Raw genomic sequence first — 42,805 nt, forward strand, 5'->3', positions numbered from 1 at the left:
CATCGTCAGGGCTGCGAATTCTACGCTGCCAGGCGATGAAGTCAAGAAGAAATTTTGAGATTTTTCAGCGTGGTGTTCACCGCATCCAAAACGTCTTGTTGACTTCCTTCAACCGAGATAAGCACTGGGCTTTTCCGTTGAAGCAGGCGGGCATTCTACTGATTGAGTCGTTAACGTCAAGCGTTTATTTTCAATCCATTTTGAAGCCGTTTCGCCGTACTGATTCGGGGGCCAGTTCCGTGTGGAGTAGGTCGCCGTGTCAGTGAGGTCGCATTATAGGGACGGTTCAGATCTTGGCAAGGGGTTTTGCGCGGTTTTTCATGAAAAATGGCCTGTTCGGCCATTTTTCAATCAATGTGATGTTAAAGCGAGCCAAATCGCTCTGAAAGTAGCTTTACTCGGGCCCAGTTGGTGTACTCAATTTCTTTTGTAGGGTCTGTTTCTCCCCCAGTCATCTTCATAATGAACTGAATCATTACTCTGTCGAAGAATTTATACCTAGGGTAATAGAGTGCACCGGCAAACACATCAAGTAACTTAGGCTGCCACGGAGACAGCGTTAAGAACTTCTTCATATAAACACTGGTTTCTGGCGTGTCCTTCTCTGGCTTTCTCGCGGTTAAGTTCACACAGAAGAACGCCGTCTTTGCTTTGTCCAATTCAGAAAGGTGCTTATCAATGAACTTATAGAGCTTCTTATTAAGATGACCATAGCGAATTGATGCACCAATCATGACTTTGTCATACTGTGTAACGTCGATATCTGGGGTCTCATGGAGATCCACCAGCTCGCACTGATGAGTATCAGCCAACTCCTTCTCTATATAACGAAGGATTTTGATGGTTTGCCCTTCACGGCTAGAGTGAAGTAGAAGCGCTTTTTTCACGAGTTATCCTTATATAGCTAAAAGGCGTTTACTGACTAACTGCGCCAGAAGGTCGGGGTGAACAACACCAACAAGGTGAACACTTCTAAACGTCCGAAAAGCATAGAAACAATCAACACCCATTTCGCACTGTCATTAATATCACCAAAGTGCACAGCAACCTCTCCTAAGCCAGGGCCTAAGTTATTAAGCGTTGCGGTGACTGCAGAGAATGCACTCAACTCATCAAGACCTGTTGCGATTAACGCCAACATACATAGAACAAAGACTAACGCATATGCTGAGAAGAATCCCCATACTGCATCAACGACCTGCTGAGGCAATGCCTTATTCCCAACTTTGATGGTGTAAACCGCCCTTGGGTGAACCAAACGTTTTAATTCACGAGAGCCTTGTAGGGAAAGTAACAAGATTCGGATCACCTTCATCCCACCACCAGTTGAACCCGCACACCCTCCTATAAATGAAGAGAAAAGCAAAAGCACAGGCAAGAACAGGGGCCACTCAGAAAACCCTGTCGTGGTATAGCCAGCCGTTGTACTGATCGAAACGGTTTGGAAAATGGCTTGGTTAAAGGCTTCAAACTCAGAATCGTAGGTACTGTGGCTTAACAGCATCCAGAAAACGATAGAAAGCAAAATCAGCTGAATCACAATAAACGCGCGAAATTCGGGATCTTTAAAATAGTACCCAGGGTGTAACTTGCCACTCGAAAACGCAGCAAAGTGCAGTGAAAAGTTACAAGCAGATATAAAGAGGAAAAAGACCGTGATGAAGTTAATCGCCGAGCTATTGAAATAACCGATACTCGCATCGTGAGTTGAGAACCCCCCAATAGCGACGGTAGAAAAGCTATGACTGATCGCATCAAAGACGCTCATGCCAGCCAGCCAGTAGGCGAATGCACATGACAAGGTCAACGCCAGGTAGATGTACCACAGCGCTTTTGCGGTTTCCGCAATCCTTGGTGTCATCTTGCTGTCTTTCACTGGCCCTGGGATCTCAGCGCGATACAGCTGCATACCACCGATACCCAGCACGGGCAAAATCGCCACGGCCAATACAATGATACCCATACCGCCGAACCACTGCAGAAGCTGGCGATAGAACAACACCGCTTTAGGTAAGTCATCAAGACCTACCATGACTGTTGCACCTGTCGTTGTCAGCCCAGAAAAGGATTCGAAAAAGGCATCAGTCACTGACATGGAAGGTTGTTCGGAGAGCATGAACGGGATTGACCCCGCGCTACCGATAACCGTCCAAAACAACACAACAATAAGGAAGCCATCTCTGGCTTTGAGCTCATGGCGATAGCGGCGGTTCGGAAACCACAACATGCCGCCACCAGCAAGTAGGAGGAAGAAGGTGAGAACGAAAGGGAAACCCTCACCGTCTCGATAGATAAATGCCACCACTGCTGGCGCCAGCATGGTGATACTAAATAGTGCCAGGAGTAACCCGACAATTCGAATTATTGAACGAAACTGCATAGCCTGAGACGGCGCATTCCTTGTATCCAGGGGTTAGCCTGAATCATGATTTATTATCTAGCCCGGTAGCACTTACCTGACCCCGTGTGCGATTGAATATCTCACTGGCGATCTGGTCGGCACTCCGTGCATCCACTTCCACTGTCATCAACACATTATGGCTGAATTCAGTATTAACCTGAACCGCGTTGTGAGACGCCAAGATGGATTCAATCAAGGCAATGTGAGGGTATTCACAGCTTAGTGTGAACTGGACCGTAATTGCCTTTTCGTTTGTTGCAAGTTTTGTCAGCGCTTGTTGAACCCCTCCGCCATAGGCTTTAACCAAGCCACCCGTTCCCAATCGAATACCACCATAGTAGCGAGTAACCACTGCGGTTATCTCACCAACACCTGAACCTGTGAGCTGAGCAAGGATTGGTTTCCCCGCCGTACCTGAAGGTTCTCCATCGTCACTAAAGCCCCAAGGACTTCGAATCATCAGGACGCCCAGCCACAAATGCCCAGCAATTATGGCGGGCATTGACGTGTCGCGCTTTGATATCTGCAACAAACGCTTTTGCGCTTTCAACGCCCGGCGTATGAGCTAAGTAGGTAATAAAGCGACTCTTCTTTATTTCCTCTTCTGACACCACTGCATCGGCAGGGATCAGATAAGGGGTGATATTCATTACATAGACCTATCATATAAAAGGCGCGGGATGTTAACACAGTAACACCTTTTCACGGCTAACCGCGTTTACGGGTTTCACAATGTCTCCAACGCGTTGAGACACAGATCAAACACTTGATTTAAACAATCGTTTAACATTTTGGTTGCTTTATTGATCGGTGACGTTCAGACTGAATTAACTGGTCTTACCAGACTAATCCTATTTACGGTAAACCAATAACCAGACATAGAGCTGGCAATACGGAGATAGAACATGATTTACCAAGGTGACACGCTGTCCGTACGCTATTTGGAAAATGGCCTTGCGGAACTCAACCTCGACGCACCAGGTTCTGTTAACAAATTTGACCTTGCAACGCTGGAAAGCCTCAACGAAGCCTTAGACGCATTAGCAAAAGAGACAGACGTAAAAGCCCTGCTTCTTACCTCTGCAAAAAGCGCCTTTGTTGTCGGTGCCGACATCACTGAGTTTTTAGGTTTGTTTGCCAAACCCGAAAATGAGCTCTCAGAATGGGTCACTCACGCGAACAACATCTTCAACAAGCTTGAAGATCTGCCCTTCCCGACCATATCAGTGATCACTGGGTATGCATTAGGCGGTGGCTGTGAGTGTATCTTAGCGACAGATTTCCGTATTGCAGATTCCACGGCACGCATTGGTTTGCCAGAAACGAAACTGGGCATCATGCCAGGGTTTGGCGGCACAGTTCGTATGCCTCGCCTATTAGGGGCTGATACCGCGATGGAACTCATCACCGCGGGTAAAGAAAGCAAAGCCCCAGCCGCACTGAAACTCGGTTTGGTTGATGCAGTAACTGCACCGGATGACCTTCGTGATGCCGCAATTCAACTGGCGACACAAGCCGTTGAAGGAAAGCTTGATTGGCAATCACGTCGCGCACAGAAAAAAGCGCCACTGCAACTGAACAAGATGGAAGCCACCATGAGCTTCACCATGGCAAAAGGCATGGTTGCTCGTGTTGCAGGCCCACACTATCCCGCGCCAATGACCGCCGTTATCTCTATTGAAGAAGCAGCGCGAAGCGGCCGTGACGACGCACTTGTGGTTGAAAACAAGCATTTCGTTAAGCTCGCGAAAAACGAAGTGACCCAAGCCTTGGTCGGCATCTTCCTCAATGACCAATACTTAAAAGCAGAAGCAAAGAAAGCGGCTAAAGCCGGTAAAGCGACAGAACGTGCATCCGTATTAGGTGCTGGCATCATGGGTGGCGGTATTGCCTACCAATCAGCCAGCAGAGGCGTGCCAGTACTGATGAAAGACATCAGTCAGGCATCTCTAGAAACGGGGATGAAAGAAGCCTCCAAGTTGCTAAATAAGCAATTAGAGCGTGGTCGAATCAACGGCTTAAAAATGGCAGATATTTTGGCATCCATCACCCCTAGCCTTCATTACGCAGGTATTGAACAAGCTGACGTGATTGTTGAAGCCGTGGTTGAGAACCCGAAAATCAAAGCTGCTGTGCTCAGTGAAGTAGAAGACATGATCAGTGAAGATGCAGTGCTCGCATCGAACACATCCACCATCCCTATCGACTTGCTGGCGAAATCCCTCAAACGCCCAGAGAACTTCTGTGGTATGCACTTCTTCAACCCTGTGCACCGCATGCCATTGGTGGAAGTGATTCGCGGTAAAGACACCTCCGACGAAACGGTGTCTCGCGTTGTGGCTTACGCCGCCAAAATGGGCAAAAGCCCCGTGGTCGTTAACGACTGCCCAGGTTTTTTCGTTAACCGTGTCCTTTTCCCTTACTTTGCTGGCTTTAGCTTGTTACTGCGCGATGGTGCAGACTTCAAAGCTGTCGACAAAATCATGGAGAAGAAATTCGGCTGGCCAATGGGCCCGGCTTACCTGCTGGATGTGGTGGGTATCGATACCGCGCACCATGCACAAGCCGTGATGGCGGAAGGTTTCCCAGAGCGCATGGCAAAAGACTACAAAGATGGCGTTGATGTCATGTTTGAAAATGAACGCTTCGGTCAGAAAAATGGTTCTGGCTTCTACCGCTACTCCATCGACCGCAAAGGTAAGCCGAAGAAAGACGTAGATGCCGATGCGGAAGCATTGTTGGCACCGGTTGTTGGCAACAGCACAGAATTCAGTGATAGCGATACCATCAACCGAATGATGGTACCGATGATCAACGAAGTGGTGCGCTGTTTAGAAGAAGGCATCATCGCTACGCCGCAAGAAGCGGACATGGCGCTGGTATATGGTCTTGGTTTCCCTCCTTTCCGTGGTGGCGTTTTCCGCTATCTCGACACTATCGGATTGGCGAATTATGTAGAAATGGCTGACAAGCTTGCTGACCTCGGCGCGGTTTACCACGTCCCGCAAGGTCTGCGCGATAAAGCAGCCAAAGGCGAAGGGTACTTCGATGCCCAACGACAGTCTGCCTAACCACACGGATTAAGAATAAGAGGGAAACATAATGAACAACGTAGTGATTGTCGATTGCATTCGAACCCCAATGGGACGCTCCAAAGCTGGCGCGTATCGAAATGTCCGTGCGGAAGACTTGTCTGCGCACTTGATGCAATCTTTGCTGGCCCGAAACCCACAGCTCGATCCAACAGACATTGAAGATATTTACTGGGGTTGTGTGCAACAAACCCTAGAGCAAGGTTTCAACGTCGCGCGCAACGCCTCGCTGCTTGCGGGTATTCCGCACTCAGTGGCAGCGACCACCGTTAACCGCCTTTGTGGTTCATCCATGCAAGCCCTGCATGACGCTAGTCGCGCCATCATGATAGGCGATGCTGAGGTTTGTTTGATTGGTGGTGTGGAACACATGGGCCACGTACCAATGACGCATGGCGTGGATTTTCATCCAGGTCTGTCAAAGTCTGTGGCGAAGGCTGCTGGCATGATGGGACTTACCGCTGAAATGCTGGGTCGTATTCACGGTATTAGCCGCGAACAACAAGATGCGTTTGCGGCACGCTCGCATCAACGTGCTTACGCTGCAACCGTTGAAGGTCGCTTTAAAAATGAAATCATGCCGACAGAAGGTCATGATGACAAAGGCGGACTGATCTTACTCGAAAACGATGAAGTGATTCGTCCCGAAACGACCGTTGAAGGCTTGGCAGGATTACGCCCCGTGTTCGACCCAGTAAACGGTACAGTCACCGCGGGAACATCTTCAGCCTTGTCTGACGGTGCCGCAGCCATGCTGGTCATGAGCGAAGACAAAGCCAAAGCGCTAGGTTTACCCATTCGTGCACGCATCCGCTCAATGGCTGTGGCAGGCTGCGATCCTTCCATCATGGGATACGGTCCAGTACCTGCGAGTCAAAAAGCTCTTAAACGTGCAGGTTTAAGCATTGATGATATTGGCATGGTTGAGTTGAATGAAGCCTTTGCTGCGCAATCACTGCCGTGTGCCAAAGACCTCGGTTTGCTCGATAAGGTTGACGAGAAAGTTAATCTCAATGGCGGCGCGATTGCACTGGGTCACCCATTGGGTTGTTCTGGTGCGCGAATTTCAACAACGCTCATTAACTTGATGGAAGCGAACGATGTTGAATTTGGTCTTGCAACCATGTGTATCGGGCTTGGTCAAGGTATCGCAACCGTCTTTGAACGTGTTGAATAACTAACAATACGCGCAATCGAAAAGCCGGACGCATACTACGTCTGGCTTTTTCTTTTGATAACCACACGACAACCCGCTCAACATGTGTTTCAAAACCGAACAACCCCACAAAAATTCACGTCACGTTGACCAAATACCATCATCTAACCACATAACATTGCGCCTAAGTATCCGAAATAAAACCATCTATGCTTTTAGCGCATAGGTAAAATGAATTAGATTCATTATTTTCATGGCGAATTTGGTTCTACACTCTAAGCATCATTTTTTGCCCTTTCCGGAGAATACGGCATGTTCAAAGCTCTCGTGCTGGATCAAGCAGACAAAATCACCACCTCAAGCATCCAAGAATTGGAAATCAGCCAATTACCAGAAGGCGATGTATTGATTGATGTTGATTACTCATCATTGAATTACAAAGATGGTTTAGCGATTACTGGCAAAGGCCGTATCGTTCGTGATTTCCCAATGGTTCCTGGTATCGATCTTACCGGCACCGTGGTTGAATCTTCTGATGAGCGTTATACCGCAGGTCAGAAAGTGGTATTAACTGGCTGGGGTGTCGGCGAAGGTCACTGGGGTGGCATGGCACAAAAAGCGCGCTTGAAAGCTGACTGGCTTGTTCCACTTCCGGAAGCACTCAATGGCGCTCAAGCCATGAAAATTGGTACAGCAGGCCTAACAGCGATGCTGTGTGTGCAAGCATTGCAAGATGCTGGCATTACTCCAGAGAAAGGTGAAATCCTGGTCACTGGCGCATGTGGCGGCGTAGGCTCTGTTGCCATTACACTTCTTTCAACACTGGGTTACCAAGTGGTTGCTGTGACAGGTCGTGCGAGCGAAAACGGTGAGTGGCTTAAAGAACTTGGTGCGTCACGCATTGTTGAGCGCAGCGAGTTTGATGATGCAGGTCGTCCACTCGAGAAACAATTGTGGGCGGGCGCAGTTGATACCGTCGGTAGCAAAATGCTGGCACGCGTTTTAGCACAAACAGATTACGACGGTGCTGTTGCAGCATGTGGTTTGGCTGGCGGTTTTGACCTACCAACCACCGTGATGCCTTTCATCCTACGCGGTGTGAAACTTCTGGGTGTGGATTCAGTTTATGCCCCGTTTGAACGCCGCCAAAAAGCGTGGAAACGTATTTCAGAACTTCTACCGGCAAGCTACTTCGAGCACGGTTGTTCTGAAATCAGTCTTGAAGAAGTTGCAGATGCTGCTGAAGCCATCACTAACGGTCAAATTAAAGGTCGCGTGTTGATCAAGCTATAAGCCAAGTCATCGCCCAATAAAAAACGGAGCCTTGCGCTCTGTTTTTTGATCTGCCCTGAGCAACTACGCTGCTGTCCGCAAGGTCGCTACACCAATCCCATGTCTTTGGTTCGGCTCGCTATCAGTCGGCCACACTCTTCTTTGATCAAATTACGCAGCCATACTTGCGCCGCTGAATGCTCGGTGCGAGGGTGCCAAATGAGTGAATAATCAAATGGCTTAAAATCAAACGGTAGCGGCTTAATCACTAAATCGTATTTCTCAGCCACTAAATAGGCGAGATCAGCAGGGACAGTAATGATCAAAGGAATCGAGTCCACCATCGCGAGCGCCGCTTCTAAATGATAAGCGCGCAACGCCAATTTTGGTTTTGGGTACCCTCTCAACGCATCATCAATCAGGGTTTTCACACCATCACTGATGGCTATCACTGCATGCGGATAAGACAGATAATCGTCTAATGTTAAGGTTTCATCCGCCAATGGATGATGCTTCGCTAATAGGCAAAACACACTGACCAAGCCAAGTTTGTCGGACTCTAACGGGTAAACAGCACCTGTCGATCGACAGATCGCCATGTCGCACCCTTCCGATGCTAACTGTCGTAATAATTGATCGTGTTGCAGCGGCGCAAACTCAAGCGACACATTCGGCGCTTCTTCGTAAATACGTGGCAGGGCAAACGGCAAGATCGTTTGCATGGCATAATCCGTCGTCGCTATCTTGAACAACTGATCGCAATTTGTAGGGTCAAACTCCTCGGGTGAAAGAATTGTCCGAAGTGAATCCAAAGGGGCTGTCAGTGAAGTATTGAGTTCCAGCGCACGTTGCGTTGGAATCAACTGCTGACCATGGCGTGTGAATAACGGGTCACCCGTTAAACGGCGAAGACGACCCAGCACGCGACTCATCGCCGATTGACTCAAACTTAACCGCACCGCGGCCTTACTGACACTGCCTTCTTCTAGCAATACCCGCAACGCGATGAGCAAGTTGAGATCACGGCGATAAATATCTTCAAGTTCCATAGATAGCTCAAACAAGGTAAGGTGCGGCCATTATACTCAAGCGCGGCCATTATGCTGATGCGTCTGGCACGACTGAGATAACTAAATTTTAGATAAAAAAAATCCCGCATATAGCGGGGAAGCCCAAGAAACTGGGTGTGAGTGTATCGATGAGTGAGTAGCTTAGCTGCTGAACCAACCTATTATCCGTATCGCGACAGAAGGAGAAGTCTGTCTGCTTAGGGGTTCACAACACAATCGTTAACAGCTTGTTAATTAAACTACACATATATTTTACAATTCCAAGCCCTGTTGAATATTTTGTCGTCATAAGTATGATCAGGTCGACGTTTTTTTATGCGACGAAAGAATATGAGTTCAGAATTTGAAAAACCGGATCATTATTTAGACGCTGAAGGCCTGCGTTGTCCTGAGCCTGTAATGATGGTGAGAAAAACAATCCGTAACATGAAAGAAGGCGAATCGTTGTTAATTGTTGCCGATGACCCATCGACGACGCGCGACATTCCAAGCTTTTGTCGGTTTATGGATCATACGCTCGTCGCACAAGAATCAGAATCAGCGCCATATCGCTACCTGATCCGCAAAGGTGTGTGAACAGCGCTACGGTTCACACAATTTATGCAGCAGGCAAAACAAGAAAAGGCAGCTTAGGCTGCCTTTTTTATTATTCAATACTCAAACGCTGACGACTGCTCAACATCACTTATCTTCTTACGCAACACTGCATTTTCACGCTCTAGTTCCTGCAACGTTTTTTTCAGCGGCAAGATATACCGAACACGAATAAGCGCATCGATAGATAAGTAAGTGGTTACTATTGCGCCAACCACCATGAGTACCCACATATCGGTAAGCATCATACCCAAAATATTGAGTGCTAACGCCGTGTGAAACAACCACAGTTGACTACGTGGACTGATCGCGAGAAACCGCTCCATAACGTGCTCCTTACATCAACCTAACTCCCCTCACGCTACCATGAAGTTCGCATCGGGAGTGTCGAGATAATCACACATTTATACGTCTGAATATGACATTACAGTTTCAGTAGCACTACCACAGCAAGAACCAAAAATACTGTCGCAGTTATGTACCTCATGGTGTCCAAAGGCAACGCATTCGCTGCTTTCTTACCAAACAACACCACAGGCACATTGGCCAACAACATGCCTATCGTTGTGCCGATGATCACCACCCACAATGCATCATGATATTGCGCGCCTAGCATGGTGGTTGCCACTTGCGTCTTATCCCCTATCTCAGCAACGAAAAACGCAATAAAGCTCGCCACAAACGGCCCGTGTTTTGATTCAGACTCTTCGTCAAACTTATCGGGGATAAGTATCCAGCACGCCATCGCAATAAAGCTCAGCAACAATACCCAATTTAAAATCTCGGGAGAAAGATAGTCTGCGACCACCACACCCAACCAAGCGGCTAACGCATGATTCAATAACGTCGCGAAAAAGATGGCCAGAATGATAGGTACGGGTTTGCGATATCGACTTGCTAACAGCAAGGACAAGAGTTGAGTTTTATCACCGATTTCCGCCAAGGCGACGGTCGTGATAGAGACGACAAGTATGCTCATTATTGTTTTCCAGGGCGGGTGATTGATTCGACAACAACGACAGATCCCATGCCCCGCCGGTTCATGTGATGTGTCATTGGTCTCGTCAAACTCACAATGTAAGTCGTCATTACCATGAAGCATGTGGCTTCAACTATGTTGATAATGACCTCGCTGGCGCGAGAGACTACTCCCCAAAAACGACCTGCATTCTACGATTATCTGTGGCACAGACTCAATAGTCTCAATTCAAGAGTTCCGACAAACATCGCTTGTCTCATGTTCAACGGACAAAAAACCGCCATCAACGCTACTTATCCCAAGCCTAGCGCGTTATAATCGCGTGTTATTTTTCATTCACTAATCGCGCGAACCTGACGATGCAAAAATTCGACGTTAAAACTTTTCAGGGCATGATCCTCGCGCTGCAGGATTACTGGGCCCAACAAGGTTGCACCATCGTGCAACCACTCGACATGGAAGTAGGTGCAGGCACCTCTCACCCAATGACGTGTCTGCGAGCAATCGGCCCCGAGCCAATTGCAGCCGCATACGTTCAACCTTCACGTCGCCCGACTGATGGCCGTTACGGTGAAAACCCTAACCGTCTACAACACTACTATCAGTTCCAGACCATCATGAAGCCATCTCCTGACAACATTCAGGAACTGTACTTGGGTTCGCTACGTGTTCTTGGTATCGACCCAGAAGTGCATGATATTCGCTTCGTAGAAGACAACTGGGAAAACCCAACATTGGGTGCTTGGGGTCTTGGCTGGGAAGTTTGGCTAAATGGCATGGAAGTGACGCAGTTTACTTACTTCCAGCAAGTAGGTGGACTTGAGTGTAAGCCGGTTACCGGCGAAATCACTTACGGTATCGAACGTCTTGCGATGTACATTCAAGCGGTAGACTCTGTTTATGACTTGGTATGGACCGATGGCCCGTTCGGCAAAGTCACGTACGGCGATATCTTCCACCAGAACGAAGTTGAGCAATCGACCTACAACTTTGAACACGCAGATGTAGATTTCTTGTTTGCGTACTTTGATCAGTGCGAGAAAGAGTGTAAGCACCTTCTTGAACTTGAAAAGCCACTGTCTCTTCCAGCGTATGAGCGCATTCTAAAAGCAGGCCATGCATTCAACCTATTGGATGCACGTAAGGCAATCTCTGTGACTGAGCGTCAACGCTACATCCTTCGCATTCGTAACCTGACAAAGTCAGTTGCAGAAGCGTACTACGCATCACGTGAAGCACTTGGCTTCCCAATGTGTAAAAAGGATGAGGAGAAGTAAGATGGCAAAGAATTTCCTGATTGAGCTAGGTACAGAAGAACTGCCACCAACGCAACTTCGTACCCTTGCTGAAGCGTTCGCTGCGAACTTTGAAAAAGAATTGAAAGACGCAGAGCTAACGCACGAAGGTATTACGTGGTACGCGACCCCTCGCCGCCTTGCACTGAAAGTTGCATCGCTGGATGAGCAGCAAGCTGACAAGCTGGTCGAGAAGCGCGGACCAGCGGTCTCTGTGGCATTTGATGCTGACGGTAACCCAACCAAAGCGGCACAAGGCTGGGCACGTGGTAACGGTATTACCGTTGAACAAGCCGACCGTATCGCAACAGACAAAGGCGAATGGCTTCTGTTTAAACAAGAAGTCAAAGGCCAAGACGCGAAAGAAATCATTGTTTCACTGGCAGATAAAGCACTGGCTAATCTACCTATCGCGAAGCCAATGCGTTGGGGAGATAAAGACACCCAATTCATCCGCCCAGTAAAAACCCTGACCATCCTGATGGGTGAAGACCTTATTGAAGGCACCATTATGGGCGTGGCATCTGCACGCACTATCCGTGGTCACCGCTTTATGGGTGAACCCGAATTTACCATCGACAACGCCGATCAGTATCCAGCAATCTTGGAAGAGCGCGGTAAAGTCATGGCGGATTACGAAGCGCGTAAAGCCATCATTCTCGCGGATGCGAAGAAAGCGGCAGAGCTGGTTGGCGGTATCGCAGATCTAGAAGATGACTTGGTAGAAGAAGTCACCTCTTTGGTTGAATGGCCAGTGGTACTTACCGCTACCTTCGAAGAAGAATTCTTGAAGGTGCCTGCTGAAGCGCTGGTTTACACCATGAAAGGTGATCAGAAGTACTTCCCTGTTTACAGCGAAGACAAGCAGCTTCTGCCTAACTTCATCTTCGTTTCAAACATCGAATCAAAAGAGCCACGCCACGTTATCGAAGGTAACGAGAAGGTTGTACGCCCTCGCCTTGCGGATGCGGAATTCTTCTTCAACACCGACCGTAAGCGTCCATTGATTGATCGTTTGCCACAATTGGAAACGGCGATTTTCCAGAAACAATTGGGCACCATCAAAGACAAAACAGATCGTATCACCGAGCTTGCTGGCTACATTGCTGACAAGATTGGTACTGACGTTGATAACGCGAAACGTGCAGGCCTACTTGCGAAATGTGATTTGATGACCTCCATGGTTTTTGAATTCACAGACACCCAAGGTGTGATGGGCATGCACTATGCTCGCCACGATGGTGAAGCTGAAGAAGTTGCGGTCGCGCTAAACGAGCAATACATGCCACGTTTTGCTGGCGATGATTTGCCTAGCAATGGTGTTTCATCTGCTCTGTCGATGGCTGACAAGCTTGATACAATCGTCGGTATCTTCGGCATTGGCCAAGCACCAAAAGGCTCTGACCCGTTCGCGCTTCGTCGTGCATCTTTGGGTGTGCTTCGTATCATCGTTGAATACGGTTATGATTTGGATTTGGTTGACCTTGTTGCCAAAGCAAAATCACTGTTTGCGCTAGAAGATGGCACCAGCCGTCTGACTAACGACAACGTTGAGACTGATGTTATTGAATTCATGCTGGGTCGCTTCCGTGCTTGGTATCAAGACGAAGGCCACAGTGTAGACGTTATCCAAGCAGTTCTTGCTCGTCGCCCTACTCAACCAGCAGACTTCGATCAGCGTGTTAAGGCGGTGACTCATTTCCGCTCACTAGACGCTGCAGAATCGCTGGCAGCCGCGAACAAACGTGTGGGTAATATCCTGGCGAAATTCGAAGGCCAACTACCGGCAGCCATCGATGCGAGCCTTCTGGTTGAAGACGCAGAGAAAGCATTGGCAGACAAAGTGACGTCTTTGGTTGAAAGCCTTGCACCGCTATTTGCGGCTGGCGATTACCAGACCGCACTGACGCAACTTGCTGACCTTCGTGAGCCAGTAGACAGCTTCTTTGATAACGTCATGGTCATGGCGGAAGATGAAGCCCTAAAGGCTAACCGTCTCGCATTGCTGAATACCCTTCGTGGCCAGTTTATGAACGTTGCAGATATTTCTCTGCTTCAGAAATAAACGTAGAAACGAAGAAAGAGCCTCGCATCATTGCGGGGCTTTTTTTTGTCTGCTTCTTGCTTCCCAGGATAATTGTTCCACGTGAAACATCATTCTTACGTTATCTTTTACTCCTGAAAAACAATAAAGCGTTATACGTAAATCTGAATTCTAAGCTTCTCAGAAAAAGCCTGAAATCTGCGTTCAATTTGAACAATGTTTGCGGTATGTTTGATGGATCGCGACGAACAATAAATAAAGGATTAAGGTCTCGCACGTATGCAGTTTTCTAAATTTGGGACGAAATTTTCCCAACACTCTGGCATCACCCAATTGATGGATGATTTGAATGACGGCTTAAGAAACCCAGATGCCATTATGCTTGGTGGTGGGAACCCAGCAGCCATCCCTGAAATGACAAATCACTTCACTGCACTTAGCCAACAAATGCTAGATGATGGAACCTTGGTTGCCGCACTATCAAACTATGATGGCCCACAAGGTAAAACTGCGTTCATTGAATCACTTGCAACCATGCTCAGCGACACCTATGGTTGGCCGATCACGAGCAAGAACATCATGCTGACCAACGGCAGCCAATGTGCATTCTTCTATCTGTTTAATCTCTTTGCAGGACACTACGACGATGGCAGTTTTAAGAAAGTGCTTCTTCCGCTCACACCAGAATACATTGGATATGCAGACTCAGGTTTGTCACCCGATATGTTTGTTAGCTTTAAACCTACCATTGAGTATTTGGAAAACCGTCAGTTTAAATACCACGTCGATTTTTCAACATTAGAGATTGATGAGTCAGTCAGCGCCATCTGTGCTTCCAGACCAACAAACCCTACTGGCAATGTTTTAACAGATAACGAAATAGCCCAACTCGACGTGTTGGCACGTAAGCACAATATTCCACTTATCATCGACAACGCTTACGGCGTGCCCTTCCCTAATATCATCTTTGAAGACGTCAAACCCTTCTGGAATGAAAATACGATTCTCTGTTCTAGCCTATCTAAATTAGGTTTACCTGGCGTTCGTTGCGGCATCATTGTAGCTGCAGAAGAAACCATTTCAGCCCTCACTAACATCAACGGCATCGTGAGTTTGTCCCCGTGCGGTGTAGGCCCGGCCATTGCCAACCAAATGCTGAATAATGGGGACTTACTCCGTTTGAGCGAAAACGTCATAAAGCCTTTTTATCAACAGAAAGCACTACGAAGTGTAGAACTACTTCAAAGTGCCATTCCAGATCCTCGTTTTAAAATTCACAAACCTGAAGGCGCTATATTTCTTTGGCTTTGGTTCGATGAACTTCCCATTACCACCAAAGAACTATACCAACGCCTGAAAGCAAGAGGATTGCTCATTGTTCCAGGTGAGTACTTCTTTATTGGCTCAGACAGCGAGTGGGAACATACACGTCAGTGCTTGCGAATGAACTATGTTCAAGATGATGAGAAGATCCAAAAAGGGATCGAAATACTCGCTGAAGAAGTCGCGAAAGCGTATGGCGAGAAATAATGTTTCACGTGAAACGTTGAGCAAAAGCATCTAACTATTTCGAAGCCAGTTATTCATTAACTGGCTTTTATTTCGACCATCCCCTCGCCTCAGCGTTTTTTTATCAATCGCAATATTCCTACTGGCATCTATTCGACATTGTTCTCAGTTCACCTAGCTACGCTCACTTCCCTGAACAACGTTAATATAGTGACAAGTCACTGTTGGTGGATTCGAACAGAAATATCCTCACCTCATTTGACGTTCAGCCGAGTAACTGGACATTGGCAGAGCCATAGCTTCGTGAACGTTAAACCGGCTATCTCGATGAAAATGCAATTTGAAAAAGTGAGGCCATGAACCTCGGTTAGATTAACAGTAAGACAAAGCGAGACCCATGATCACGTGTTCCACGTGAAACATTTCTGTATCCGCGTATCAGGGAGGTTGAACAATGAAGGGATCAAACGTCGAAATAGACGTAGGTGGTGTATTGATATCAGGGACGCTTGTCATTCATGAACAAGCTTTCAACAGTGCTGTGTCGATCATTATTGCGGGGTCGGGCCCAACCGATAGAAACGGTAATCAAGCGGATTTGCAAAATGACAGGTTAGAAAAGATATCCACCAGCCTTCTGTAGCACGAATACGCCAGTTTTCGATTCGATAAAAGAGGTGTGGCTAGATCATATTTCCCAGCACGATTAGAGTCAGATCTAACCATTGATACGTATGTGAAAGATGTACACTTCATCATTCAAACACTTTCAGCTGAATACGGCTTTAGGACATTTATTCTTATTGGGCATAGTAAAGGTGGGCTCATTGCATTGCTCGTCGCGCAAACGGCATGTATAAATTCGTTAGTACTGATCGCAACGCCTGCCCTCTCTTTTGCTGAAAACCTCATCAAACAGTATCAACTACGCGCACCACAATTTACGGAAGATGTTGAGACAATCCTTGAGGCGATTAAGCAAGGTAATGCCATTCAATGTGGTTGTAAACATCTCTCCCTGGTGTTCCGCCCTTCAGTAAACCGTATATCAAGTCATGCTATTTTATCGATCCCTTAGCATCAACGTTGAGTTGAGTCGACCCATACATGTGATGCAGGGCGACAATGATATTCAGGTTGAGGCAATGAATGGAATGATGTTTGAAGAGGTTTTGGGGAAAAGTTCTGTGCGTCTAACAATGTGCAAAGCCATGAATCATGTACTAGTGCGTTCATTCAAAGGTCGCGACCAAAATATCCATATATACAGCGATCCAACCCAACCAATACACCCAAAGCTTCAAACGCACTAATCAATGCCTTTTAAACAGTTATGAATCAATGGGTTAAATGGGCATGTAACGCTACGTAAAAAAAACGCCGCTAATGCGGCGTTTGATACACAGATTTTAAGCAGCGAACGCTATAGAACAACTCACTAAACGTCTAGGTTTGCTACTTTCAGCGCGTTGTCTTCAATAAACGCACGACGTGGTTCAACATGGTCGCCCATCAGGGTTGTGAACAGCTCATCGGCCGCGACAGCATCATTGATGGTCACACGCAGCATTCGACGAGAATCAGGATCCATTGTAGTTTCCCAAAGCTGATCAGGGTTCATCTCGCCGAGACCTTTATAGCGTTGGCGAGAAAGGCCACGGTTCGATTCTTTAATCAACCAAGCCAGTGCATCTGCAAAGCTCTTAACCGGTTGCTTACGCTCACCACGTTGGATGTATGCTGTGTCATCTAGCAAACCATCAAGTGCTTCTGACAGATCAGCGATGCGGCCATACTCTTTCGAGTTCAGCAAATCGTAGCTGATGAGGTATTCATGGTCGACACCGTGAGTACGTACGATAAGTTCAGGCTGATACGCATTATGCTCTTCATCAAACTTGATGATTGAGCTGTACTGACTTTCGCCAGAAGAGTTCTTATTAAGAACTGCAACGATGTTCTCAATCCAAGCTTGAACGTTCGCTTCACTTTGAAGCTGATCAACAGACAAACGTGGTTGGTAAACAAGCTCGTTTAGCAACGCTGAAGGATAACGACGCTCCATGCGGCTAATCAACTTCATGACGCCATTATACTTTTGAATCAATTCTTCAAGTGCTAGGCCGCTAAGTGCAGGTGCATCTTGGTTAACAAACAAAGAGGCATTTTCTAGCGCTAGCGATACTTGGTACTGCTCCATCGCTTCATCATCTTTGATGTATTGCTCTTGCTTGCCTTTCTTCACTTTATACAACGGTGGTTGAGCGATGTAGATGTAACCACGCTCAATCAGCTCAGGCATTTGACGGTAGAAGAAGGTCAATAGAAGCGTACGGATGTGCGAACCATCGACGTCAGCATCGGTCATGATGATGATGCTGTGGTAACGCAGTTTATCTGGGTTATATTCATCGCGACCGATACCACAACCCATCGCAGTAATCAGCGTGGTCACTTCTTGAGAAGACAGCATTTTGTCGAAACGCGCTTTTTCTACGTTAAGGATTTTACCTTTAAGTGGAAGAATCGCTTGGTTCTTACGGTTACGACCCTGCTTGGCTGAACCGCCAGCAGAGTCCCCTTCCACTATGTACAGTTCAGAAAGAGCAGGGTCTTTCTCTTGGCAGTCAGCCAACTTACCTGGCAAACCACCTAAATCTAGCGCGCCTTTACGACGTGTCATTTCACGCGCTTTACGCGCTGCTTCACGCGCACGTGCTGCATCAATGATTTTTGAACAAACGATTTTAGCGTCTTGAGGGCTCTCAATCAGGAACTCACTCAATTTTTCATTCATTGCCGATTCAACCGCAGACTTCACTTCTGAAGAAACCAGTTTATCTTTTGTTTGGCTCGAGAATTTTGGATCCGGTACTTTTACCGATACGACAGCGGTCAGACCTTCACGCGCATCATCACCTGATGTGGCTGCATTGGCTTTCTTCGAGTAACCCTCTTTTTCCATGTAGCTATTGAGCGTACGCGTCAATGCTGCGCGGAAACCGGCAAGGTGTGTACCACCATCGCGTTGAGGGATATTGTTAGTAAAACAGTAAATGTTTTCCTGGAAACCATCGTTCCACTGCATAGAAACTTCAACGGTCACGCCATCTTCACGCTCATGCTCAAAATGGAACACTGATGGGTGAATTGGGTTTTTGTTTCGGTTCAAGTGCTCTACGAAAGCGCGGATACCACCTTCGTAAGTAAAGTGGTCACTCTTGTCTTCTTCGCGTTCATCAACAAGGCGAATAGACACGCCAGAGTTTAGGAATGACAACTCACGTAGGCGTTTCGCCAAAATGTCATAATGGAACAGAAGATCGGTGAAGGTCTCACCTGATGGCCAGAAACGGATGCGAGTACCGGTTTCGTCAGTGTCGCCAATCGGGCCCAAAGGCGCTTCAGGAACACCGTGCACATAAACCTGCTGATGCACTTGACCATGACGCCAAATCGTCAGTTCAAGCTTCTCAGATAGGGCATTTACTACTGAAACACCTACGCCGTGAAGACCACCCGATACTTTGTATGAGTTATCATCGAACTTACCGCCTGCGTGAAGTACCGTCATGATAACTTCAGCGGCTGATACGCCTTCTTCTTCGTGGATATCAACAGGGATACCACGACCATCATCTTTTACTGAAACAGAGCCGTCTTCGTGGATGGTCACCACGATATCATTACAATGACCAGCAAGAGCCTCATCGATTGAGTTATCGACGACCTCAAAGACCATGTGGTGCAAACCGGTACCGTCGTCAGTATCACCGATGTACATCCCCGGACGCTTTCGTACTGCATCCAGACCCTTGAGTACCTTGATACTCGATGAATCGTAATTGTTGGACATTGAGTTACTCTCGCTTAATTTATTCTGCGGCTATTTTACCGTGTTCCACATGAAACATCTTACTATTTTCGTCGGACATTTCAGCGACCTGATCGGCACTAATGGCACTTACAAATACTTGCGCACCGGTGGCTTTTAACTGCTCTGCCAAGAGCGCCCGACGCTGGCTATCCAGCTCAGACGCAAAATCATCTATTAGATAGATACATTGCTTACCTTTGTCTTCAGTAAGCTGTTGGCCCTGCGCCAAACGCAGTGCACACACCATCAGTTTGAGTTGGCCACGAGACAGCACATCTTCGACCGGCGTATTATTGATACGCAAGCGCAAATCAGATTTGTGTGGGCCACTGACGGTATAACCTAACTGCTGATCGCGAAGAAAATTATGACGCAGCAATTCGGCATAATCTGTGTCTTTCTCCCAGCCACGTGAATAGCTGAGTTTAATGTCATATTCAGGCAAAAAAGCCTGACACAATGCAGAAGCACGCTCAGCGAGTTTGTTGATGTATTCCCTTCGCCACTGATCGATTTGATTCGCTAACGGGGCCAATTCAGCATCCCAATAACTGAGCTCTCGATAGCTTCTTGCTGTTTTCAACAGTGCATTGCGTTGTTTGGTCAATCGCTTCACACGCGACCAAACTGGGTAAAACTGGGGTTCCACGTGGAACACACCCCAGTCAATAAAGGCACGACGAAACTTAGGGCCACCTGTCAGCAACTCGAACCCTTCAGGGGTAATCAATTGCATGGGAAGCACTTCCGCCAATTGCACCAATTTCTGACCCTTTTCTTCACCAATTTTTACGTCAGTGGAGCCATCTCTGTTCTTCTGTAAACCGACGGGCAACAGCGTGTCAGAGTCATTTGAAACCACGCGACCATGCACCACCAATCTCTCTTGCTGATGCCTAATCACACGGCCCGTCAATTGACTTCGAAACGAACGCCCATGGCCCAAGTAGTAAACGGCTTCCAAAACACTGGTTTTACCGCTGCCATTCGGCCCGACAAGAAAATTGAAGCCTGATGACAGGCTAAGGTCACAGGCTTCAATATTTCGTAAATCGTGTACGGATAATCGGGTTAGTGCCATGTTATAGACGGATTGGCATTACCACATACATGGCGTCATCACTGTTACTGTCTTCCACCAAGGTACTTGCGGTACCGTCCGTCATAGAGAAACGTACCTGCTCGCACTTGAGCGTATTCAGCACGTCGAGCACATAACTGACGTTGAAGCCAATTTCCAATTCTTCGCCTTGATAATCGACATCAACAAACTCTTCAGCTTCTTCTTGCTCAGGGTTATGAGCAGAAATGCGCAGTTGGCCATTGCTGACGTTAAGGCGCACACCGCGGAATTTTTCATTTGATAAGATAGCGGCACGAGAGAAAGCCTGGCGCAATTCATCACACCCCGCTTCCATTGTCTTATTAGAAGACTGAGGCATCACGCGGCGATAGTCCGGGAAACGACCATCAACCAGTTTAGAGGTAAAAATAAACTGATTAACTTGCGCACGAATGTTCGCACTGCCGATTTGAATCGTCACAGGTGCGTCAGGATGATCCAACAAGCGCATCAATTCCGTCACGCCTTTGCGCGGAACGATGACTTGTTGATTATCTAGGCTGCTTTCTAGTGCTGTTGTGCCCACCGCCATGCGGTGACCATCGGTCGCTACGCTGCGAAGCGTAGTGCCGTCAGTTTCAAGCAACATGCCATTTAAGAAATAACGCACGTCTTGGTTTGCCATTGAAAACGCGGTGCTTTCAATAAGCTGGCGTAACTTACCTTGAGACAAGGTAAATTCAACCGTGCTTTGCCAATCTTCAATGTTCGGAAAATCAGCAGCTGGCAACGTAGATAGCGTGAAGCGACTGCGACCAGAGCGAATAACCGCACGATCACCTTCGGCCGTAAAACTAATGGGGGCGCTATCAGGAAGACCGCGACAGATGTCGAGGAACTTACGAGAAGGCACAGTCACCGCACCATCTTCTACTTCACCTTCAAGCGGCAAAGACGCAATCAATTCAACTTCGAGATCAGTGCACGTCATCGTCAGTTGACCCGCATCTACTTTAAGAAGAATGTTGCCAAGAATCGGTAGAGTTGGTCGACCACCAAGCGCACCAGAAACCTGCTGCAATGGCTTTAAGAATACGTCGCGAGTAAGTGTAAATTTCATATTATGACGACAGAGTCCGGATCAGGTTTGAATAATCTTCTTTTATATCGTGGCTTTCTTCGCGCAACTGTTCAATCTTTCGGCACGCATGAAGTACCGTAGTATGATCGCGCCCACCAAATGCATCACCAATTTCCGGCAAGCTATGGTTTGTGAGCTCTTTTGACAACGCCATTGCCACTTGGCGAGGACGTGCTACGGAGCGGCTACGACGCTTAGATAATAGGTCAGCCATCTTAATTTTATAATATTCAGCAACAGTCTTCTGAATGTTATCTATGGTAACCAGTTTTTCTTGAAGCGCGAGCAGGTCTCGCAGTGCTTCACGCACGAAATCAATGGTGATAGCACGGCCCGTGAAGTTAGCATTTGCTATCACGCGATTAAGTGCACCCTCAAGCTCTCGAACATTCGAACGGAGACGTTTCGCGATAAAGAATGCCACTTCATCCGGCAACCGAATGTTGTGGTCTTCCGCCTTCTTCATCAAAATTGCCACGCGCGTTTCGAGCTCTGGTGGCTCGATCGCAACCGTCAAACCCCAACCAAAGCGAGATTTAAGACGATCTTCAACGCCGTTAATCTCTTTCGGATAACGGTCAGACGTTAGAATGATCTGCTGGTTACCTTCTAGCAATGCATTAAAGGTATGAAAGAACTCTTCCTGCGAACGTTCTTTATTCGCAAAAAATTGAATGTCATCGATAAGCAAAGCATCAACGCTGCGGTAATAGCGTTTAAATTCTTCAATTTGGTTGTTTTGTAGTGCTTTTACCATGTCTTGAACGAAACGTTCAGAGTGCATGTACACCACTCGGGCGTCGACTTTACGATCGCTGATCGCATTACCCACAGCGTGTAACAAGTGAGTTTTACCTAGACCTGTTCCGCCGTATAAGAAAAGAGGGTTATAAGCCGCGCCTGGGTTATCGGCGACTTGTCGTGCAGCCGCTAACGCCAATTGGTTTGATTTACCCTCAACAAAGTTGGTGAACTTGTGCTTAGGGTTAACATTTGATCTGTGATTAACGTCTGACTGAACCGGTGAAGGCGCAGGTTCCCATGTGCGACCAACACTCGGTCTCGCAACAGGAGCAGACGGCGCGGGTGCGACGGGTTGACTCGGTGGCGCAACAGGGGCGACACGTTTACTGCCGACTTCAAAACGCAACACAGGCATATCTACACCGCAAAACTCGTTGAGTAGCTGGTTGATACTGTTGAGATATTTATCTCTCACCCAGTCCAGTACAAAACGGTTTGGTGCAAACAAAGTCAAGGTGTTGTCATTTAACTCCGCCTGAAGCGGTCGAACCCACATGCTGAATTCTGTTGCAGGTAGATCCTCTTGAAGGCGCTGAAGACACTGCAACCAAAGCGAAGATGACACGTCTGACTCCACACTCGATAAATGAAAAGGGAAGCAATTTTATACTTCTACGACAAGGATCGCTAGAGAGAAGATCCCTTTTGCAGTGAATAAGATCGAAGTTATACACACAGATCGCACAATTTACTTGCCGATCTGCACGGGTTTCACCCCAGTTACTCACAGATTGAGGCACATTACGGTCGAAATAGTGTAGAACTGATCACAGTAGTTTTCAGTTTGGTCCACAAAACATTTCACACGATCAAATTAAACAGATTTGCAGTAAAGATCATATTTCCACTTCTTATACCAGACTTGTCCAATGAAAAGTTACAGCCTTCACACAAGGAAAAGTGGATAAGATCGGTGAAGGATCCTTGCGCTAACTTTTCGAATCCGTATAATTACGCGCCCAAGAGTTCGGATTGTGGCCATTTCTGGTTTATACATTATTGACTATAACTCGGTCAGTGATTACAATCCGCCCTCTTTGTTGAGAGGCGTCGGACTTTCGTCCCACGTCGGGTTAACAAACCTAAAAACTGATCAGTAATTAAGGTAGAAACCATGAAACGCACTTTTCAACCTTCCGTTCTAAAGCGTAAGCGCTCACACGGTTTCCGTGCACGCATGGCAACTAAGAATGGCCGTAAGGTTATTGCCGCTCGCCGTGCGAAAGGCCGTAAGCAACTTTCTAAATAATCACTAGTGATTTGTGAATAAGTTCGCTTTTTGTCGGGAGTTACGTCTGTTAACTCCCGCACATTTCAACTCTGTCTTCCAGCAACCTCATCGCGCTGGCTCACCACACTTAACCATTCTTGCGCGCAATAACACGCTTGACCATCCTCGTATGGGGCAGGCAGTGCCAAAAAAACAAATCAAACTTGCTGTCGACCGCAACCGCTTTAAGCGTTTAGTTCGCGAAAGTTTTCGCCTGCATCAACATTCGTTGCCTGCGAAAGATTTTGTTGTAATTGCTAAGAAAAGTGCCAATGAGCTCAGTAACGAAGAACTGAGTGTGCTGCTCGATAAATTATGGCAACGTTTATCTCGACCGCCGCGAAAAAAATAGTCACTGGACTGTTTCGCGGATACCAACTCCTCATCAGCCCCCTTCTAGGGCCTAGATGTCGTTTCACGCCGACATGCTCCCAATACGCCATAGAAGCGGTCAACCGTCACGGTGTTGTAAAAGGGTGTTGGTTCGCTAGCAAACGTCTATTAAAATGCCATCCTCTTAATCATGGTGGGTACGATCCTGTGCCCCCGCGTCATCCTCATAATCGAGACAATTAGCAATGGATTCTCAACGCAATATCCTGTTGATTGCCCTAATGTTCGTTTCATTCATGTTGTACCTCAACTGGAATGAAGCAAACACCCCTCAACCACAGGGACCGGGCGTAACGCAGCAAGCACAACACAGTGGTGATGTACCCGCCAGTTCAGATGCTTCTCAGCCTCTGACTCAGGATTCAGTCTCTAATAAGCTGATCACTATCCATACCGATGTATTGACTCTGACTGTTGATACGCTTGGCGGCGATGTCATTCGTGCGGAATTGGAAAAATATGACGCGGAATTCGGCTCTAAGGACAAATTTGTTCTGCTGAAAAACCAGCCTGATCATGCATTCGTTGCACAAAGTGGCCTCATTGGCCCTAATGGCATCGATACGTTAAATGGCCGTGCACAATTCTCAACCACAGCAACTGAATTTACACTTGCTGATGGCCAAGATGAGCTTCGTGTGCCATTAACCGTGTCGAAAGACGGCATCGAATACACCAAAGTGTTCGTGTTGAAACGAGGTGATTACGCCGTTGGCGTGGACTACACCATCAATAATGAAACTGACAAGCCTGCATCAGTTCAAATGTACGCACAACTTAAGCAAAACCTGCTTGATGATGGCGGCAGCTTGACCATGCCTACCTACCGTGGTGGCGCATACTCTGCAGATGACACTAAATACAAAAAATACAGCTTTGACGACATGCAGGATAAGAACCTTAACCTGACTATCGCTAACGACGGCTGGGCTGCCATGATGCAACACTACTTTGTTGCTGCTTGGATCCCACACGCTGAAGGTGAAGCAAATCTGTATACCCGTACCAGCAATGGTCAAGGTTTCATTGGTGTTCGCTACCCAACAACCACGGTTGCTGCTGGTACTGAAACCACGTTGGATTCAACCTTGTGGGTAGGTCCTAAGCTACAAGACCAAATGGAAGCGACAGCACCTAACCTTAACCTAACGGTCGATTACGGTTGGTTGTGGTTCATTGCAAGCCCACTGCACTGGTTGCTAGCAACCATTCATGGCTTCGTTGGTAACTGGGGCTTTGCGATCATCCTATTGACCTTCATCGTTCGTGGTGCGATGTACCCGCTGACCAAAGCGCAGTACACCTCAATGGCGAAAATGCGCATGCTGCAGCCTAAGTTGGCTGAAATGCGTGAGCGTATTGGCGATGACCGCCAGCGCATGAGCCAAGAAATGATGGAGCTGTATAAGAAAGAGAAAGTGAACCCATTGGGTGGCTGTCTTCCTCTTATCCTTCAAATGCCAATCTTCATTGCGCTTTACTGGGCATTGATGGAATCGGTAGAACTGCGTCACGCGCCATTCATGCTTTGGATTCAAGATTTGTCAGCACCGGATCCATACTACGTGCTGCCACTTCTGATGGGTGCTTCAATGTTCCTTATCCAGAAGATGAGCCCAAGCACCGTGACGGACCCGATGCAGCAGAAGATCATGACCTTCATGCCTGTGATGTTCACCGTGTTCTTCCTGTGGTTCCCAGCAGGCCTAGTACTTTACTGGTTGGTATCGAACATCGTAACGCTTATCCAGCAAACACTGATTTATCGTGCGCTGGAGAAAAAAGGCCTTCACAGCCGTAAGTAAGTGGTAACGAATAAAGACGAGGCGGCCATTGGCCGCCTTTCTTCGTTTATGCCCAAACGCATTTTCCAATCTCACTCTTTTTCGCTAGAAGTCTTCAGTCTGTAATGACGCTTAAGTCTGCATATTGATAAAGTTTGAGGTTACACTAGCAGCAATTTTCATCAGTAGGTTTTAACTACCATGAGTTACACAGACACTATCGTCGCACAAGCTACCCCGCCAGGACGCGGCGGTGTGGGTATCGTTCGCGTTTCAGGACCGAAAGCGAGAGAAGTCGCCATGGCAGTCACAGGCCGAGAACTGCCTGTTCGTCGTGCAGAATATTTGCCATTTAAAGATGAACAAGGCGCAGCGCTAGACCAAGGCATAGCCTTGTATTTCCAAGCGCCAAACTCGTTCACTGGTGAAGACGTACTCGAACTGCAAGGTCATGGCGGCCCTGTGATCATGGACATGCTGATCAAACGCATTGTCGCGATTGAGGGTGTGCGCACCGCCAAGCCTGGTGAGTTTTCCGAGCGTGCCTTTTTGAATGACAAGCTGGATTTAGCACAAGCGGAGGCCATTGCAGATCTGATTGATGCAAGCTCAGAACAAGCGGCTAAAAGCGCACTGCAGAGCCTTCAAGGGGCGTTTTCTAACAAGATTAACCACCTTGTTGAATCACTGATTCACCTGCGTATCTATGTTGAAGCAGCTATCGACTTCCCAGACGAAGAAATCGACTTTCTATCTGACGGTAAAGTGGCGGCGGATCTCAACGGCATCATCGACTCACTGAACGATGTGCGCAAAGAAGCGAACCAAGGTGCCATCATGCGTGAAGGCATGAAAGTGGTCATTGCTGGTCGCCCAAATGCCGGCAAATCCAGCCTACTGAATGCCCTATCAGGTAAAGACAGTGCCATCGTTACCGACATTGCAGGGACGACACGGGACGTACTACGTGAACACATCCACATTGATGGGATGCCGCTTCATATCATTGATACCGCAGGCCTTCGCGATGCATCTGACGAAGTAGAACGTATTGGTATTGAACGCGCTTGGGATGAAATAACACAAGCAGACCGCGTGCTATTTATGGTTGATGGCACCACAACAGATGCCACGTCGCCAGAAGACATTTGGCCAGAGTTTATCGATCGTCTACCTGAAAACATTGGCATGACGGTAATCCGCAATAAAGCCGACGTCACCGGCGAGTCACTGGGTATCTGTCATGCAAGCCAACCTACCTTAATCCGCCTAAGTGCAAAAACAGGCATAGGGGTGGATGCGCTTCGTGAGCATTTGAAAGCCTGCATGGGCTTTTCAGGTGCAACAGAAGGCGGCTTCATGGCTCGCCGACGTCACCTTGCAGCATTGGATGCCGCGTCACGCCACCTAGATACCGGAAAAGATCAACTTGAGGGCTATATGGCGGGCGAAATATTGGCGGAAGAACTAAGGATCGCACAGCAACACCTCAGCGAGATCACTGGAGAATTTAGCTCAGATGATCTGCTTGGCAGAATCTTTAGCTCCTTTTGCATCGGTAAATAATCCCTTAAAGCTGCCTCCGAGCAGCTTTTTTTCTGCCCTCGATCTTGTCTCGTCTTTGCTACACTTATCTACATATCCCACCGAAGACAACCGTGAATGATAAATAGCCTTAACCCTATGCTTAATTTGGGCATAGCGCGCTGCGACAAGCTTCAGATACATCATCTTCGCATGGTGAACCTTCTGGCTTGCTTGTGTGCGGGCGGAACACTTCTGTTTTCTGCATTGTTTTGGTTTGCGTTTGGCAGTGCTTCCGCCGCGCTTTTCAATGGTCTCTTCGCGCTCATCTTTGCAATCACGTTCGTGCTCACCCGAGAAGGCATGCTTTGGCTGGCGAAATACTGGATTTTCATGGCGTTCTTCATCCAACAATTTACCCTCCCTTTGTTTGTCTTGTCGGATAATTTTGAAACCGAATTGCTCTTGCTGGTGGTTCCTACTGCTGTGGTTTTAGTCTTCGATCCTAACGACAGAATGCCGAGATATATTCTCTCGTTAATAGCCATCGTTCTGCTTTTTCTGGCCAAAACCATACCTGTACAAGACCCCATATTGGCGCTAACCGATGCTAACGCGCGTGCCGCATACTTGTGTGTTGTACTCGTACTTGTGCTTGCCTCAGTGGCATTAACTGACTTTTATCTTGTTGATTTGCATAGTATTGATAAATCTTCGCGAAAACTTATCCACGAAGATTTACTCACAGAAACCACCAACAGTCAGACCATCTATAAACAAGCTGACGAGCTCTATTATCAAGCTCTTCGCAAAGATGTGTCTTTATCGGCGGTCGTCATAGACATTGATGATTTTAGACAAATCAATGAGATGCATGGAAGAACGACAGGTGATCACGTGCTTGTTCACATAGCAAAGCTGTTGAATGAAAACCTACCTCAAGACACGCCTATCGGTCGGCTCCATGCCGATGTGTTTGTCATTTTGTTAAAAGAAACCGCGCAAACAGACGCCATGCAGGTGGCTGAACAGCTAAAAATTGCCGTCTGCCGCAGTGTCATTTTACTTGAACATACCGCTGTAAAGCGCACTGCAAGCCTTGGCATTTCTTCTCGACATGAAAGCTGTTCATCAGGATCTCAGCTTATCGACGACGCATATCTAGCTGCAAAAAATGCAAAAAAATGCGGTAAAAACAAAATCTTATCTCTCACATCTAGGAATAAAAGTAGCTTAAACTACAAAGACTACGATAAAACGAGTTAGCTTGACTTGCCCTTCTTATCGCTTCAATACTGATTCCACCTAATACAATCAGACGAAGACAACACATGACAACGATCACTTTGCTAACAGGCAGCACCTTAGGTGGTGCTGAATACGTTGGCGATCACCTTGCAGATTTGCTCACCAATGAAGGACACAATGTCACCGTCGTTAACGAAGGTGAATTGTCAGATATCATTGATAGTAAAAGACTTTTACTTATCACCTCTACACACGGTGCTGGCGATTACCCAGAAAACATAGCACCCATAATGGAAGAACTTGAGCAGCAAGCCCCTAGCTTAACCCATCTCAATTTTGCAGTTATTGCTATTGGTGACTCGAGTTATGACACGTTTTGTGGCGCTGGCCAGCATGCTGATAATCTACTTGCTTCGCTAGGAGCGCAGCGTGATGTACCACGTTTAGAGATAGACATTCTTAACGATCCGCTTCCAGAAGAACCGGCAGAAGTGTGGTTATCCACGTGGAAAAAGTCATTTTGTGAATAAAGTGGCTTCTTCACTCATAAAAAACATTCAAAAATGTGACCTTACCTTTGTGGATAACTATAGATCTAAACGGTGATCAACCTATAGTTATCCCAATAATAACTTTACCCACATTCTTCCCCTGTTGATAACTAGCCATTTTGATCCCAAGAAGTACCGTGTTTGATCCAAGCTATCACACAGTTAATGATCCTCAATAACTGCATGATAATGGTGATCATTTGTCAGTTATCCACAAAGATCGGCTTCCTTAATAGAAGATCTAATAGAAGATCTATCTAAAAGATCTTTATATATTTTAAAGAGCCCCCCTACGATCTAAGATCACACTTTTGGTTCTCTCGCCTCAGGAAAAGCGGTAGAATGATCCTCCTTTGCTCAACCAATCGATCAACCTTTCCTTTTTCGAGGTCACACCATGTTTTACCAGGATAACTTTGATGTCATCGTTGTTGGTGGTGGTCATGCAGGTACGGAAGCTGCACTGGCTGCTGCACGTATGGGTCAACAAACCCTGTTGCTGACGCACAACATTGATACATTAGGGCAAATGTCATGTAACCCAGCCATTGGCGGGATCGGAAAAGGACATCTGGTGAAAGAAGTCGATGCACTCGGTGGCTTAATGGCCCGTGCAATCGACAAAGGTGGTATTCAGTTTCGCACGCTAAATGCATCTAAAGGGCCTGCTGTTCGTGCGACACGAGCACAAGCAGACCGTGCACTGTACAAGGCGGCTGTTCGTGAAACGCTTGAGAATCAACCTAACCTAATGCTTTTCCAACAAGCAGTTATCGATGTGATCGTTGACAAAGATCGCGTAACTGGCGTTGTAACGGAAATGGGTCTTAAATTCCGCGCAAAAGCGGTCGTTTTGACGGTTGGGACATTCCTCGGCGGGAAAATCCATATTGGTCTAGAAAATTATTCAGGTGGTCGTGCCGGTGATCCTCCATCGATCGCTTTGGCTGATCGCCTTCGTGAATTACCGTTCCGCGTTGACCGACTAAAAACCGGTACGCCACCTCGCATTGATGCGCGTACGGTCGATTTTAGTGTGATGGAAGAGCAACATGGCGATACACCACGTCCGGTGTTTTCTTTCATGGGTAGCACTGCTGACCATCCACGTCAGGTACCGTGTTACATCACCTATACGAATGAAAAAACACACGATGTTATTCGTAATAACCTTGATCGCAGCCCGATGTATGCTGGTGTGATTGAAGGTATTGGCCCTCGCTATTGCCCGTCGATTGAAGACAAGGTAATGCGCTTTGCGGACAAAGATAAACACCAAATTTTTGTTGAGCCTGAAGGCTTAACCACCCACGAGCTATATCCGAATGGTATTTCCACCAGTCTGCCTTTTGATGTGCAAATGGGGATCATTCATTCGATCAAAGGTTTTGAGAATGCGCGTGTGATCCGCCCAGGTTACGCGATTGAATACGATTTCTTCGATCCCCGCGATCTCAAGCAAACCTTTGAAACGAAACACATGCAAGGCTTGTTCTTCGCTGGCCAAATCAACGGCACTACCGGTTATGAAGAGGCCGCTGCTCAAGGTTTGTTAGCGGGTGCAAACGCTGCATTGTATGCGCAGGACAAAGAAGGCTGGTGTCCACGCCGTGACCAAGCTTACATGGGCGTGTTGATCGACGATTTGTCGACCATGGGCACAAAAGAACCGTATCGCATGTTCACCTCTCGCGCGGAATACCGTTTGTTACTGCGTGAAGACAATGCAGATTTGCGCCTCACCGAAGTCGGTCGTCAGCTAGGTTTGGTTGATGATGAGCGCTGGGCACGTTTTAACCAGAAATTGGAAAATATCGAGCAAGAAGCACAACGTCTTCGCGGTATTTGGGTGAACCCAACGTCTGAACATGCTGAAGCGATCAATGGCATTCTAAAAGCGCCGATGACACGAGAAGCAAACGGTGAAGATCTACTTCGTCGTCCTGAAGTGACGTACGATCAGCTTGTCGCTCAAGCGGCCTTTGCGCCTGCTCATGACGATAAACAAGCGCGTGAACAAGTTGAAATTCAAGTGAAATACGAAGGCTATATCAATCGTCAAAAAGACGAGATAGAGAAATCGATTCGCCATGAGAACACGCAATTGCCGATTGACCTCGATTACAAACAAATCAAAGGTTTATCTAATGAAGTCATTGCGAAATTGAAAGATGCTCGTCCTGAAACTATCGGTAAAGCATCTCGCATTTCAGGTATTACACCTGCCGCTATTTCTATTCTTTTGGTGCACTTGAAAAAACAAGGCATGCTGAAAAAAGGAGCCTAACAGGCTGTGAAACAACGTCTAGCACAACTTATTGAACAAGCTGGGATGGAGATCCCTGCTCATCAACAAGATCAATTGATCGGCTATGTTGAAATGCTTCACAAATGGAACAAGGCGTATAACCTAACATCAGTACGCGATCCTCAAGAAATGATCATCAAGCACATCATGGACAGTATTGTCGTGAGTCAACACTTGGAAGGATCAACGTTCATTGATGTTGGTACGGGTCCTGGTCTTCCTGGGATCCCGCTCGCGATCGTAAACCCTGAAAAATCATTTACCTTGCTTGATAGTCTAGGTAAACGTATTCGTTTTATTCGTCAGGTCATTCATGAACTGAAAATTGACAATGTCACCCCGGTTCAAAGCCGTGTTGAAGACTTCCAATCGGAAGCTGGCTTTGACGGTGTATTAAGTCGTGCGTTTGCATCGATGAACGATATGATCAGTTGGTGTCATCATTTGCCAGCACCGAACGGTCACTTTCTCGCATTGAAGGGACAAGTCGACCAAGTCGAGATTGATGCCCTGCCTGCTGATTGTTCTGTGACCGATATCAAACCTTTGACTGTTCCCGGATTGGAAGGGCAACGTCATCTAGTAATCTTGGCTAAATAGGATTGTCTGGCGAGGTTTACTTGTGGGAAAAGTCATAGCAATTGCGAACCAAAAAGGGGGCGTTGGAAAAACAACGACCTGTATTAATCTGGCTGCGTCTTTAGCCGCAACCCAGCGCAAGGTGCTTGTTATAGACCTAGACCCGCAGGGAAACGCGACAATGGCCAGTGGTGTCGATAAGTACGATGTCGATGCCACGGCCTATGATTTACTTGTTGAAGAAACCCCTTTCAATGACGTGGTGGTGACGGAAACAACAGGCGGGTATCACCTGATCGCTGCAAATGGCGATGTGACAGCCGCTGAAATCAAACTCATGGAAGTGTTTGCACGAGAAGTAAGATTGCGCAATGCGCTAGCGGAAGTGCGTGAAAACTATGATTTCATCTTCATAGATTGTCCACCTTCCTTAAACCTTCTTACAATCAATGCCATGACAGCATCAAACTCTGTACTTGTGCCGATGCAGTGTGAATATTTTGCACTGGAAGGATTAACAGCCTTGATGGATACCATCAGTAAGCTAGCAAGTGTTGTGAATGCAGATTTGCATGTCGAAGGTTTGCTCAGAACCATGTACGATCCAAGAAATCGATTGGCGACTGAAGTGTCCGATCAGATTAAGAAACATTTTGGTGATAAAGTGTATCGCACGGTAATACCGCGCAATGTTCGCCTTGCAGAAGCGCCGAGTCATGGGCGACCTGCCATGTATTATGATAAATACTCAAGCGGAGCAAAAGCATACCTTGCCCTAGCAGGTGAAATGCTTCGTCGAGAAGAACAAGCAAGATTTACGGCAAACGCAGCCAGCGCTTCTTAAGGAATTAAATGAACACTCCCAAACGTGGATTGGGCAAAGGGCTAGATGCCCTCCTTGCGACGAGTGCGAAAGCACAAGCACGCGTCGACATGAATGTTGAGCGCCAGGAAGCCGTTAATCATAGTGAGTTACAACAATTGCCTTTGGCGGTTCTTCGTCCTGGTATGTATCAGCCACGACAAGAAATGGAACCAGAAGCCTTAGATGAATTGGCAGAATCAATACGCGCTCAAGGCGTGATTCAGCCACTCGTTGTTCGTAGAGTTGATGCACAGCAATATGAAATCATTGCTGGTGAGCGTCGCTGGAGAGCATCGAAAAAAGCGGGTTTGACCCACGTACCGTGTTTAGTGCGTGAACTGAATGACAAAGCCGCTAGCGCCATCGCGTTGATAGAGAACATTCAACGCGAAGACCTCAATGCCATGGAAGAGGCAGAAGCCCTCAACCGATTAGTACAAGATTTCTCTCTGACTCACCAACAATTGGCTGAAGCATTGGGTAAATCCCGTACAACAATCAGCAATTTATTACGTTTAAACGGCCTCGAAGCCGGCGTGAAAAAGCTCTTATTTGGCCGCCAATTAGAAATGGGCCATGCGCGAGCACTCCTTTCATTGGAAGGTGAGTCGCAAATCGAAGCGGCGGTATTAGCGGTGAATAAAAAATTCACTGTGAGACAGATCGAAGCTTTGGTGAAAAAGATGCAAGCGCCAGATGTAGAGTCTGCAGCAAATCAACCTTCACCTCAGATACTGGAAGTGCAAGACAGATTGGCAGATAAACTTGGCACCAAGGTGACGCTCTCACAAAGCCAAAGTGGCAGTGGGAAATTAGTCATCAGTTTTGACCAAAACGAAAAACTTATGCAAATTCTTGCAATTCTCGATAGAAAAGTGTGATTTCACACGTTGAGATTTTGTTACATATTTTTGCTTACTGTGATCAGGTTACCCTGTTGTAAAATTTAGCCTCGCTTTTTGGAGCTATGAGATTGCATTCAAAAGGGTGACCCGTATAATTTTCGCAGTTTTCCCAGCACGACAAGTGCTACGAGGAAAGGAATCGAGGAACGAATACATGGTATCGACGCTCACGCGACCAGGTCGCAAGCTTGCGAAAAGGTTGCTGCTGTTACAAGTGTGCGTCGTGTTAGCAACGGCAATCTTGATGGTGACCACCATCAATGTCGACTGGGGAATTTCCGCACTCATTGGCGGTGGCATCTTTGTGGTAGCCAACGCAGCCTTTGCATTGTGTGCATTCCTGTTTAGTGGAGCAAGAGCGGCCAAGCTGGTTGTAGCATCTTTCTACAGCGGTGAAGTACTCAAAATTCTATTAACTGTCGTTTTATTCTCCGTTGTTTACCTGTATGCCGAGGTGGAACTTGTTCCCCTCAAACTGACCTATTTGCTGGTACTTGGAATCAACATCCTCGCGCCAGTTTTATTCATTAACAACAACAAATAGGATGAGTTATGGCTGCGCCAGGTGAAGCGCTTACACCGTCTAGTTATATCGCCCACCACCTTTCTAATCTGTCTACCGACAAATTAGGGCTGGTTGAGGGTGGCAGTTTCTGGGCCGTGCACATTGATAGCCTGTTTTTCTCAGTCTTGATCGGTTTTGGCTTTTTATGGCTATTCCGCTCTGTGGCGAAGAAAGCAACCACCGGAGTCCCTGGTAAGCTTCAGTGTTTTGTGGAAATGCTAGTCGAGTTCGTTGATGAGAACGTACGCGAAACCTTCCACGGAAAAAACCCACTGATTGCTCCACTGGCTCTGACCATTTTCGTCTGGATATTCTTGATGAATACGATGGATTTAATTCCTATCGATTTTCTTCCTTATCCGGCGGAACACTGGTTCGGTATCCCTTACCTTAAAGTGGTACCAACTGCAGACGTAAATATCACACTGGCCATGGCGCTGGGTGTCTTCTTCTTGATGATTTACTACAGCATCAAAGTAAAAGGCATTGGCGGTTTTGCTAAGGAACTGGCTCTTCACCCGTTCAATCACCCTGTTATGATCCCTTTCAACCTGCTTCTTGAAGTGGTATCGCTGCTGGCGAAACCAATTTCACTGGGTATGCGTTTGTTCGGTAACATGTTCGCAGGTGAAGTGGTATTTATCCTGATTGCGGCTCTACTGCCGTGGTGGGCGCAATGGTTGGGGGCATTACCGTGGGCAATCTTCCACATTTTGGTTATTACCATCCAAGCGTTCGTCTTTATGATGTTGACTATCGTGTACCTGTCTCAGGCACATGAAGACTCAGATCATTAATACGTTTTTAAGTAAGCAACTTTTGTTAGACCTTCCGGCATATAGGCCGACAACAAGAAACTGGAGATAGTGATGGAAACTTTATTGAGCTTTTCTGCAATTGCCGTGGGCATCATTGTAGGTCTTGCTTCCCTGGGTACTGCGATTGGTTTCGCACTGCTTGGCGGTAAATTCCTTGAGGGCGCTGCGCGTCAACCAGAGATGGCTCCTATGCTGCAAGTTAAGATGTTTATCATCGCTGGTCTGCTGGATGCTGTTCCAATGATCGGTATCGTAATCGCATTGCTGTTCACCTTCGCAAACCCATTCGTCGGTCAGCTGGGTTAAGTCGTCTGAATCGTACCTTTAGCCAACTAATGGAGGCGGTGTTGTGAATATCAACGCAACTCTAATCGGCCAGGCGATCGCTTTTACCATGTTTGTTGTGTTCTGCATGAAATATGTATGGCCACCAATCATGCAAGCGATTGAGGAACGTCAGAAGAAAATTGCTGACGGTCTAGCGGCAGCTGAGCGTGCCGCAAAAGACCTGGATTTGGCCCAGGCTAATGCTTCAGATCAACTTAAAGAAGCAAAGCGTTCTGCAACTGAGATCATCGATCAAGCAAACAAGCGTAAAGCTCAAATTATCGACCAAGCCCGCGAAGAAGCTAACACTGAACGCGAAAATATCCTTAACCAAGGACAGGCTGAACTCGAAGCTGAACGCAACCGTGCCCGCGATGAACTGCGCAAACAAGTTGCAACTCTAGCCGTGATCGGTGCTGAGAAAATCCTTGAGCGCTCAATTGATGAGAACGCTCACCGAGATATTCTCGATAAAATCACTGCAGAACTTTAAGAAGGAGGGGCAGATATGTCTGAACTGACTACCATCGCACGCCCCTACGCTAAAGCAGCCTTCGACCTTGCAGTAGAAAAAGGTGAGTTAGACCAGTGGTCTGAAATGCTTGCCTTTGCTGCTGAAGTCGCCCGTAACGAAACCATTGCAGATTTTCTCAGTGGCATGAATTCAGCGGAAAAGCTGACAGAAATTTTTGTTTCTGTATGTGGCGAACAGCTCAATGAACAAGGCCAAAACCTGATTAAGGTAATGGCCGAGAATGGACGCCTTGCAGCGTTGCCGGATGTATCTATTCAGTTCCTGGCGTTACGCCGTGAACTTGAAAAGCTAGTGGATGTTGAAGTCCTCTCAGCCATCGCGCTTAGCCAAGCGCAAATAGATGCTATTGCCAGCAAACTGGAAGCGCGCCTTGAGCGCAAAGTGAAGCTGAACTGTAGTGTAGACGAGACCCTGGTTGCCGGGGTTGTGATTCGAGCTGGAGACTTGATCATTGATAACTCAGTAAGCGGCCGTGTCCGTAGACTGAGCGATGCATTGCAGTCTTGATTTGGGGAATTGGAGCATGCAACTTAATTCCACGGAAATTAGCGAACTAATCAAACAACGTATCGAAAACTTTAACGTTGTTAGTGAAGCTCGCAACGAAGGTACCATCGTGTCAGTCAGTGACGGTATCATTCGTATCCATGGCCTTGCTGATGCGATGCAAGGTGAAATGATTGAACTACCAGGCAACCGCTTCGCGTTGGCGCTCAACCTTGAGCGCGACTCTGTAGGTGCGGTTGTTATGGGTCCATATGCCGACCTTCAGGAAGGCATGAAAGTAACCGGTACTGGTCGCATTCTTGAAGTGCCAGTAGGTCCTGAGCTACTGGGTCGTGTGGTTAACACCTTGGGTGAACCTATCGACGGTAAAGGTCCGATTGAAGCAAAACTGACTTCTCCTGTAGAAGTGATTGCACCGGGCGTTATCGCTCGTCAATCTGTTGACCAGCCAGTACAGACCGGTTACAAGGCAGTTGATGCCATGATCCCAATCGGCCGTGGCCAGCGTGAGCTGATCATCGGTGACCGCCAGACAGGTAAAACTGCGATGGCTATCGATGCGATCATCAACCAGAAGAACTCTGGGATCTACTCTATCTATGTTGCTATCGGCCAGAAAGCGTCAACCATTGCTAACGTGGTTCGTAAACTGGAAGAGCACGACGCACTGAAGAACACCGTCGTTGTTGTTGCATCTGCTTCTGAAGCAGCGGCACTGCAATACCTTGCACCTTATGCAGGTTGTGCGATGGGTGAATACTTCCGTGACCGTGGTGAAGATGCGCTGATCGTATATGATGATTTGTCTAAGCAAGCAGTTGCTTACCGTCAAATTTCTCTATTGCTGCGTCGTCCACCAGGTCGTGAAGCATTCCCTGGTGATGTTTTCTATCTCCACTCACGTCTTCTAGAACGCGCTGCGCGCGTCAATGCTGACTACGTTGAGAAATTCACCAACGGTGAAGTGAAAGGCAAAACGGGTTCTTTGACCGCACTGCCTATCATCGAAACCCAAGCGGGTGACGTATCTGCGTTCGTTCCAACCAACGTTATCTCGATTACCGATGGTCAGATCTTCCTGCAGTCCGAACTGTTCAACGCGGGTATTCGCCCAGCTGTTGACCCAGGTATTTCGGTATCTCGTGTAGGTGGTTCAGCACAAACCAAGATCATGAAGAAGTTGTCTGGTGGTATCCGTACCGCACTGGCGCAATATCGTGAACTTGCGGCGTTTGCTCAGTTCTCATCAGATCTTGATGAAGCAACGAAGAAGCAGCTGGATCATGGTCAAAAAGTGACCGAGCTGATGAAGCAGAAGCAATATGCACCAATGTCTGTGTTTGAGCAGGGCTTGGTAATTTTTGCAGCTGAAAAAGGCTATTTGACTGACGTTCAGTTGGTGAAACTGGCTGACTTCGAAGCTGCTCTGCTTGCATTTGCTAAGGCGCAATATGCTGAGTTGGTTGCCCAGATTGAAGAATCGGGTAATTACAACGGCGAAATCGAAACGCAACTTGCTAAGTTGGTTGAAGATTTCAAGGCAACGCAAACCTGGTAATGCGTAGAAGGCCGCTTATGCGGCCTTCTGACAACGGAGAGTAACGATGGCCGGCGCAAAAGAAATTCGTAACAAGATCGGAAGTGTGAAAAGCACACAGAAGATCACCAAAGCGATGGAAATGGTAGCAGCTTCTAAAATGCGTCGTTCGCAAGACGCAATGGAATCTTCTCGTCCATACGCGACTACTATGCGCAAAGTGATCGGTCATGTCGCCCTTGGTAAATTAGAGTATCGCCATCCTTATTTGGAAGAGCGTGAAGCCAAGCGCGTCGGTTATATCGTCGTATCATCTGATCGTGGTCTGTGTGGTGGCTTGAACATTAACGTGTTCAAACGTGCTATCACTGAAATGCAAGAGTGGACTCAAAAAGGTGCAGACGTTGAAACTGCACTTATTGGTGCAAAAGCAACGGCATTTTTTAACAGCTACGGCGGAAATGTTTCAGCACAAGTTTCTGGCTTGGGTGATAACCCATCACTGGAAGACCTGATCGGTACGGTCGGTGTGATGCTGAAAAAATACGATGACGGCCAACTGGATCGCCTATATCTGGTGTACAACAAGTTTGTAAACACCATGACGCAGGAACCAGTGATCGATCAATTGCTGCCTTTGCCTAAGTCAGAAGACGAAGAAATGAAACGCAGCCATGCTTGGGATTACATTTATGAGCCTGAGCCTAAACCACTGCTAGATACCTTGTTGGTTCGCTATGTTGAATCACAAGTTTACCAAGGTGTGGTGGAAAACCTCGCGTGCGAACAGGCGGCGCGAATGGTTGCGATGAAGGCTGCAACAGATAATGCAGGTGACATCATTGATGAACTGCAACTGGTGTATAACAAAGCCCGTCAGACTGCAATTACACAAGAGCTCTCGGAGATTGTCTCCGGTGCAGCGGCCGTGTAAGGCAAGGGCCAACGAACTATTTTAGAGGAATAACGATGGCTACAGGTAAGATCGTTCAGATCATCGGTGCGGTAGTCGACGTGGAGTTTCCACAGGAATCAGTACCTCAGGTATATGATGCCCTGAACGTGAAACGTGAAGGCGAGCGTCTGGTGCTGGAAGTTCAGCAACAGCTGGGTGGTGGTATTGTCCGTACCATCGCGATGGGTTCGTCTGATGGTCTGCGTCGTGGACTAGAAATAGAGAACACAGGCAAGCCGATTGAAGTGCCAGTAGGCACTGCAACCCTAGGTCGTATCATGAACGTACTGGGTGACTCAATCGACGAGCGTGGCGATATCGGTGAAGAAGAGCGTTACTCTATTCACCGTGCCGCACCAAGCTATGAAGAACAGTCTAACGCGACTGAGCTGCTAGAAACTGGTGTAAAAGTAATCGACTTGGTTTGCCCATTTGCGAAGGGTGGTAAAATCGGTCTATTCGGTGGTGCTGGTGTAGGTAAGACCGTCAACATGATGGAACTTATCAACAACATTGCACTGCAACACTCTGGTCTATCAGTATTCGCAGGTGTTGGTGAGCGTACTCGTGAGGGTAACGACTTCTACTTCGAAATGCAGGAAGCCGGTGTTGTTAACATCGAAAACCCAGCAGAATCAAAAGTAGCCATGGTTTATGGTCAGATGAACGAGCCACCAGGTAACCGTCTACGCGTAGCGTTGACCGGCCTTACTATGGCTGAGAAGTTCCGTGACGAAGGCCGTGACGTACTTCTGTTCATCGATAACATCTACCGCTACACCTTGGCAGGTACTGAAGTATCAGCACTGCTAGGTCGTATGCCTTCTGCGGTAGGCTACCAGCCTACGCTAGCGGAAGAGATGGGTGTTCTTCAAGAACGTATCACGTCTACCAAGAGTGGTTCTATTACATCTGTACAGGCCGTTTACGTCCCTGCGGATGACTTGACTGACCCATCACCAGCAACCACGTTTGCTCACTTGGATGCGACCGTTGTACTTTCACGTAACATCGCCTCTTTGGGTCTATACCCAGCGATTGACCCATTGGACTCGACATCTCGTCAGCTAGATCCATTGGTTATCGGTCAAGAGCACTATGATGTTGCGCGTGGCGTTCAGTCTGTACTGCAGCGTTACAAAGAACTGAAAGACATCATCGCTATCTTGGGTATGGATGAATTGTCAGAAGACGACAAACTTGCGGTATCTCGTGCTCGTAAGATTGAACGTTTCTTGACGCAGCCATACCACGTTGCTGAAGTATTCACTGGTCAACCTGGTGTTTACGTTTCGCTTAAAGAAACCATCGCTGGCTTTAAAGGCCTTATGAGTGGCGAGTACGACGATATCCCAGAGCAGGCATTCCTGTACTGTGGTGGTATGGAAGAAGTACTCGAAAAAGCGAAGAACCTGTAAGGGTTTTTAGGAGGCGATATGGCAGCGATGACCTTCCACCTGGATGTAGTAAGTGCAGAGAAACAACTGTTTTCTGGCCGTGCTGAATCTATTCAGGTAACTGGTAGCGAAGGTGAGCTTGGTATTTTCCCAAGTCACACCCCGCTGCTGACCGCCATTACGCCCGGCATGATCCGAATTACTAAACAACATGGCCATGAGGAAGTGATTTATCTTTCTGGTGGTACGTTGGAAGTACAACCAAGCACAGTGACTGTGCTTGCTGATACCGCGATTCGCGGTGTTGATTTGGACCAAGCTAAGGCGGAAGAAGCGAAGCGACGTGCTGAGGATCGTATCCTCAACAAGCACGGTGATATGGACTTCGCTCAGGCGGCCAGTGACCTGGCCAAAGCGATTGCCCAGCTACGAGTTATCGAGCTGACGAAAAAGGCGCGCTAATATCCGGCCGGATAAACAGCCAAAATAAAAGGCGACCAATTAGGTCGCCTTTTTTATCACTAAAGATTCTCACTTCGTCGATTTATTGAGACAGAGTGACGGAAATCTTTCTTATTCTTAATAATTTGAATCCCGTTCCCTGATCGAAATCGCTACAATACACATCAATTATAGTTGAAGTTGATACTGAGCAATAAGGATACCTCTTCTCATGAATTTCAGTGCCGTCATTCTGGCCGCGGGCAAAGGCACCCGTATGTATTCAAATTTACCAAAGGTGCTTCATACCCTTGCGGGCAAGCCTATGGTGAAACACGTTATCGATACCTGTTGTTCATTGGGTGCCCAGCAGCTTCATTTGGTCTACGGACATGGCGGCGATGACATGAAAGCGGTGTTGTCTCAAGAGCCAGTTAATTGGGTATTGCAGGCAGAGCAGCTGGGTACTGGGCACGCGGTTGATCAGGCTTCCAGTGAGTTCCAAGATGAAGAGCAAGTCTTGGTGCTGTACGGTGATGTTCCGCTTATCAGCGAGCAAACGATTGAGAACTTGCTTGATGCGCAGCCAGACGGTGGTATCGCGCTTTTGACCGTCGTGCTTGACGACCCATCGGGTTACGGCCGTATTGTTCGTCGTAATGGCCCTGTTGTGGCCATTGTCGAAGACAAAGATGCGTCACAAGAGCAAAAGCTGATCAAAGAAATCAATACCGGTGTGATGGTTGCAACTGGCCGAGACCTACGCCGTTGGTTGTCAGCGCTGAACAATGAGAATGCGCAGGGTGAATATTACCTCACGGACGTGATTGCTATCGCTCACAATGAAGGCCGTGCAGTTGAAGCCGTACACCCAGAAAGTGCGATTGAAGTTGAGGGTGTTAACAACCGTATTCAATTGGCACGTCTTGAGCGTGCTTTCCAAGCGGCACAAGCTGAAAAGCTATTGGAAAGTGGCGTGATGTTGCGTGACCCAGCGCGTTTCGACCTTCGTGGCCAACTTCAATGTGGTACGGATGTCGAAATCGACGTGAATGTCGTTGTCGAAGGTAAAGTGACCTTGGGCGATAACGTGGTTATCGGCGCGGGTTGTGTACTAAAAGATTGTGAGATCGATGATAACACCGTTGTTCGTCCTTACAGCGTGATTGAAGGTGCGTCTGTTGGTGAAGATTGCACTGTGGGTCCATTTGCGCGTTTACGCCCTGGTGCGGAGCTGGTGGGAGACTCTCACGTAGGTAATTTCGTTGAAGTGAAAAATACCCGACTAGGTAAGGGGTCAAAAGCTAACCACCTAACATACCTCGGTGATGCTGTGATTGGCGATCATGTGAATATTGGTGCGGGCGCAATTACCTGTAACTATGATGGTGCAAACAAACATAAAACCATTATTGAAGATGATGTGTTTGTTGGGTCTGATACTCAGCTTATCGCACCTGTTACGGTCAAAAAAGGCGCGACAATCGGTGCTGGCACCACACTAACCAGTGATGTCGCGGAAGGACAGCTTATTATCACCCGTGCCAAAGCACGTGCTTTTGATGGTTGGACTCGGCCTGTTAAGAAGAAATAACGCCTGTCATGCATAAAAAAACACCGCAAAAGCGGTGTTTTTTTATTGAAGCGATTAAATCGCCATCAAACGAAAAATAGGGGGTTGACGGCTTTCTGAATCCGCAATACTATACGCGCCTCAGTTGGGATATCGCCAAGCGGTAAGGCAGCGGCTTTTGATGCCGCCATTCCCTGGTTCGAATCCAGGTATCCCAGCCAAATGCGCGCGTAGCTCAGCTGGATAGAGTACCTGGCTACGAACCAGGCGGTCGGAGGTTCGAATCCTCCCGCGCGCACCATCTTTTCTCTTTTGAGAGAGATGAGAGAAACAAAATGCGGAAGTGGCGAAATTGGTAGACGCACCAGATTTAGGTTCTGGCGCCGCAAGGTGTGAGAGTTCAAGTCTCTCCTTCCGCACCATATT

At 47.5% G+C, this 42,805-nt stretch carries 39 protein-coding genes, 3 tRNA genes, 2 pseudogenes and 1 riboswitch; of the genes and pseudogenes, 33 read left to right on the top strand and 11 right to left on the bottom strand.

What is annotated here, in order from left to right; translation table 11 throughout:
• Window positions 1-362: 362 nt before the first annotated feature.
• The 3 genes and pseudogenes from hemG to BM082_RS11110 form a co-directional block, all read right to left on the bottom strand.
• Window positions 363-887 (bottom strand): menaquinone-dependent protoporphyrinogen IX dehydrogenase, encoded by a 525-nt coding sequence (gene hemG, locus BM082_RS11100; protein WP_017010560.1) that lies wholly within the window; start codon window positions 885-887, stop codon window positions 363-365.
• 35 nt (window positions 888-922) lie between these two features.
• Window positions 923-2,380: a TrkH family potassium uptake protein gene (locus BM082_RS11105; RefSeq protein WP_017010561.1), complete on the bottom strand. Its 1,458-nt coding sequence runs from the start codon at window positions 2,378-2,380 to the stop codon at window positions 923-925.
• A 43-nt stretch (window positions 2,381-2,423) separates the two neighbouring features.
• A pseudogene (locus tag BM082_RS11110) lies at window positions 2,424-3,051 on the bottom strand (YigZ family protein).
• Window positions 3,052-3,306: 255 nt separating this feature from the next.
• On the opposite strand from BM082_RS11110, the gene fadB reads away from it, so the two are divergent.
• From fadB to acuI, 3 genes are all read left to right on the top strand, one after another.
• Window positions 3,307-5,472: a fatty acid oxidation complex subunit alpha FadB gene (fadB, locus tag BM082_RS11115; RefSeq protein ID WP_017014629.1), complete on the top strand. Its 2,166-nt coding sequence runs from the start codon at window positions 3,307-3,309 to the stop codon at window positions 5,470-5,472.
• Between the two features lie 31 nt (window positions 5,473-5,503).
• On the top strand, window positions 5,504-6,670 hold the full coding sequence (gene fadA, locus BM082_RS11120; RefSeq protein ID WP_017010564.1) for an acetyl-CoA C-acyltransferase FadA: 1,167 nt from the start codon (window positions 5,504-5,506) through the stop codon (window positions 6,668-6,670).
• A gap of 291 nt (window positions 6,671-6,961) precedes the next feature.
• Window positions 6,962-7,942, top strand: a complete 981-nt coding sequence (gene acuI, locus BM082_RS11125; protein ID WP_074926940.1) for an acrylyl-CoA reductase (NADPH) — start codon at window positions 6,962-6,964, stop codon at window positions 7,940-7,942.
• A gap of 86 nt (window positions 7,943-8,028) precedes the next feature.
• Here acuI and BM082_RS11130 read toward each other — a convergent pair whose 3' ends face one another.
• Window positions 8,029-8,970, bottom strand: coding sequence for a LysR family transcriptional regulator (locus BM082_RS11130; RefSeq protein ID WP_074926942.1), 942 nt, complete (start codon window positions 8,968-8,970; stop codon window positions 8,029-8,031).
• A 351-nt stretch (window positions 8,971-9,321) separates the two neighbouring features.
• Between BM082_RS11130 and tusA the strand changes: the two genes are divergently transcribed.
• Complete coding sequence (tusA, locus tag BM082_RS11135) at window positions 9,322-9,567, top strand: sulfurtransferase TusA (RefSeq protein WP_017010567.1); 246 nt, start codon at window positions 9,322-9,324, stop codon at window positions 9,565-9,567.
• Window positions 9,568-9,641: 74 nt separating this feature from the next.
• On the opposite strand, the gene BM082_RS11140 is transcribed toward tusA, so the two are convergent.
• On the bottom strand, window positions 9,642-9,911 hold the full coding sequence (locus BM082_RS11140) for a hypothetical protein (RefSeq protein WP_074926944.1): 270 nt from the start codon (window positions 9,909-9,911) through the stop codon (window positions 9,642-9,644).
• 98 nt (window positions 9,912-10,009) lie between these two features.
• Complete coding sequence (locus BM082_RS11145) at window positions 10,010-10,564, bottom strand: TMEM165/GDT1 family protein (protein ID WP_074926945.1); 555 nt, start codon at window positions 10,562-10,564, stop codon at window positions 10,010-10,012.
• A gap of 87 nt (window positions 10,565-10,651) precedes the next feature.
• Window positions 10,652-10,751, bottom strand: a riboswitch (yybP-ykoY riboswitch).
• A 172-nt stretch (window positions 10,752-10,923) separates the two neighbouring features.
• Here BM082_RS11145 and glyQ point away from each other — a divergent pair.
• The 5 genes and pseudogenes from glyQ to BM082_RS11170 all read left to right on the top strand — a co-directional run.
• Window positions 10,924-11,841, top strand: a complete 918-nt coding sequence (gene glyQ / locus BM082_RS11150) for a glycine--tRNA ligase subunit alpha (protein WP_017010570.1) — start codon at window positions 10,924-10,926, stop codon at window positions 11,839-11,841.
• Between the two features lies 1 nt (window position 11,842).
• Window positions 11,843-13,924 (top strand): glycine--tRNA ligase subunit beta, encoded by a 2,082-nt coding sequence (gene glyS / locus BM082_RS11155; protein ID WP_074926947.1) that lies wholly within the window; start codon window positions 11,843-11,845, stop codon window positions 13,922-13,924.
• 258 nt (window positions 13,925-14,182) lie between these two features.
• Entirely contained in the window at window positions 14,183-15,433 is a 1,251-nt protein-coding gene (locus BM082_RS11160) for a valine--pyruvate transaminase (protein WP_017014569.1), read from the top strand.
• A gap of 433 nt (window positions 15,434-15,866) precedes the next feature.
• The gene (locus tag BM082_RS11165; protein ID WP_017014568.1) at window positions 15,867-16,055 is read left to right on the top strand and encodes a hypothetical protein; all 189 of its coding nucleotides are present in this window, start codon (window positions 15,867-15,869) and stop codon (window positions 16,053-16,055) included.
• A gap of 15 nt (window positions 16,056-16,070) precedes the next feature.
• A pseudogene (locus BM082_RS11170) lies at window positions 16,071-16,490 on the top strand (alpha/beta hydrolase); the annotation flags it as partial.
• Between the two features lie 360 nt (window positions 16,491-16,850).
• Here BM082_RS11170 and gyrB read toward each other — a convergent pair.
• From gyrB to dnaA, 4 genes are read right to left on the bottom strand one after another with little or no spacing between them, the layout of a single operon-like run.
• The gene (gene gyrB / locus BM082_RS11175) at window positions 16,851-19,268 is read right to left on the bottom strand and encodes a DNA topoisomerase (ATP-hydrolyzing) subunit B (protein WP_026024630.1); all 2,418 of its coding nucleotides are present in this window, start codon (window positions 19,266-19,268) and stop codon (window positions 16,851-16,853) included.
• A 19-nt stretch (window positions 19,269-19,287) separates the two neighbouring features.
• On the bottom strand, window positions 19,288-20,370 hold the full coding sequence (gene recF / locus BM082_RS11180; RefSeq protein ID WP_074926951.1) for a DNA replication/repair protein RecF: 1,083 nt from the start codon (window positions 20,368-20,370) through the stop codon (window positions 19,288-19,290).
• Window position 20,371: 1 nt separating this feature from the next.
• Window positions 20,372-21,472: a DNA polymerase III subunit beta gene (dnaN, locus tag BM082_RS11185; protein WP_074926953.1), complete on the bottom strand. Its 1,101-nt coding sequence runs from the start codon at window positions 21,470-21,472 to the stop codon at window positions 20,372-20,374.
• A gap of 1 nt (window position 21,473) precedes the next feature.
• Window positions 21,474-22,862, bottom strand: coding sequence for a chromosomal replication initiator protein DnaA (gene dnaA / locus BM082_RS11190; protein WP_017010578.1), 1,389 nt, complete (start codon window positions 22,860-22,862; stop codon window positions 21,474-21,476).
• A gap of 549 nt (window positions 22,863-23,411) precedes the next feature.
• Here dnaA and rpmH point away from each other — a divergent pair.
• From rpmH to mnmE, 5 genes are all read left to right on the top strand, one after another.
• The gene (rpmH, locus tag BM082_RS11195; RefSeq protein WP_017010579.1) at window positions 23,412-23,546 is read left to right on the top strand and encodes a 50S ribosomal protein L34; all 135 of its coding nucleotides are present in this window, start codon (window positions 23,412-23,414) and stop codon (window positions 23,544-23,546) included.
• A 13-nt stretch (window positions 23,547-23,559) separates the two neighbouring features.
• Window positions 23,560-23,919, top strand: coding sequence for a ribonuclease P protein component (rnpA, locus tag BM082_RS11200; protein WP_017010580.1), 360 nt, complete (start codon window positions 23,560-23,562; stop codon window positions 23,917-23,919).
• Window positions 23,883-24,143: a membrane protein insertion efficiency factor YidD gene (yidD, locus tag BM082_RS11205; protein ID WP_074926955.1), complete on the top strand. Its 261-nt coding sequence runs from the start codon at window positions 23,883-23,885 to the stop codon at window positions 24,141-24,143. The genes rnpA and yidD overlap by 37 nt, the downstream gene beginning before the upstream one ends.
• Before the next feature lie 2 nt (window positions 24,144-24,145).
• Complete coding sequence (yidC, locus tag BM082_RS11210) at window positions 24,146-25,765, top strand: membrane protein insertase YidC (protein ID WP_017014565.1); 1,620 nt, start codon at window positions 24,146-24,148, stop codon at window positions 25,763-25,765.
• Window positions 25,766-25,945: 180 nt separating this feature from the next.
• The gene (gene mnmE, locus BM082_RS11215; protein WP_074926957.1) at window positions 25,946-27,310 is read left to right on the top strand and encodes a tRNA uridine-5-carboxymethylaminomethyl(34) synthesis GTPase MnmE; all 1,365 of its coding nucleotides are present in this window, start codon (window positions 25,946-25,948) and stop codon (window positions 27,308-27,310) included.
• On the opposite strand, the gene BM082_RS25325 is transcribed toward mnmE, so the two are convergent.
• Window positions 27,260-27,682: a hypothetical protein gene (locus BM082_RS25325; RefSeq protein WP_241903713.1), complete on the bottom strand. Its 423-nt coding sequence runs from the start codon at window positions 27,680-27,682 to the stop codon at window positions 27,260-27,262. The genes mnmE and BM082_RS25325 overlap by 51 nt on opposite strands.
• On the opposite strand from BM082_RS25325, the gene BM082_RS11220 reads away from it, so the two are divergent.
• From BM082_RS11220 to BM082_RS11310, 19 genes are all read left to right on the top strand, one after another.
• On the top strand, window positions 27,662-28,534 hold the full coding sequence (locus BM082_RS11220; protein WP_244275998.1) for a GGDEF domain-containing protein: 873 nt from the start codon (window positions 27,662-27,664) through the stop codon (window positions 28,532-28,534). The two genes, BM082_RS25325 and BM082_RS11220, sit on opposite strands and share 21 nt — an antisense overlap.
• Window positions 28,535-28,599: 65 nt before the next feature.
• A complete protein-coding gene (gene mioC / locus BM082_RS11225; RefSeq protein WP_017010584.1) occupies window positions 28,600-29,046 on the top strand; it encodes an FMN-binding protein MioC in 447 nt (148 codons plus the stop codon).
• 418 nt (window positions 29,047-29,464) lie between these two features.
• Window positions 29,465-31,354 (top strand): tRNA uridine-5-carboxymethylaminomethyl(34) synthesis enzyme MnmG, encoded by a 1,890-nt coding sequence (gene mnmG / locus BM082_RS11230; RefSeq protein ID WP_017014563.1) that lies wholly within the window; start codon window positions 29,465-29,467, stop codon window positions 31,352-31,354.
• A gap of 6 nt (window positions 31,355-31,360) precedes the next feature.
• On the top strand, window positions 31,361-31,975 hold the full coding sequence (gene rsmG / locus BM082_RS11235) for a 16S rRNA (guanine(527)-N(7))-methyltransferase RsmG (RefSeq protein ID WP_017010586.1): 615 nt from the start codon (window positions 31,361-31,363) through the stop codon (window positions 31,973-31,975).
• A 22-nt stretch (window positions 31,976-31,997) separates the two neighbouring features.
• Window positions 31,998-32,798 carry a ParA family protein gene (locus BM082_RS11240; RefSeq protein ID WP_017010587.1) on the top strand — a complete coding sequence of 267 codons (801 nt, stop codon included), beginning with the start codon at window positions 31,998-32,000 and terminating at the stop codon, window positions 32,796-32,798.
• A gap of 8 nt (window positions 32,799-32,806) precedes the next feature.
• The gene (locus tag BM082_RS11245) at window positions 32,807-33,700 is read left to right on the top strand and encodes a ParB/RepB/Spo0J family partition protein (RefSeq protein WP_017014560.1); all 894 of its coding nucleotides are present in this window, start codon (window positions 32,807-32,809) and stop codon (window positions 33,698-33,700) included.
• A 178-nt stretch (window positions 33,701-33,878) separates the two neighbouring features.
• Complete coding sequence (locus tag BM082_RS11250; RefSeq protein ID WP_017010589.1) at window positions 33,879-34,268, top strand: F0F1 ATP synthase subunit I; 390 nt, start codon at window positions 33,879-33,881, stop codon at window positions 34,266-34,268.
• A gap of 8 nt (window positions 34,269-34,276) precedes the next feature.
• Complete coding sequence (atpB, locus tag BM082_RS11255) at window positions 34,277-35,086, top strand: F0F1 ATP synthase subunit A (protein ID WP_017010590.1); 810 nt, start codon at window positions 34,277-34,279, stop codon at window positions 35,084-35,086.
• Window positions 35,087-35,158: 72 nt separating this feature from the next.
• Complete coding sequence (gene atpE / locus BM082_RS11260; RefSeq protein WP_002540812.1) at window positions 35,159-35,413, top strand: F0F1 ATP synthase subunit C; 255 nt, start codon at window positions 35,159-35,161, stop codon at window positions 35,411-35,413.
• A gap of 43 nt (window positions 35,414-35,456) precedes the next feature.
• Complete coding sequence (atpF, locus tag BM082_RS11265; RefSeq protein WP_017010591.1) at window positions 35,457-35,927, top strand: F0F1 ATP synthase subunit B; 471 nt, start codon at window positions 35,457-35,459, stop codon at window positions 35,925-35,927.
• Window positions 35,928-35,942: 15 nt separating this feature from the next.
• Entirely contained in the window at window positions 35,943-36,476 is a 534-nt protein-coding gene (gene atpH / locus BM082_RS11270; protein ID WP_017010592.1) for a F0F1 ATP synthase subunit delta, read from the top strand.
• 16 nt (window positions 36,477-36,492) lie between these two features.
• Entirely contained in the window at window positions 36,493-38,034 is a 1,542-nt protein-coding gene (atpA, locus tag BM082_RS11275; protein ID WP_017010593.1) for a F0F1 ATP synthase subunit alpha, read from the top strand.
• Between the two features lie 46 nt (window positions 38,035-38,080).
• Window positions 38,081-38,947 carry a F0F1 ATP synthase subunit gamma gene (gene atpG, locus BM082_RS11280; protein WP_017010594.1) on the top strand — a complete coding sequence of 289 codons (867 nt, stop codon included), beginning with the start codon at window positions 38,081-38,083 and terminating at the stop codon, window positions 38,945-38,947.
• Window positions 38,948-38,982: 35 nt separating this feature from the next.
• Window positions 38,983-40,386, top strand: coding sequence for a F0F1 ATP synthase subunit beta (gene atpD, locus BM082_RS11285; protein WP_017010595.1), 1,404 nt, complete (start codon window positions 38,983-38,985; stop codon window positions 40,384-40,386).
• Window positions 40,387-40,404: 18 nt separating this feature from the next.
• Window positions 40,405-40,827: a F0F1 ATP synthase subunit epsilon gene (locus BM082_RS11290; protein ID WP_017010596.1), complete on the top strand. Its 423-nt coding sequence runs from the start codon at window positions 40,405-40,407 to the stop codon at window positions 40,825-40,827.
• 211 nt (window positions 40,828-41,038) lie between these two features.
• On the top strand, window positions 41,039-42,400 hold the full coding sequence (glmU, locus tag BM082_RS11295; protein ID WP_074926962.1) for a bifunctional UDP-N-acetylglucosamine diphosphorylase/glucosamine-1-phosphate N-acetyltransferase GlmU: 1,362 nt from the start codon (window positions 41,039-41,041) through the stop codon (window positions 42,398-42,400).
• Between the two features lie 125 nt (window positions 42,401-42,525).
• Window positions 42,526-42,600: transfer RNA gene (locus BM082_RS11300), tRNA-Gln, on the top strand.
• Window positions 42,601-42,603: 3 nt separating this feature from the next.
• Window positions 42,604-42,680, top strand: a tRNA-Arg gene (locus BM082_RS11305).
• Window positions 42,681-42,716: 36 nt separating this feature from the next.
• Window positions 42,717-42,801, top strand: a tRNA-Leu gene (locus BM082_RS11310).
• Window positions 42,802-42,805: the final 4 nt, after the last annotated feature.

Origin of the sequence: Enterovibrio norvegicus DSM 15893, from assembly GCF_900115495.1 — a bacterium.
GTDB classification, from domain to species: domain Bacteria; phylum Pseudomonadota; class Gammaproteobacteria; order Enterobacterales; family Vibrionaceae; genus Enterovibrio; species Enterovibrio norvegicus.

What these genes read in the sequence shown, in the direction of transcription:
- BM082_RS11105 (WP_017010561.1), bottom strand. Translation starts at nt 2,380, where the DNA reads ATGCAGTTTCGTTCAATAATTCGAATTGTCGGGTTACTCCTGGCACTA.
- fadB (WP_017014629.1), top strand. Translation starts at nt 3,307, where the DNA reads ATGATTTACCAAGGTGACACGCTGTCCGTACGCTATTTGGAAAATGGC.
- fadA (WP_017010564.1), top strand. Translation starts at nt 5,504, where the DNA reads ATGAACAACGTAGTGATTGTCGATTGCATTCGAACCCCAATGGGACGC.
- acuI (WP_074926940.1), top strand. Translation starts at nt 6,962, where the DNA reads ATGTTCAAAGCTCTCGTGCTGGATCAAGCAGACAAAATCACCACCTCA.
- BM082_RS11130 (WP_074926942.1), bottom strand. Translation starts at nt 8,970, where the DNA reads ATGGAACTTGAAGATATTTATCGCCGTGATCTCAACTTGCTCATCGCG.
- tusA (WP_017010567.1), top strand. Translation starts at nt 9,322, where the DNA reads ATGAGTTCAGAATTTGAAAAACCGGATCATTATTTAGACGCTGAAGGC.
- BM082_RS11140 (WP_074926944.1), bottom strand. Translation starts at nt 9,911, where the DNA reads ATGGAGCGGTTTCTCGCGATCAGTCCACGTAGTCAACTGTGGTTGTTT.
- BM082_RS11145 (WP_074926945.1), bottom strand. Translation starts at nt 10,564, where the DNA reads ATGAGCATACTTGTCGTCTCTATCACGACCGTCGCCTTGGCGGAAATC.
- glyQ (WP_017010570.1), top strand. Translation starts at nt 10,924, where the DNA reads ATGCAAAAATTCGACGTTAAAACTTTTCAGGGCATGATCCTCGCGCTG.
- glyS (WP_074926947.1), top strand. Translation starts at nt 11,843, where the DNA reads ATGGCAAAGAATTTCCTGATTGAGCTAGGTACAGAAGAACTGCCACCA.
- BM082_RS11160 (WP_017014569.1), top strand. Translation starts at nt 14,183, where the DNA reads ATGCAGTTTTCTAAATTTGGGACGAAATTTTCCCAACACTCTGGCATC.
- BM082_RS11165 (WP_017014568.1), top strand. Translation starts at nt 15,867, where the DNA reads ATGAAGGGATCAAACGTCGAAATAGACGTAGGTGGTGTATTGATATCA.
- gyrB (WP_026024630.1), bottom strand. Translation starts at nt 19,268, where the DNA reads ATGTCCAACAATTACGATTCATCGAGTATCAAGGTACTCAAGGGTCTG.
- recF (WP_074926951.1), bottom strand. Translation starts at nt 20,370, where the DNA reads ATGGCACTAACCCGATTATCCGTACACGATTTACGAAATATTGAAGCC.
- dnaN (WP_074926953.1), bottom strand. Translation starts at nt 21,472, where the DNA reads ATGAAATTTACACTTACTCGCGACGTATTCTTAAAGCCATTGCAGCAG.
- rpmH (WP_017010579.1), top strand. Translation starts at nt 23,412, where the DNA reads ATGAAACGCACTTTTCAACCTTCCGTTCTAAAGCGTAAGCGCTCACAC.
- yidD (WP_074926955.1), top strand. Translation starts at nt 23,883, where the DNA reads ATGGCAACGTTTATCTCGACCGCCGCGAAAAAAATAGTCACTGGACTG.
- yidC (WP_017014565.1), top strand. Translation starts at nt 24,146, where the DNA reads ATGGATTCTCAACGCAATATCCTGTTGATTGCCCTAATGTTCGTTTCA.
- mnmE (WP_074926957.1), top strand. Translation starts at nt 25,946, where the DNA reads ATGAGTTACACAGACACTATCGTCGCACAAGCTACCCCGCCAGGACGC.
- BM082_RS11220 (WP_244275998.1), top strand. Translation starts at nt 27,662, where the DNA reads ATGGCGTTCTTCATCCAACAATTTACCCTCCCTTTGTTTGTCTTGTCG.
- mioC (WP_017010584.1), top strand. Translation starts at nt 28,600, where the DNA reads ATGACAACGATCACTTTGCTAACAGGCAGCACCTTAGGTGGTGCTGAA.
- mnmG (WP_017014563.1), top strand. Translation starts at nt 29,465, where the DNA reads ATGTTTTACCAGGATAACTTTGATGTCATCGTTGTTGGTGGTGGTCAT.
- BM082_RS11245 (WP_017014560.1), top strand. Translation starts at nt 32,807, where the DNA reads ATGAACACTCCCAAACGTGGATTGGGCAAAGGGCTAGATGCCCTCCTT.
- BM082_RS11250 (WP_017010589.1), top strand. Translation starts at nt 33,879, where the DNA reads ATGGTATCGACGCTCACGCGACCAGGTCGCAAGCTTGCGAAAAGGTTG.
- atpB (WP_017010590.1), top strand. Translation starts at nt 34,277, where the DNA reads ATGGCTGCGCCAGGTGAAGCGCTTACACCGTCTAGTTATATCGCCCAC.
- atpE (WP_002540812.1), top strand. Translation starts at nt 35,159, where the DNA reads ATGGAAACTTTATTGAGCTTTTCTGCAATTGCCGTGGGCATCATTGTA.
- atpH (WP_017010592.1), top strand. Translation starts at nt 35,943, where the DNA reads ATGTCTGAACTGACTACCATCGCACGCCCCTACGCTAAAGCAGCCTTC.
- atpA (WP_017010593.1), top strand. Translation starts at nt 36,493, where the DNA reads ATGCAACTTAATTCCACGGAAATTAGCGAACTAATCAAACAACGTATC.
- atpG (WP_017010594.1), top strand. Translation starts at nt 38,081, where the DNA reads ATGGCCGGCGCAAAAGAAATTCGTAACAAGATCGGAAGTGTGAAAAGC.
- atpD (WP_017010595.1), top strand. Translation starts at nt 38,983, where the DNA reads ATGGCTACAGGTAAGATCGTTCAGATCATCGGTGCGGTAGTCGACGTG.
- BM082_RS11290 (WP_017010596.1), top strand. Translation starts at nt 40,405, where the DNA reads ATGGCAGCGATGACCTTCCACCTGGATGTAGTAAGTGCAGAGAAACAA.
- glmU (WP_074926962.1), top strand. Translation starts at nt 41,039, where the DNA reads ATGAATTTCAGTGCCGTCATTCTGGCCGCGGGCAAAGGCACCCGTATG.